Annotated in this window: 56 protein-coding genes and 1 other annotated feature (1 of these 57 running past the window's edge); of the genes, 45 read left to right on the forward strand and 11 right to left on the reverse strand. The window is 47.9% G+C overall.

Going from position 1 to position 57,671, the window contains the following annotated elements:
- Positions 1–225: 225 nt before the first annotated feature.
- On the reverse strand, positions 226–1,809 hold the full coding sequence (locus tag K0335_RS19775; RefSeq protein WP_001296218.1) for a TerC family protein: 1,584 nt from the start codon (positions 1,807–1,809) through the stop codon (positions 226–228).
- Between the two features lie 658 nt (positions 1,810–2,467).
- Here K0335_RS19775 and wza point away from each other — a divergent pair.
- The 37 genes from wza (at position 2,468) to wzzB (ending at position 44,154) form a co-directional block, all read left to right on the forward strand.
- A complete protein-coding gene (gene wza / locus K0335_RS19780; RefSeq protein ID WP_000978094.1) occupies positions 2,468–3,607 on the forward strand; it encodes a polysaccharide export protein Wza in 1,140 nt (379 codons plus the stop codon).
- 5 nt (positions 3,608–3,612) lie between these two features.
- Positions 3,613–4,056, forward strand: coding sequence for a low molecular weight protein-tyrosine-phosphatase Wzb (gene wzb, locus K0335_RS19785; protein WP_000482901.1), 444 nt, complete (start codon positions 3,613–3,615; stop codon positions 4,054–4,056).
- Between the two features lie 2 nt (positions 4,057–4,058).
- Positions 4,059–6,221, forward strand: coding sequence for a tyrosine-protein kinase Wzc (gene wzc / locus K0335_RS19790; RefSeq protein WP_104919461.1), 2,163 nt, complete (start codon positions 4,059–4,061; stop codon positions 6,219–6,221).
- Positions 6,222–6,349: 128 nt separating this feature from the next.
- Complete coding sequence (wcaA, locus tag K0335_RS19795; protein ID WP_000654499.1) at positions 6,350–7,189, forward strand: colanic acid biosynthesis glycosyltransferase WcaA; 840 nt, start codon at positions 6,350–6,352, stop codon at positions 7,187–7,189.
- A gap of 2 nt (positions 7,190–7,191) precedes the next feature.
- Positions 7,192–7,680, forward strand: a complete 489-nt coding sequence (gene wcaB / locus K0335_RS19800) for a colanic acid biosynthesis acetyltransferase WcaB (RefSeq protein WP_219394032.1) — start codon at positions 7,192–7,194, stop codon at positions 7,678–7,680.
- Positions 7,677–8,894, forward strand: coding sequence for a colanic acid biosynthesis glycosyltransferase WcaC (gene wcaC / locus K0335_RS19805; protein WP_219394033.1), 1,218 nt, complete (start codon positions 7,677–7,679; stop codon positions 8,892–8,894). Before wcaB ends, wcaC begins: the two co-directional genes overlap by 4 nt.
- On the forward strand, positions 8,869–10,089 hold the full coding sequence (gene wcaD, locus K0335_RS19810) for a colanic acid polymerase WcaD (RefSeq protein ID WP_000107805.1): 1,221 nt from the start codon (positions 8,869–8,871) through the stop codon (positions 10,087–10,089). The genes wcaC and wcaD overlap by 26 nt, the downstream gene beginning before the upstream one ends.
- 125 nt (positions 10,090–10,214) lie before the next feature.
- Positions 10,215–10,961, forward strand: coding sequence for a colanic acid biosynthesis glycosyltransferase WcaE (gene wcaE / locus K0335_RS19815; RefSeq protein ID WP_181669924.1), 747 nt, complete (start codon positions 10,215–10,217; stop codon positions 10,959–10,961).
- A 15-nt stretch (positions 10,962–10,976) separates the two neighbouring features.
- Entirely contained in the window at positions 10,977–11,525 is a 549-nt protein-coding gene (wcaF, locus tag K0335_RS19820; protein ID WP_219394035.1) for a colanic acid biosynthesis acetyltransferase WcaF, read from the forward strand.
- Between the two features lie 27 nt (positions 11,526–11,552).
- Positions 11,553–12,674: a GDP-mannose 4,6-dehydratase gene (gene gmd, locus K0335_RS19825; protein WP_219394037.1), complete on the forward strand. Its 1,122-nt coding sequence runs from the start codon at positions 11,553–11,555 to the stop codon at positions 12,672–12,674.
- Between the two features lie 2 nt (positions 12,675–12,676).
- On the forward strand, positions 12,677–13,642 hold the full coding sequence (fcl, locus tag K0335_RS19830; RefSeq protein ID WP_000043587.1) for a GDP-L-fucose synthase: 966 nt from the start codon (positions 12,677–12,679) through the stop codon (positions 13,640–13,642).
- Between the two features lie 2 nt (positions 13,643–13,644).
- On the forward strand, positions 13,645–14,124 hold the full coding sequence (gene gmm / locus K0335_RS19835; protein ID WP_219394058.1) for a GDP-mannose mannosyl hydrolase: 480 nt from the start codon (positions 13,645–13,647) through the stop codon (positions 14,122–14,124).
- Entirely contained in the window at positions 14,121–15,344 is a 1,224-nt protein-coding gene (wcaI, locus tag K0335_RS19840; protein WP_219394039.1) for a colanic acid biosynthesis fucosyltransferase WcaI, read from the forward strand. Before gmm ends, wcaI begins: the two co-directional genes overlap by 4 nt.
- Positions 15,345–15,346: 2 nt before the next feature.
- The gene (gene cpsB, locus K0335_RS19845) at positions 15,347–16,783 is read left to right on the forward strand and encodes a mannose-1-phosphate guanyltransferase (protein ID WP_219394040.1); all 1,437 of its coding nucleotides are present in this window, start codon (positions 15,347–15,349) and stop codon (positions 16,781–16,783) included.
- A 368-nt stretch (positions 16,784–17,151) separates the two neighbouring features.
- Positions 17,152–18,522 (forward strand): colanic acid biosynthesis phosphomannomutase CpsG, encoded by a 1,371-nt coding sequence (gene cpsG / locus K0335_RS19850; protein WP_001315712.1) that lies wholly within the window; start codon positions 17,152–17,154, stop codon positions 18,520–18,522.
- A 54-nt stretch (positions 18,523–18,576) separates the two neighbouring features.
- Positions 18,577–19,971, forward strand: a complete 1,395-nt coding sequence (gene wcaJ / locus K0335_RS19855) for an undecaprenyl-phosphate glucose phosphotransferase (RefSeq protein ID WP_000183130.1) — start codon at positions 18,577–18,579, stop codon at positions 19,969–19,971.
- Position 19,972: 1 nt separating this feature from the next.
- Complete coding sequence (gene wzxC, locus K0335_RS19860; RefSeq protein WP_219394042.1) at positions 19,973–21,451, forward strand: colanic acid undecaprenyl disphosphate flippase WzxC; 1,479 nt, start codon at positions 19,973–19,975, stop codon at positions 21,449–21,451.
- A 661-nt stretch (positions 21,452–22,112) separates the two neighbouring features.
- The gene (gene wcaK, locus K0335_RS19865; protein ID WP_219394044.1) at positions 22,113–23,393 is read left to right on the forward strand and encodes a colanic acid biosynthesis pyruvyl transferase WcaK; all 1,281 of its coding nucleotides are present in this window, start codon (positions 22,113–22,115) and stop codon (positions 23,391–23,393) included.
- Positions 23,390–24,610: a colanic acid biosynthesis glycosyltransferase WcaL gene (gene wcaL / locus K0335_RS19870; RefSeq protein WP_000862683.1), complete on the forward strand. Its 1,221-nt coding sequence runs from the start codon at positions 23,390–23,392 to the stop codon at positions 24,608–24,610. Before wcaK ends, wcaL begins: the two co-directional genes overlap by 4 nt.
- A gap of 10 nt (positions 24,611–24,620) precedes the next feature.
- Entirely contained in the window at positions 24,621–26,015 is a 1,395-nt protein-coding gene (wcaM, locus tag K0335_RS19875; protein WP_219394046.1) for a colanic acid biosynthesis protein WcaM, read from the forward strand.
- 157 nt (positions 26,016–26,172) lie between these two features.
- A complete protein-coding gene (locus tag K0335_RS19880) occupies positions 26,173–27,168 on the forward strand; it encodes an N-acetyl-alpha-D-glucosaminyl-diphospho-ditrans,octacis-undecaprenol 4-epimerase (RefSeq protein ID WP_219394048.1) in 996 nt (331 codons plus the stop codon).
- Positions 27,169–27,410: 242 nt separating this feature from the next.
- Positions 27,411–28,304 carry a UTP--glucose-1-phosphate uridylyltransferase GalF gene (gene galF / locus K0335_RS19885; protein ID WP_000183060.1) on the forward strand — a complete coding sequence of 298 codons (894 nt, stop codon included), beginning with the start codon at positions 27,411–27,413 and terminating at the stop codon, positions 28,302–28,304.
- A 255-nt stretch (positions 28,305–28,559) separates the two neighbouring features.
- Complete coding sequence (gene wzx / locus K0335_RS19890) at positions 28,560–29,873, forward strand: O140 family O-antigen flippase (protein WP_077778058.1); 1,314 nt, start codon at positions 28,560–28,562, stop codon at positions 29,871–29,873.
- Positions 29,874–29,884: 11 nt separating this feature from the next.
- Positions 29,885–30,979, forward strand: a complete 1,095-nt coding sequence (gene glf / locus K0335_RS19895) for a UDP-galactopyranose mutase (RefSeq protein ID WP_089518249.1) — start codon at positions 29,885–29,887, stop codon at positions 30,977–30,979.
- A gap of 3 nt (positions 30,980–30,982) precedes the next feature.
- Positions 30,983–31,975 carry a hypothetical protein gene (locus K0335_RS19900; RefSeq protein ID WP_089518250.1) on the forward strand — a complete coding sequence of 331 codons (993 nt, stop codon included), beginning with the start codon at positions 30,983–30,985 and terminating at the stop codon, positions 31,973–31,975.
- 44 nt (positions 31,976–32,019) lie between these two features.
- Positions 32,020–33,105: a dTDP-glucose 4,6-dehydratase gene (gene rfbB / locus K0335_RS19905; protein ID WP_089518251.1), complete on the forward strand. Its 1,086-nt coding sequence runs from the start codon at positions 32,020–32,022 to the stop codon at positions 33,103–33,105.
- A complete protein-coding gene (gene rfbD / locus K0335_RS19910) occupies positions 33,105–34,004 on the forward strand; it encodes a dTDP-4-dehydrorhamnose reductase (RefSeq protein WP_089518252.1) in 900 nt (299 codons plus the stop codon). Before rfbB ends, rfbD begins: the two co-directional genes overlap by 1 nt.
- A gap of 57 nt (positions 34,005–34,061) precedes the next feature.
- Complete coding sequence (gene rfbA / locus K0335_RS19915; protein ID WP_089518253.1) at positions 34,062–34,937, forward strand: glucose-1-phosphate thymidylyltransferase RfbA; 876 nt, start codon at positions 34,062–34,064, stop codon at positions 34,935–34,937.
- A gap of 7 nt (positions 34,938–34,944) precedes the next feature.
- A complete protein-coding gene (rfbC, locus tag K0335_RS19920) occupies positions 34,945–35,478 on the forward strand; it encodes a dTDP-4-dehydrorhamnose 3,5-epimerase (protein WP_089518254.1) in 534 nt (177 codons plus the stop codon).
- A 66-nt stretch (positions 35,479–35,544) separates the two neighbouring features.
- A complete protein-coding gene (locus K0335_RS19925) occupies positions 35,545–36,513 on the forward strand; it encodes a hypothetical protein (RefSeq protein WP_134875262.1) in 969 nt (322 codons plus the stop codon).
- A 22-nt stretch (positions 36,514–36,535) separates the two neighbouring features.
- Positions 36,536–37,726: an O140 family O-antigen polymerase gene (wzy, locus tag K0335_RS19930; protein WP_089518256.1), complete on the forward strand. Its 1,191-nt coding sequence runs from the start codon at positions 36,536–36,538 to the stop codon at positions 37,724–37,726.
- Positions 37,727–37,736: 10 nt separating this feature from the next.
- Entirely contained in the window at positions 37,737–38,513 is a 777-nt protein-coding gene (locus tag K0335_RS19935) for a hypothetical protein (protein ID WP_134162498.1), read from the forward strand.
- The gene (locus K0335_RS19940) at positions 38,494–39,360 is read left to right on the forward strand and encodes a hypothetical protein (RefSeq protein ID WP_089518258.1); all 867 of its coding nucleotides are present in this window, start codon (positions 38,494–38,496) and stop codon (positions 39,358–39,360) included. Before K0335_RS19935 ends, K0335_RS19940 begins: the two co-directional genes overlap by 20 nt.
- The gene (locus tag K0335_RS19945; RefSeq protein WP_089518259.1) at positions 39,357–40,115 is read left to right on the forward strand and encodes a glycosyltransferase family 2 protein; all 759 of its coding nucleotides are present in this window, start codon (positions 39,357–39,359) and stop codon (positions 40,113–40,115) included. The genes K0335_RS19940 and K0335_RS19945 overlap by 4 nt, the downstream gene beginning before the upstream one ends.
- A gap of 93 nt (positions 40,116–40,208) precedes the next feature.
- A complete protein-coding gene (gndA, locus tag K0335_RS19950; protein WP_089518260.1) occupies positions 40,209–41,615 on the forward strand; it encodes an NADP-dependent phosphogluconate dehydrogenase in 1,407 nt (468 codons plus the stop codon).
- A gap of 248 nt (positions 41,616–41,863) precedes the next feature.
- Positions 41,864–43,030, forward strand: coding sequence for a UDP-glucose 6-dehydrogenase (gene ugd / locus K0335_RS19955; protein WP_000704789.1), 1,167 nt, complete (start codon positions 41,864–41,866; stop codon positions 43,028–43,030).
- A 146-nt stretch (positions 43,031–43,176) separates the two neighbouring features.
- Positions 43,177–44,154: an LPS O-antigen chain length determinant protein WzzB gene (wzzB, locus tag K0335_RS19960; RefSeq protein WP_219394060.1), complete on the forward strand. Its 978-nt coding sequence runs from the start codon at positions 43,177–43,179 to the stop codon at positions 44,152–44,154.
- A gap of 185 nt (positions 44,155–44,339) precedes the next feature.
- Here the strand turns inward: wzzB and hisIE are convergent, their stop codons facing one another.
- The 9 genes from hisIE to hisL all read right to left on the reverse strand — a co-directional run bounded on the left by hisIE (position 44,340) and on the right by hisL (position 51,569).
- Positions 44,340–44,951 (reverse strand): bifunctional phosphoribosyl-AMP cyclohydrolase/phosphoribosyl-ATP diphosphatase HisIE, encoded by a 612-nt coding sequence (gene hisIE, locus K0335_RS19965; RefSeq protein WP_000954874.1) that lies wholly within the window; start codon positions 44,949–44,951, stop codon positions 44,340–44,342.
- Positions 44,945–45,721 carry an imidazole glycerol phosphate synthase subunit HisF gene (hisF, locus tag K0335_RS19970; protein ID WP_000880182.1) on the reverse strand — a complete coding sequence of 259 codons (777 nt, stop codon included), beginning with the start codon at positions 45,719–45,721 and terminating at the stop codon, positions 44,945–44,947. Before hisF ends, hisIE begins: the two co-directional genes overlap by 7 nt.
- The gene (gene hisA, locus K0335_RS19975; protein ID WP_000586485.1) at positions 45,703–46,440 is read right to left on the reverse strand and encodes a 1-(5-phosphoribosyl)-5-[(5-phosphoribosylamino)methylideneamino]imidazole-4-carboxamide isomerase; all 738 of its coding nucleotides are present in this window, start codon (positions 46,438–46,440) and stop codon (positions 45,703–45,705) included. The genes hisF and hisA overlap by 19 nt, the downstream gene beginning before the upstream one ends.
- Entirely contained in the window at positions 46,440–47,030 is a 591-nt protein-coding gene (gene hisH / locus K0335_RS19980) for an imidazole glycerol phosphate synthase subunit HisH (RefSeq protein WP_219394049.1), read from the reverse strand. The genes hisA and hisH overlap by 1 nt, the downstream gene beginning before the upstream one ends.
- Complete coding sequence (hisB, locus tag K0335_RS19985) at positions 47,030–48,097, reverse strand: bifunctional histidinol-phosphatase/imidazoleglycerol-phosphate dehydratase HisB (protein ID WP_219394051.1); 1,068 nt, start codon at positions 48,095–48,097, stop codon at positions 47,030–47,032. Before hisB ends, hisH begins: the two co-directional genes overlap by 1 nt.
- On the reverse strand, positions 48,097–49,167 hold the full coding sequence (hisC, locus tag K0335_RS19990; protein WP_000108969.1) for a histidinol-phosphate transaminase: 1,071 nt from the start codon (positions 49,165–49,167) through the stop codon (positions 48,097–48,099). The genes hisB and hisC overlap by 1 nt, the downstream gene beginning before the upstream one ends.
- The gene (gene hisD, locus K0335_RS19995) at positions 49,164–50,468 is read right to left on the reverse strand and encodes a histidinol dehydrogenase (RefSeq protein WP_029399146.1); all 1,305 of its coding nucleotides are present in this window, start codon (positions 50,466–50,468) and stop codon (positions 49,164–49,166) included. The genes hisC and hisD overlap by 4 nt, the downstream gene beginning before the upstream one ends.
- Positions 50,469–50,473: 5 nt before the next feature.
- Positions 50,474–51,373, reverse strand: a complete 900-nt coding sequence (gene hisG / locus K0335_RS20000; RefSeq protein ID WP_000131782.1) for an ATP phosphoribosyltransferase — start codon at positions 51,371–51,373, stop codon at positions 50,474–50,476.
- Between the two features lie 46 nt (positions 51,374–51,419).
- Positions 51,420–51,543 (reverse strand) — a sequence feature (His leader region).
- Positions 51,519–51,569: a his operon leader peptide gene (hisL, locus tag K0335_RS20005; protein ID WP_001364200.1), complete on the reverse strand. Its 51-nt coding sequence runs from the start codon at positions 51,567–51,569 to the stop codon at positions 51,519–51,521. (Overlaps the previous feature by 25 nt.)
- 281 nt (positions 51,570–51,850) lie before the next feature.
- On the opposite strand from hisL, the gene yefM reads away from it, so the two are divergent.
- The 8 genes from yefM (at position 51,851) to tsuB (ending at position 57,337) form a co-directional block, all read left to right on the forward strand.
- Positions 51,851–52,102, forward strand: coding sequence for a YoeB-YefM toxin-antitoxin system antitoxin YefM (gene yefM / locus K0335_RS20010; protein ID WP_001259255.1), 252 nt, complete (start codon positions 51,851–51,853; stop codon positions 52,100–52,102).
- Positions 52,099–52,353, forward strand: coding sequence for a type II toxin-antitoxin system mRNA interferase toxin YoeB (gene yoeB, locus K0335_RS20015; protein ID WP_186256954.1), 255 nt, complete (start codon positions 52,099–52,101; stop codon positions 52,351–52,353). The genes yefM and yoeB overlap by 4 nt, the downstream gene beginning before the upstream one ends.
- A gap of 82 nt (positions 52,354–52,435) precedes the next feature.
- A complete protein-coding gene (locus tag K0335_RS20020; protein WP_000754726.1) occupies positions 52,436–53,260 on the forward strand; it encodes an SDR family oxidoreductase in 825 nt (274 codons plus the stop codon).
- Between the two features lie 45 nt (positions 53,261–53,305).
- Entirely contained in the window at positions 53,306–54,235 is a 930-nt protein-coding gene (locus K0335_RS20025; RefSeq protein WP_000803361.1) for a LysR substrate-binding domain-containing protein, read from the forward strand.
- A 213-nt stretch (positions 54,236–54,448) separates the two neighbouring features.
- Positions 54,449–54,511, forward strand: a complete 63-nt coding sequence (gene yoeI / locus K0335_RS20030) for a membrane protein YoeI (RefSeq protein WP_010723108.1) — start codon at positions 54,449–54,451, stop codon at positions 54,509–54,511.
- Entirely contained in the window at positions 54,501–55,859 is a 1,359-nt protein-coding gene (gene plaP, locus K0335_RS20035; RefSeq protein ID WP_000019201.1) for a putrescine/proton symporter PlaP, read from the forward strand. Before yoeI ends, plaP begins: the two co-directional genes overlap by 11 nt.
- A 178-nt stretch (positions 55,860–56,037) precedes the next feature.
- A complete protein-coding gene (gene tsuA, locus K0335_RS20040; RefSeq protein WP_046080827.1) occupies positions 56,038–57,096 on the forward strand; it encodes a thiosulfate utilization transporter TsuA/YeeE in 1,059 nt (352 codons plus the stop codon).
- Between the two features lie 13 nt (positions 57,097–57,109).
- Positions 57,110–57,337 carry a thiosulfate utilization sulfurtransferase TsuB/YeeD gene (tsuB, locus tag K0335_RS20045; RefSeq protein WP_000985273.1) on the forward strand — a complete coding sequence of 76 codons (228 nt, stop codon included), beginning with the start codon at positions 57,110–57,112 and terminating at the stop codon, positions 57,335–57,337.
- A gap of 42 nt (positions 57,338–57,379) precedes the next feature.
- On the opposite strand, the gene sbcB is transcribed toward tsuB, so the two are convergent.
- Positions 57,380–57,671, reverse strand: partial view of an exodeoxyribonuclease I gene (sbcB, locus tag K0335_RS20050; RefSeq protein WP_000980534.1) — the final stretch only. 1,136 nt of this gene lie beyond the right edge of the window; the window shows 292 of its 1,428 coding nt (coding positions 1,137–1,428); its start codon lies off the right edge, out of view — the gene reads right to left on this strand; the stop codon is at positions 57,380–57,382.

A 57,671-nucleotide genomic window follows, 5' to 3' on the forward strand; every position in this document is an offset into this window, starting at 1 on the left:
CCAGTCTGGTACTTTGATACCGTAAAATCTGGAGCGTCCATCTCATTATCCCTGTAAAACGCGCCCTCAGCCCACATTCATGTGGGCTGCCCCGGCCTACAGGAAACGATTCGGCGATTTACAGCCGGACCCACACCCCCGCTGTGATGTCCATGTACCACAGACAACGCTTCATTGCTGAAGTTATAAGGCGTTACGCAGCATTGGGTAAAATGGCCGATACCATCACACCTCGTACTCCATCTCGCCATCCTTACGCAGCGGAATAATCTGCACCTTCTGTACGCGATGGCTTTCCACCTGCAACGTTTTAAGCAAATAATCCCCCACCTGAACTTCTTCGCCAGGTTTTGGAATGCGCTGTAAATATTCCATCAGCAGCCCGGCAATGGTGTGATATTCACGTTTCTCATCCAGCGGCAGTGGTACATATTGCACCAGATCTTCCAGCGGCATATGACCATTCGCCGTCCAGGAACCGTCGGCGTTTTTCTGAATATCATGACGGGCATCGATCTCTTCCACTTCGTTCGGCAAGTTACCAGCAATGGTTTCAGTGACGTCACTTAATGTCACAATCCCTTCCACCGAGCCAAACTCATCCACCACAAAAGCAAAGTGTGTGCGGGCATTACGGAACTGCTCCAGGGCAGGTAACAACGGTAAAGTTTCCGGGAACACCAGCGGCTGGCGAATCAACACCCGCAGGTTGAGCGGTTCGCCGCGCAGTGACTGTTGTAACAGGTCGATAACGTGAACAACACCGAGCAAATCTTCTGCGTCATCGCCATCAGTAACCACCAGCCGCGTATGCTGATTTCGCTCCAGCAACTGGCGGATCTCGTCTTCCGGCGCGTTGAGATCGATATGCTCAATATCGTGGCGCGACGTCATAATGCTGCTGACGGTACGCTGATTAAGATTAAGTACCCGCTCAATCATCCGCCGTTCCTGCGGATTAAAGATCTGCTGGTTACCATGATCCACTAGCATGGACGCGGTTTCGGCGTCCAGTTCCGCATCTTCTTTTTGCCCGCTTAACAAGCGCATTACCGCTTCGGTAGTCCGCTGGCGCAGCGTCTGGTTAGCGGAGAGAAAACGTCGCCGGTTAAAGATAGCCAACTGATTGAGCGCCTCGATCATCACCGAGAAACCAATGGCAGCATACAGATAGCCTTTAGGAATGACGAAGCCGAAACCTTCCGCCACCAGGCTAAAGCCAATCATCAACAGGAAACTTAGGCAGAGTATGACGATGGTCGGGTGGCTATTAACGAACTGGGTTAACGGCTTGCTTGCCATCAGCATCAGGCTGATCGCGATAACAACGGCGGCCATCATGACCAGTAAATGGTCGACCATCCCGACGGCGGTAATCACCGAGTCGAGTGAGAAGATGGCGTCCAGCACCACAATTTGCGTCACCACTCCCCAGAACTTTGCACCTTTGCGTTGCGTGGGGTTATTGCTGTCTTTCCCCTCCAGCCGTTCGTTCAACTCCATCGTGGCTTTGAACAGCAGGAAGAAACCACCAAACAGCATGATTAAGTCGCGGGCGCTAAAGGTAAACGAGCGGAAGCTGAACAGCGGTTGAGTCAGGGTGACCAGCCAGGAGATTGACGCCAGCAGTAACAGGCGCATTAACATTGCCAGCAGCAGCCCGGTAACCCGTGCGCGGTCGCGCTGCTTCGGCGGTAGTTTTTCGGCGAGGATGGCAATAAAGACCAGGTTATCAATGCCGAGGACCAGTTCGATCACAATTAGCGTGATTAACCCGGCCCAGATAGACGGATCGGCAATCCATTCCATAGTAAGTACAAAACCTATTCGTTGTATGACAAATGTCACAATTCGATCATGGATAAATCGGGGCAAAAATGCAATGTTGCAGCACTATTTATCTCATATTATTTGAGGGTAATAACCTCACATTATCCCTGAATTAAAAGTGGCAATAATAAAACATTATTTAAGAAATATCGCATATGGAGGCACTATATTAATTATTGTCAACCTAAAGAAACTCCTAAAAACCATATTGAATGACACTTAATATAATTCTTAAAAATAGCCAATTGCCGAATTGTTACCTTGCCTGCTATTCCGTTAGCTGTAACACTTCCTCCTGCATTATTGGAAGCCAATATTCAATTACCATAATGCCACCTTATATCTGGAAAATTAATTCACGGAATAACGCTTTTTCATAATCGACTGCATGATGAAAGAGTTAGAAAATCTAAACTAAATCAGTGTATTGGTAGCTAAAAAGCCAGGGGCGGTAGCGTGTCTGGATGCCTGAAAGACCAGTCTGAATTATTCTGTCAATAGCCTGCGGATGAAATCAATTTTTTTAGGACTGATGCCAGTTAAATTTTTATTCAATTAACTGCAAGGTAAATGTGCATGGCGACATTGCTATTAATAGTGCACAGGATAATTACTCTGCCAAAGTGATAAATAAACAATGATGAAATCCAAAATGAAATTGATGCCATTATTGGTGTCAGTAACCTTGATAAGCGGTTGCACAGTACTTCCGGGCAGCAATATGTCGACGATGGGTAAAGACGTCATCAAACAGCAGGATGCTGATTTCGATCTCGACAAAATGGTGAATGTTTATCCGCTGACCCCGCGCCTGATTGATCAATTACGTCCACGCCCGAACGTCGCGCGCCCCAATATGACGCTGGAAAGTGAGATTGCCAATTATCAATATCGTGTCGGGCCGGGCGACGTTCTTAATGTCACCGTCTGGGATCACCCGGAACTCACCACTCCAGCTGGTCAGTACCGCAGCTCCAGCGACACCGGCAACTGGGTACAGCCTGACGGCACTATGTTCTATCCGTATATCGGCAAGGTTCACGTAGTGGGGAAAACGCTCGCTGAAATCCGCAGTGATATTACCGGGCGCTTAGCGACGTACATCGCTGACCCGCAGGTGGACGTTAATATCGCCGCCTTCCGCTCGCAAAAAGCCTATATCTCCGGTCAGGTGAATAAATCCGGTCAACAGGCCATCACCAACGTGCCACTGACCATTCTCGACGCCATTAACGCCGCAGGTGGCCTGACCGATACCGCTGACTGGCGCAACGTGGTGCTAACACACAATGGTCGTGAAGAACGCATTTCTTTGCAGGCGCTGATGCAAAACGGTGACCTCAATCAGAATCGACTGCTTTACCCCGGCGATATCCTCTACGTGCCGCGTAATGATGATCTGAAAGTATTTGTGATGGGTGAAGTGAAGAAACAGAGCACCCTGAAAATGGACTTTAGCGGCATGACCTTGACTGAAGCCCTGGGCAATGCCGAAGGTATCGACATGACCACCTCCAACGCCAGCGGCATCTTTGTCATTCGTCCATTGAAAGGCGAGGGCGGGCGTAACGGCAAGATCGCCAATATCTACCAACTGGATATGTCCGATGCCACGTCGCTGGTGATGGCGACAGAATTCCGCCTGCAGCCTTATGACGTGGTGTATGTCACCACCGCCCCGGTTTCCCGCTGGAACCGTCTGATCAATCAGTTGCTGCCAACTATTAGCGGTGTCCGTTACATGACGGATACAGCCAGCGACATTCATAACTGGTAATCGTCATGTTTAACAATATTTTAGTTGTCTGCGTCGGCAATATTTGCCGTTCCCCGACGGCGGAACGCTTACTGCAACGTTATCACCCTGAGCTGAAAGTAGAATCCGCTGGTCTCGGCGCACTGGTCGGTAAAGGGGCTGATCCTACCGCCATCAGTGTTGCCGCAGAACATCAACTGTCTCTGGAAGGTCACTGTGCACGGCAAATCAGCCGCCGCCTGTGTCGCAACTACGACCTGATATTGACTATGGAAAAGCGCCATATCGAACGCTTATGCGAGATGGCACCTGAGATGCGCGGCAAAGTGATGCTGTTTGGTCACTGGGATAACGAATGTGAAATCCCCGATCCGTATCGCAAAAGCCGGGAAACGTTTGCAGCGGTGTACACATTACTTGAACGGTCTGCCCGCCAGTGGGCGCAGGCATTGAACGCAGAGCAGGTATAACAATGACAGAAAAAGTAAAACAACATGCCGCTCCGGTAACGGGCAGTGATGAAATCGATATTGGTCGCCTGGTCGGCACCGTCATTGAAGCGCGCTGGTGGGTAATTGGCATCACCGCCGTATTCGCCCTCTGTGCCGTGATTTACACCTTCTTCGCTACGCCGATATACAGCGCCGACGCACTGGTACAAATCGAGCAAAGCAGCGGTAATTCGTTAGTGCAGGATATCGGCTCGGCGTTAGCTAACAAGCCGCCAGCATCGGACGCTGAGATCCAGTTGATTCGCTCGCGTCTGGTGCTCGGTAAAACGGTGGACGATCTCGACCTCGATATTGCGGTGAGCAAAAACACGTTCCCGATTTTCGGTGCGGGCTGGGATCGCCTGATGGGACGTCAGAACGAGACAGTAAAAGTGACCACCTTTAATCGTCCAAAAGAGATGGTGGATCAGGTGTTTACGCTTAATGTGCTGGACAACAAAAACTACACTTTGAGCAGCGACGGCGGCTTTAGCGCTCGTGGGCAAGCGGGTCAGATGCTGAAAAAAGAAGGTGTCACGCTGATGGTTGAAGCCATTCACGCCAGCCAGGGCAGTGAGTTTACCGTCACTAAATACTCCACGCTGGGGATGATCAATCAACTGCAAAACAGCCTGACGGTAACAGAGAATGGCAAAGACGCTGGCGTACTGAGCCTGACTTATACCGGTGAAGATCGCGAACAGATCCGCGACATTCTTAACAGTATCGCTCGTAACTATCAGGAACAAAATATTGAGCGCAAATCGGCGGAAGCGTCGAAAAGCCTCGCCTTCCTCGCGCAACAGTTACCAGAAGTACGCAGCCGCCTTGATGTTGCTGAAAACAAACTGAATGCCTTCCGTCAGGATAAAGATTCTGTTGATCTGCCGCTGGAAGCGAAAGCGGTGCTTGATTCAATGGTGAACATCGACGCGCAGTTGAACGAACTGACCTTTAAAGAGGCGGAAATCTCCAAGCTGTACACCAAAGTTCACCCGGCGTACCGCACGCTGCTGGAGAAACGTCAGGCACTGGAAGAAGAGAAGGCCAAACTTAACGGTCGCGTAACGGCGATGCCGAAAACCCAGCAGGAGATTGTGCGTCTGACGCGCGATGTCGAGTCTGGGCAGCAGGTCTATATGCAACTGCTGAATAAAGAGCAGGAGCTGAAAATCACCGAGGCCAGCACCGTCGGCGATGTGCGCATTGTTGATCCGGCAATCACCCAGCCTGGCGTGCTAAAACCGAAGAAAGGGCTGATTATCCTCGGCGCAATTATCCTCGGCCTGATGCTCTCTATCGTGGGTGTGCTGCTGCGCTCGTTGTTTAATCGTGGAATTGAAAGCCCACAGGTGCTGGAAGAACACGGCATCAGCGTCTATGCCAGCATTCCGCTGTCGGAATGGCAGAAAGCGCGCGATAGCGTCAAAACCATCAAAGGGATTAAACGCTATAAGCAGAGCCAGCTACTGGCGGTGGGGAATCCAACCGATCTGGCGATTGAAGCCATCCGCAGTCTGCGTACCAGTCTGCACTTCGCGATGATGCAGGCGCAGAACAATGTGTTGATGATGACCGGGGTTAGCCCGTCAATCGGTAAAACCTTTGTCTGCGCCAACCTGGCGGCGGTCATTAGCCAGACCAATAAACGGGTGTTGTTGATCGACTGTGATATGCGCAAAGGCTACACCCACGAGCTGTTGGGCACCAATAACGTCAATGGCCTGTCGGAAATTCTGATTGGTCAGGGCGATATTACTACCGCTGCTAAACCGACCTCTATTGCCAAATTTGACCTGATCCCGCGCGGCCAGGTGCCGCCAAATCCTTCTGAACTGTTGATGAGCGAACGCTTTACCGAACTGGTGAACTGGGCGAGTAAAAACTACGACCTGGTGTTAATTGATACGCCGCCGATTCTGGCAGTGACCGATGCCGCGATTGTCGGGCGGCATGTCGGAACCACGTTGATGGTGGCGCGTTATGCGGTCAACACCTTGAAAGAAGTGGAAACCAGTCTGAGCCGCTTTGAGCAAAACGGTATTCCGGTGAAAGGGGTGATTCTGAACTCCATCTTCCGTCGCGCCAGCGCGTATCAGGATTATGGCTATTACGAATACGAATATAAGTCGGACGCGAAATAACGAAATCCGCTGTCGGATGCGATGCTGACGCATCTTATCCGACCTACGTTCACGCCGCATCCGGCAACAGAACCTGTAAACCAGCTTATAAACCGGCAGAACATCTCGATACTCCGGGAGAACAACCTATGAAAGACAATCCGCTGATCTCAATCTATATGCCGACCTGGAACCGCCAACAACTGGCGATTCGGGCGATAAAATCGGTCCTGCGCCAGGACTACAGCAACTGGGAGATGATTATCGTGGATGATTGCTCCACCTCCTGGGAACAACTGCAACAGTACGTCACCGCCCTCAACGATCCGCGTATCACTTACATCCACAACGACATTAACAGCGGGGCGTGCGCGGTACGTAACCAGGCGATTATGCTGGCGCAAGGGGAATATATCACCGGGATCGATGATGATGATGAATGGACACCCAACCGCCTGAGCGTCTTCCTCGCCCATAAACAGCAACTGGTCACACATGCGTTCTTGTACGCCAACGACTACGTTTGCCAGGGCGAAGTTTATTCCCAACCGGCAAGCTTGCCGCTGTATCCCAAATCGCCGTATTCACGCCGCCTGTTCTACAAACGCAATATCATTGGTAATCAGGTGTTTAGCTGGGCGTGGCGTTTCAAAGAGTGCTTGTTCGATACCGAACTGAAAGCGGCACAGGATTACGACATCTTCCTGCGAATGGTGGTGGAGTACGGCGAACCGTGGAAAGTGGAAGAGGCGACGCAGATCCTGCATATCAATCACGGCGAAATGCAGATCACCTCGTCACCGAAAAAATTCTCCGGGTACTTCCACTTTTATCGTAAGCACAAAGACAAATTCGACCGCGCCAGTAAAAAATATCAGCTGTTTACCCTCTACCAGATCCGCAATAAACGCATGACCTGGCGCACCTTGTTGACGCTGCTGTCGGTGCGTAACGGCAAACGTCTGGCTGATGGAATTCGGGGGCGCTAAAGATGCTGGAAGATCTGCGCGCCAACAGCTGGAGTTTACGCCCGTGCTGCATGGTTCTTGCCTATCGCGTTGCTCATTTTTGTTCAGTGTGGCGCAAAAAAAACGTCCTCAACAATCTGTGGGCGGCCCCGCTGTTGATTCTGTATCGCATTATCACCGAATGCTTTTTCGGTTATGAAATCCAGGCCGCCGCGACCATTGGCCGACGCTTTACTATCCATCACGGCTATGCCGTAGTGATCAATAAAAACGTGGTCGCGGGGGATGATTTCACCATTCGCCACGGTGTCACTATCGGCAATCGTGGTGCCAATAACATGGCATGTCCACACATTGGCAACGGCGTCGAACTTGGTGCCAACGTCATTATCCTTGGCGATATCACGATTGGTAACAACGTCACCGTGGGGGCGGGCAGCGTGGTGCTCGACGCAATCCCGGACAACGCGCTGGTGGTGGGAGAAAAAGCGCGAGTGAAGGTAATTAAATGAATATTCTGCAATTTAATGTGCGACTGGCGGAAGGCGGGGCGGCAGGTGTGGCGTTAGATCTCCACCAGCGCGCGCTGCAACAGGGGCTGGCGTCATATTTTGTCTACGGCTACGGCAAAGGCGGCAAAGAGAGCGTCAGCCATCAGAACTATCCGCAGGTCATCAAACATACGCCGCGGATGACCGCGATGGCGAACATTGCCCTGTTTCGTCTGTTTAATCGCGATCTGTTCGGCAATTTCAATGAGTTATATCGCACCATTACTCGCACACCGGGACCGGTAGTTCTGCATTTTCATGTGCTGCACAGCTACTGGTTGAATCTTAAGAGCGTGGTGCGCTTTTGCGAAAAGGTGAAAAACCACAAACCGGATGTCACTTTGGTCTGGACGCTGCACGATCACTGGAGCGTTACCGGACGCTGCGCCTTTACCGACGGTTGCGAAGGCTGGAAAACGGGCTGTCAGAAATGCCCGACCTTAAATAACTATCCGCCGGTGAAGATTGATCGCGCGCACCAGCTGGTGGCGGGCAAACGGCAGTTATTTCGCGAGATGCTGGCGCTGGGCTGTCAGTTTATTTCCCCCAGCCAGCATGTGGCTGATGCTTTCAATAGTCTGTACGGTCCAGGGCGTTGTCGGATTATCAATAATGGCATTGATATGGCAACCGAAGCGATTCTGGCGGACTTGCCTCCGGTGCGTGAAACCCAGGGCAAGCCGAAAATCGCGGTGGTGGCGCATGACCTGCGTTACGACGGCAAAACTAATCAGCAACTGGTGCGCGAGATGATAGCGCTGGGCGACAAAATCGAACTGCATACCTTTGGTAAGTTCTCGCCGTTCACCGCTGGTAACGTGGTTAATCACGGCTTTGAAACTGACAAGCGCAAGTTAATGAGTGTGCTCAATCAGATGGATGCGCTGGTGTTCAGTTCTCGCGTCGATAACTACCCGCTGATTTTGTGTGAGGCGTTATCAATTGGTGTGCCGGTGATTGCCACCCATAGCGATGCGGCGCGGGAAGTGCTGCAAAAATCCGGCGGTAAAACCGTCAGCGAAGAAGAGGTGCTGCAACTGGTGCAGTTAAGCAAACCGGAAATCGCGCAGGCGATATTTGGTACCACGCTGGCTGAGTTCAGCCGGCGCAGCCGCGCCGCCTACAGTGGACAACAGATGCTGGAGGAGTATGTCAACTTCTATCAGAATCTGTAGCTACCTGCTGCTGCCGCTGATTTACCTGCTGGTTAACGTCAAAATCGCCCAGCTTGGTGAAAGTTTCCCCATCACCATCGTCACTTTTTTACCTGTCTTGTTACTGCTGTTTTTAGAGCGCATCAGCGTTAAAAAATTGATGATTGCCTTAGGGATTGGCGCGGGACTCACGGCGTTTAACTACTTGTTTGGTCAGTCGTTGGATGCCAGTAAATACGTCACTTCAACCATGCTGTTTGTCTATATTGTGATCATTATTGGTATGGTGTGGAGTATTCGTTTTAAAACAATTTCGCCACACAACCATCGCAAGATATTACGTTTCTTTTATCTGGTGGTGGGGCTGGTGGTGGCATTGGCGGCGGTGGAGATGGCGCAAATTATCCTCACTGGCGGCAGCAGTATTATGGAGTCGATTTCGAAATATCTGATTTACAGCAACAGCTATGTACTGAATTTCATTAAATTCGGCGGTAAGCGCACGACAGCACTTTATTTCGAACCGGCATTTTTCGCTCTGGCATTAATCTCAATTTGGCTCAGCATTAAACAGTTTGGTATCAAAACGCCTAAAACCGATGCTATGATTCTCGCAGGGATAATATTATCCGGATCGTTTTCAGGGGTTATGACCTTTATCCTGTTTTATTTGTTGGAGTGGGCGTTTCAATATCTCAACAAAGAGGCGATTAAGAAAAAGTTACCGTTAGCATTGATTTCTCTGGCTGTATTCCTGGTTGGTGTGGTAATCGCGTTTCCTTATATTTCCACCCGCTTGGGCGATTTAGGTACGGAAGGATCGTCATCGTATTATCGTATTGTCGGTCCACTGGTGATGGTCGGTTATTCTTTGAGCCATATTGACGGTGTAGTCAGATTTGGCTCACTTTATGAATATGTCGCATCATTCGGAATATTTAACGGTGCGGATGTCGGAAAAACCATAGACAATGGTTTGTATCTGCTGATTATTTATTTTTCCTGGTTCGCAGTGCTTTTATCACTGTGGTATATGGGGAAAGTGATAAAAATGATGATCAACGCTTTTGGTGATAATCGCAATTTTCGTGTGCAGCTCTATCTTTTTACTCCGGTGTCGCTGTTTTTTACCGGTTCGATATTTAGCCCGGAATATGCATTTTTAATCGTCTGTCCATTTATTTTGCGAAAAGCGTTAAATATACACCCTAAATAATTCGAGTTGCAGGAAGTTGGTGACGCAGCGAATCCCCAGGAGCGTACACGAGTACGTGACTGGGGTGAGCGAGGAAAACCAACGCACATGCAGCTTGAAGTATGATGGGTATTACGAGGTAAAAAATGTTGCTTAGCATAATCACCGTTGCGTTTCGTAACCTCGAAGGGATAGTCAAAACACATGCCTCGCTGGCGCATCTGGCGCAGGCTGACGATATCAGCTTCGAATGGATTGTTGTCGATGGCGGTTCCAACGACGGTACCCGTGAGTATCTGGAAAATCTCAATGGTATCTATAACCTACGCTTTGTCAGTGAACCAGATAAGGGCATCTACGACGCCATGAACAAAGGCATTGCGATGGCACAAGGCAAGTTTGCGCTATTTCTCAACTCGGGCGATATTTTTCATCAGGATGCCGCAAATTTTGTCCGTAGATTAAAAATGCAAAAAGATAACGTGATGATTACCGGCGATGCGCTGCTGGATTTTGGCGACGGGCATAAAATTAAACGTCGCGCTAAACCGGGCTGGTATATTTATCACAGCCTGCCCGCCAGCCATCAGGCGATATTTTTCCCGGTATCCGGCTTGAAAAAATGGCGTTATGACCTGGAGTATAAAGTTTCATCCGATTATGCGCTGGCGGCCAAAATGTATAAAGCCGGTTATGCATTTAAAAAACTCAATGGCCTGGTGTCTGAATTTTCTATGGGTGGGGTATCTACCACCAATAATATGGAATTGTGTGCTGACGCGAAAAAAGTCCAACGACAAATATTACATGTGCCTGGCTTCTGGGCTGAATTATCCTGGCATTTACGCCAGCGCACGACGGGTAAGACTAAAGCCTTATATAACAAAGTCTGAATATAAGGAATACCAATGCAAGATTTAAGCGGTTTCTCGGTGCCGAAAGGGTTCCGGGGCGGCAACGCTATTAAAGTGCAGTTATGGTGGGCAGTACAGGCAACATTATTTGCCTGGTCGCCACAAGTATTGTATCGCTGGCGGGCATTTTTATTACGTTTATTCGGCGCAAAAATAGGAAAAAACGTAGTTATTCGTCCGTCAGTAAAAATTACCTATCCGTGGAAATTAACCTTAGGTGATTACGCGTGGGTCGGCGATGAGGTCAATTTATATACCCTCGGTGAAATAACCATTGGCGCACATTCGGTGATATCGCAAAAAAGTTATTTATGCACCGGGAGCCACGACCATGCAAGCCGACATTTCACCATAAACGCCACGCCCATTGTGATTGGCGAGAAATGCTGGCTGGCAACCGATGTTTTTGTTGCTCCTGGCGTCACGATCGGCGACGGCACCGTCGTGGGTGCGCGAAGCAGTGTTTTTAAATCGCTTCCGGCAAATAGAGTTTGCCGGGGGAATCCCGCAGTGGTGATACGCAAACGCGTTGAAACTGAATAAATTCAAAAAAATACAGAGGAATAAGACATGTCAAAAGTCGCTCTCATCACCGGTGTAACCGGACAAGACGGTTCTTACCTGGCAGAGTTTCTGCTGGAAAAAGGTTACGAGGTGCATGGTATTAAGCGTCGTGCATCGTCATTCAACACCGAGCGCGTGGATCACATTTATCAGGATCCGCACACCTGTAACCCGAAATTCCATCTTCATTATGGCGACCTGAGTGATACCTCCAACCTGACGCGTATTTTGCGTGAAGTGCAGCCGGATGAAGTGTACAACCTGGGCGCAATGAGCCACGTTGCGGTTTCTTTTGAGTCACCGGAATATACCGCAGACGTTGATGCGATGGGCACACTGCGTCTGCTGGAGGCGATCCGCTTCCTTGGTCTGGAAAAGAAAACCCGTTTCTATCAGGCTTCCACTTCTGAACTGTACGGTCTGGTGCAGGAAATTCCGCAGAAAGAAACCACGCCGTTCTATCCGCGATCTCCATATGCGGTCGCCAAACTGTATGCCTACTGGATCACCGTTAACTACCGCGAATCCTACGGCATGTACGCTTGTAACGGCATTCTCTTTAACCATGAATCCCCGCGCCGTGGCGAAACCTTCGTTACCCGCAAAATCACCCGCGCTATCGCCAATATCGCTCAAGGGCTGGAGTCGTGTCTGTACCTCGGCAATATGGACTCCCTGCGTGACTGGGGCCATGCCAAAGACTACGTAAAAATGCAGTGGATGATGCTGCAACAGGAACAACCGGAAGATTTTGTTATCGCTACCGGCGTTCAGTACTCCGTACGTCAGTTCGTGGAAATGGCGGCAGCACAGCTGGGCATCAAAATGCGCTTTGAAGGCACGGGCGTTGAAGAGAAGGGCATTGTGGTTTCCGTCACCGGGCATGACGCGCCGGGCGTTAAACCGGGCGATGTGATTATCGCCGTTGACCCACGTTACTTCCGTCCTGCTGAGGTAGAAACGCTGCTCGGCGACCCAACCAAAGCGCACGAAAAGCTGGGCTGGAAACCGGAAATCACCCTCAGAGAGATGGTATCTGAAATGGTGGCTAATGACCTCGAAGCGGCGAAAAAACACTCTCTGCTGAAATCTCACGGCTACGACGTGGCGATCGCGCTGGAGTCATAAGCATGAGTAAACAACGCATTTTTATCGCTGGCCATCGCGGGATGGTCGGTTCTGCCATCAAGCGACAGCTCGAACAGCGCGGTGATGTGGAACTGGTATTACGCACCCGCGACGAACTGAACCTGCTGGACAGCCGCGCGGTGCATGATTTCTTTGCCAGCGAGCGCATTGACCAGGTCTATCTGGCGGCGGCGAAAGTGGGCGGGATTGTCGCCAACAACACGTATCCGGCGGATTTCATCTACCAGAATATGATGATTGAGAGCAACATCATTCACGCTGCGCATCAGAACGACGTGAACAAACTGCTGTTTCTCGGATCGTCCTGCATCTACCCAAAACTGGCAAAACAGCCGATGGCAGAAAGCGAGCTGTTACAGGGCACGCTGGAGCCGACCAACGAGCCATACGCCATTGCCAAAATCGCCGGGATCAAACTGTGCGAATCTTACAACCGCCAGTATGGACGCGATTACCGCTCTGTCATGCCGACCAACCTGTACGGGCCGCACGACAACTTCCATCCGAATAATTCGCATGTGATCCCCGCATTGCTTCGCCGCTTCCACGAGGCGACGGCACAGAATGCACCGGACGTGGTGGTGTGGGGCAGCGGTACGCCGATGCGCGAATTTCTGCACGTCGATGATATGGCGGCGGCAAGCATTCATGTCATGGAGCTGGCGCACGAAGTCTGGCTGGAGAACACCCAGCCGATGCTGTCGCACATTAACGTCGGTACCGGCGTGGACTGCACTATCCGCGAGCTGGCGCAAACCATCGCCAAAGTGGTGGGTTACAAAGGTCGGGTGGTTTTCGATGCCAGCAAACCGGATGGCACGCCGCGCAAACTGCTGGATGTGACGCGCCTGCATCAGCTTGGCTGGTATCACGAAATTTCACTGGAAGCGGGGCTTGCCAGCACTTACCAGTGGTTCCTTGAGAATCAAGACCGTTTTCGGGGGTAATGATGTTTTTACGTCAGGAAGACTTTGCCACGGTAGTGCGCTCCACTCCGCTGCTCTCTCTCGACTTTATTGTCGAGAACAGCCGCGGCGAGTTTCTGCTTGGCAAAAGAACCAACCGCCCGGCGCAGGGTTACTGGTTTGTGCCGGGAGGGCGCGTGCAGAAAGACGAAACGCTGGAAGCCGCATTTGAGCGGCTGACGATGTCGGAACTGGGGCTGCGTCTGCCGATAACAGCAGGCCAGTTTTACGGTGTCTGGCAGCACTTTTATGACGATAACTTCTCCGGCACGGATTTCACCACTCACTATGTGGTGCTCGGTTTTCGCTTCAGAGTAGCGGAAGAAGAACTGTTACTGCCGGATGAGCAGCATGACGATTACCGCTGGCTGACGCCGGACGCACTGCTCGCCAGTGACAATGTTCACCCTAACAGCCGCGCCTATTTTCTCGCTGAGAAGCGTGCCGGAGTACCCGGATTATGAAAATACTGGTCTACGGCATTAACTACTCGCCGGAGTTAACCGGCATCGGCAAATACACCGGCGAGATGGTGGAATGGCTGGCGGCACAAGGTCATGAGGTGCGGGTCATTACCGCACCGCCGTACTACCCGCAGTGGCAGGTGGGCGAGAACTATTCCGCATGGTGGTACAAACGAGAAGAGGGGGCCGCCACGGTGTGGCGCTGCCCGCTGTATGTGCCAAAACAGCCGAGCACCGTGAAACGCCTGTTACATCTCGGCAGCTTTGCCGCCAGCAGTTTTTTTCCCCTGATGGCGCAACGTCGCTGGAAGCCGGATCGCATTATCGGCGTAGTACCAACGCTGTTTTGCACGCCGGGAATGCGCCTGCTGGCGAAACTCTCTGGTGCGCGTACCGTGCTGCATATTCAGGATTACGAAGTGGATGCCATGCTGGGGCTGGGCCTTGCCGGAAAAGGTAAAGCCGGCAAAGTGGCACAGCTGGCGACAGCCTTCGAACGTAGCGGACTGCATAACGTCGATAACGTCTCCACGATTTCGCGTTCGATGATGAATAAAGCTGTCGAAAAAGGTGTGGCGGCGGAAAACGTCATCTTCTTCCCCAACTGGTCGGAAATTGCTCGTTTTCAGCATGTCGCAGACGCCGATGTTGCTGCCCTTCGTAACCAACTTGGCCTGCCGGATAACAAAAAAATCATTCTTTACTCCGGCAATATTGGTGAAAAGCAGGGGCTGGAAAACGTTATTGAAGCTGCCGATCGCCTGCGCGATGAACCGCTGATTTTTGCCATTGTCGGGCAGGGCGGCGGCAAAGCGCGGCTGGAAAAAATGGCGCAGCAGCGCGGACTGCGCAACATGCAATTTTTCCCGCTGCAATCGTATGACGCCTTGCCTGCACTGCTGAAGATGGGCGACTGCCATCTGGTGGTGCAAAAACGCGGCGCGGCAGATGCCGTATTGCCGTCGAAACTGACCAATATTCTGGCAGTAGGCGGTAACGCGGTAATTACCGCAGAAGCTCACACAGAACTGGGGCAGCTTTGCGAAACCTTCCCAGGAATTGCGGTTTGCGTAGAACCGGAATCGGTCGAGGCGCTGGTTGCTGGGATTCGTCAGGCGCTCCTGCTGCCCAAACACAACACGGTGGCACGTGAATATGCCGAACGCACGCTCGATAAAGAGAACGTGTTACGTCAATTTATACATGATATTCGGGGATAATTATGTCGCAGTCGAAACTCTATCCAGTTGTGATGGCAGGTGGCTCCGGTAGCCGCTTATGGCCGCTTTCCCGCGTACTTTATCCCAAGCAGTTTTTATGCCTGAAAGGCGATCTTACCATGCTGCAAACCACCATCTGCCGCCTGAACGGCGTGGAGTGCGAAAGCCCGGTGGTGATTTGCAATGAGCAGCACCGCTTTATTGTCGCGGAACAGCTGCGTCAACTGAACAAACTCACCGAGAACATTATTCTCGAACCGGCAGGGCGTAACACTGCACCTGCCATTGCGTTGGCGGCGCTGGCGGCAAAACGTCATAGTCCGGACAGCGATCCGTTAATGTTGGTGCTGGCGGCAGATCATGTGATTGCCGACGAAGACGCGTTCCGCGCCGCCGTGCGTAATGCCGTGCCGTATGCCGAAGCGGGCAAGCTGGTGACCTTCGGCATTGTGCCGGATCTACCTGAAACCGGATATGGCTATATTCGTCGCGGTGAAGTGTCTGCGGGTGAGCAGGATACGGTGGCCTTTGAAGTGGCGCAGTTTGTCGAAAAACCGAATCTGGAAACCGCTCAGGCCTATGTGGCAAGTGGCGAATATTACTGGAACAGCGGCATGTTCCTGTTCCGCGCCGGACGCTATCTCGAAGAACTGAAAAAATATCGCCCGGATATTCTCGATGCCTGTGAAAAAGCGATGAGCGCCGTCGATCCGGATCTCGATTTTATTCGCGTGGATGAAGAAGCGTTTCTCGCCTGCCCGGAAGAGTCGGTGGATTACGCGGTCATGGAACGTACGGCAGATGCTGTTGTGGTGCCGATGGATGCGGGCTGGAGCGATGTCGGCTCCTGGTCCTCATTATGGGAAATTAGCGCCCACACCGCGGAAGGCAACGTTTGCCACGGCGATGTGATTAATCACAAAACCGAAAACAGCTATGTGTATGCCGAATCTGGCCTGGTCACCACCGTCGGGGTGAAAGATTTGGTGGTAGTGCAGACCAAAGATGCGGTGCTGATTGCCGACCGTAACGCGGTGCAGGATGTGAAAAAAGTGGTCGAGCAGATCAAAGCCGATGGTCGCCATGAGCATCGGGTGCATCGCGAAGTGTATCGTCCGTGGGGCAAATATGACTCTATCGACGCGGGCGACCGCTACCAGGTGAAACGCATCACCGTGAAACCGGGCGAGGGCTTGTCGGTACAGATGCACCATCACCGCGCGGAACACTGGGTAGTGGTAGCGGGAACGGCAAAAGTCACCATTGACGGTGATATCAAACTGCTTGGTGAAAACGAGTCCATTTATATTCCGCTGGGGGCGACGCACTGCCTGGAAAACCCGGGGAAAATTCCGCTCGATTTAATTGAAGTGCGCTCCGGCTCTTATCTCGAAGAGGATGATGTGGTGCGCTTCGCGGATCGCTACGGACGGGTGTAAACGTCGCATCAGGCGCTGGTTGTCGGATGCGGCGTGAACGCCTTATCCGACCTACGGTTCGGATTTGTAGGCCTGATAAGACGCGGCAGCGTCGCATCAGGCGCTGGCTGTCGGATGCGGCGTGAACGCCTTATCCGACCTACGGTTCGGATTTGTAGGCCTGATAAGACGCGGCAGCGTCGCATCAGGCGCTGGCTGTCGGATGCGGCGTGAACGCCTTATCCGACCTACGGTTCGGGTTTGTAGTCCTGATAAGACGCGGCAGCGTCGCATCAGGCAATGAATGCGAAACCGCGGTGTAAATAACGACAAAAATAAAATTGGCCGCTTCGGTCAGGGCCAACTATTGCCTGAAAAAGGGTAACGATATGAAAAAATTAACCTGCTTTAAAGCCTATGATATTCGCGGGAAATTAGGCGAAGAACTGAATGAAGATATTGCCTGGCGCATTGGTCGCGCCTATGGCGAATTTCTCAAACCGAAAACCATTGTGTTAGGCGGTGATGTCCGCCTCACCAGCGAAACCTTAAAACTGGCGCTGGCGAAAGGTTTACAGGATGCGGGCGTCGATGTGCTGGATATTGGCATGTCCGGCACTGAAGAGATCTATTTCGCCACGTTCCATCTCGGCGTGGATGGCGGCATTGAAGTTACCGCCAGCCATAATCCGATGGATTATAACGGCATGAAGCTGGTTCGCGAGGGGGCTCGCCCGATCAGCGGCGATACCGGACTGCGCGATGTCCAGCGTCTGGCTGAAGCCAACGACTTTCCTCCCGTCGATGAAACCAAACGCGGTCGCTATCAGCAAATCAACCTGCGTGACGCTTACGTTGATCACCTGTTCGGTTATATCAATGTCAAAAACCTCACGCCGCTCAAGCTGGTGATTAACTCCGGGAATGGCGCAGCGGGTCCGGTGGTGGACGCCATTGAAGCCCGCTTTAAAGCCCTCGGCGCGCCCGTGGAATTAATCAAAGTACACAACACACCGGACGGCAATTTCCCCAACGGTATTCCTAACCCGCTGCTGCCGGAATGTCGCGACGACACCCGCAATGCGGTCATCAAACACGGCGCAGATATGGGCATTGCTTTTGATGGCGATTTTGACCGCTGCTTCCTGTTTGACGAAAAAGGGCAGTTTATTGAGGGCTACTACATTGTCGGCCTGCTGGCAGAAGCGTTCCTCGAAAAAAATCCTGGCGCGAAGATCATCCACGATCCGCGTCTCTCCTGGAACACCGTTGATGTGGTGACTGCCGCAGGTGGTACGCCGGTAATGTCGAAAACCGGACACGCCTTTATTAAAGAACGTATGCGCAAGGAAGACGCCATCTACGGTGGCGAAATGAGCGCCCACCACTATTTCCGTGATTTCGCTTACTGCGACAGCGGCATGATCCCGTGGCTGCTGGTCGCCGAACTGGTGTGCCTGAAAGAGAAAACGCTGGGCGAACTGGTACGCGACCGGATGGCGGCGTTTCCGGCAAGCGGTGAGATCAACAGCAAACTGGCGCAACCCGTTGAGGCGATTAACCGCGTGGAACAGCATTTTAGCCGTGAGGCGCTGGCGGTGGATCGCACCGATGGCATCAGCATGACCTTTGCCGACTGGCGCTTTAACCTGCGCTCCTCCAACACCGAACCGGTGGTGCGGTTGAATGTGGAATCGCGCGGTGATGTGCCGCTGATGGAAGCGCGAACGCGAACTCTGCTGGCGTTGCTGAACGAGTAATGTCGGATCTTCCCTTACCCCATTGCGGGTAAGGGGCTAATAACAGGAACAACGATGACAAATCTAAAAAAGCGCGAGCGAGCGAAAACCAATGCATCGTTAATCTCTATGGTGCAACGCTTTTCAGATATCACCATCATGTTTGCCGGACTATGGCTGGTTTGCGAAGTGAGCGGACTGTCATTCCTCTACATGCACCTGTTGGTGGCGCTGATTACGCTGGTGGTGTTCCAGATGCTGGGCGGCATCACCGATTTTTATCGCTCATGGCGCGGTGTTCGGGCAGCGACAGAATTTGCCCTGTTGCTACAAAACTGGACCTTAAGCGTGATTTTCAGCGCCGGACTGGTGGCGTTCAACAATGATTTCGACACGCAACTGAAAATCTGGCTGGCGTGGTATGGGCTGACCAGCATCGGACTGGTGGTTTGCCGTTCATGTATTCGCATTGGGGCGGGCTGGCTGCGTAATCATGGCTATAACAAGCGGATGGTCGCGGTGGCGGGGGATTTAGCCGCCGGACAAATGCTGATGGAGAGCTTCCGTAATCAGCCGTGGTTAGGGTTTGAAGTGGTGGGCGTTTACCACGACCCGAAACCGGGCGGCGTTTCTAACGACTGGGCGGGCAATCTGCAACAGCTGGTCGAGGATGCTAAAGCGGGTAAGATTCATAACGTCTATATCGCGATGCAAATGTGCGACGGCGCGCGAGTGAAAAAACTGGTCCATCAACTGGCGGACACCACCTGTTCGGTGCTGCTGATCCCCGATGTCTTTACCTTCAACATTCTCCATTCACGTCTCGAAGAGATGAACGGCGTTCCGGTGGTGCCGCTGTATGACACGCCGCTTTCCGGGGTTAACCGCCTGCTAAAACGTGCGGAAGACATTGTGCTGGCGACGCTGATCTTGCTGCTGATCTCCCCGGTGCTGTGCTGTATTGCGCTGGCGGTGAAACTCAGTTCACCAGGGCCGGTTATTTTCCGCCAGACTCGCTACGGCATGGATGGCAAGCCGATCAAAGTGTGGAAGTTCCGTTCCATGAAAGTGATGGAGAACGACAAAGTGGTGACCCAGGCGACGCAGAACGATCCGCGCGTCACTAAAGTGGGGAACTTTCTGCGCCGCACCTCGCTGGATGAACTGCCGCAGTTTATCAATGTGCTGACCGGCGGGATGTCGATTGTCGGTCCGCGTCCGCACGCGGTAGCGCATAACGAACAGTATCGCCAGCTCATTGAAGGCTACATGCTGCGCCACAAAGTGAAACCGGGCATTACCGGCTGGGCGCAGATTAATGGCTGGCGCGGCGAAACCGACACGCTGGAGAAAATGGAAAAACGCGTCGAGTTCGACCTTGAGTACATCCGCGAATGGAGCGTCTGGTTCGATATCAAAATCGTTTTCCTGACGGTATTCAAAGGTTTCGTTAACAAAGCGGCATATTGATATGAGCTTACGTGAAAAAACCATCAGCGGCGCGAAGTGGTCGGCGATTGCCACGGTGATCATCATCGGCCTCGGGCTGGTGCAGATGACCGTGTTGGCGCGGATTATCGACAACCACCAGTTCGGCCTGCTGACTGTGTCGCTGGTGATTATCGCGCTGGCAGATACGCTTTCTGACTTCGGTATCGCTAACTCGATTATTCAGCGAAAAGAAATCAGCCACCTTGAACTCACCACGCTGTACTGGCTGAACGTCGGGCTGGGGCTTGTGGTGTGCGTGGCGGTGTTTTTGTTGAGTGATGCCATTGGTGACGTGCTGAATAACCCGGACCTGGCACCGTTGATTAAAACATTGTCGCTGGCGTTTGTGGTGATCCCCCACGGGCAACAGTTCCGCGCGTTGATGCAGAAGGAGCTGGAGTTCAACAAAATCGGCATGATCGAAACCAGCGCGGTGCTGGCGGGCTTCACTTTTACGGTGGTTAGCGCCCATTTCTGGCCGCTGGCGATGACCGCGATCCTCGGTTATCTGGTCAATAGTGCGGTAAGAACGCTGCTGTTTGGCTACTTTGGTCGAAAAATTTATCGCCCCGGTCTGCATTTCTCGCTGGCGTCAGTTGCGCCGAACTTACGCTTTGGTGCCTGGCTGACGGCGGACAGCATCATCAACTATCTCAACACCAACCTTTCAACGCTGGTGCTGGCGCGTATTCTTGGCGCGGGCGTGGCAGGGGGATACAACCTGGCGTACAACGTGGCCGTCGTACCGCCGATGAAGCTGAACCCAATCATCACCCGCGTGTTGTTTCCGGCGTTTGCCAAAATTCAGGACGACACCGAAAAGCTGCGCGTTAACTTCTACAAGCTGCTGTCGGTAGTGGGGATTATCAACTTTCCGGCGCTGCTGGGGCTGATGGTGGTGTCGAATAACTTCGTACCGCTGGTATTCGGCGAAAAGTGGAACAGCATTATTCCGGTGCTGCAATTGCTGTGTATTGTGGGTCTGCTGCGCTCCGTGGGTAACCCGATTGGTTCGCTGCTGATGGCGAAAGCGCGGGTCGATATCAGCTTTAAATTCAACGTATTCAAAACATTTCTGTTTATTCCGGCGATTGTTATTGGTGGGCAGATAGCGGGCGCAATCGGCGTCACGCTTGGCTTCCTGCTGGTGCAGATTATCAACACCATTCTGAGTTACTTCGTGATGATTAAACCGGTTCTTGGTTCCAGTTATCGCCAGTACATCCTGAGTTTGTGGCTGCCGTTTTATCTCTCGCTGCCGACGCTGGTGGTCAGTTATGCGCTGGGCATTGTGCTGAAAGGGCAACTGGCGCTGGGGATGCTGCTGGCGGTGCAAATAGCCGCGGGCGTGCTGGCGTTTGTGGTGATGATTGTGCTGTCGCGCCATCCGCTGGTGGTGGAAGTGAAGCGTCAGTTTTGTCGCAGCGAAAAAATGAAAATGCTTTTACGGGCGGGGTGAGTTGCTGTTTTCGGTTCCGACAACGGTTGCCGGATGCGGCGTAAAACGCCTTATCCATCCTACGGTTCTGTGCTCGGGACCTGTAGGCCTGATAAGACGCGTCAGCGTCGCATCAGGCACTGAATGCCGGATGCGGCGTGAACGCCTTATCCGGCCTACGGTTCTGTGCTCGGGACCTGTAGGCCTGATAAGACGCGTCAGCGTCGCATCAGGCACTGAATGCCGGATGCGGCGTGAACGCCTTATCCGGCCTACGGTTCAGGGCTTGGATCTTGTAGGCCCGATAAGACGCGCCAGCGTCGCATCAGGCACTGAATGCCGGATGCGGCGTAAAACGCCTTATCCGGCCTACGGTTCTGTGCTCGGGTCTTGTAGGCCTGATAAGACGCGCCAGCGTCGCATCAGGCACTGAATGCCGGATGCGGCGTAAACGCCTTATCCGGCCTACGGTTCTGTGCTCGGGTCTTGTAGGCCTGATAAGACGCGCCAGCGTCGCATCAGGCACTGAATGCCGGATGCGGCGTGAACGCCTTATCCGGCCTACGGTTCTGTGCTCGGGTCTTGTAGGCCTGATAAGACGCGGCCAGCGTCGCATCAGGCAAAAAACGGCAATGAACACAACAAACACAGCCTCACCTGGCATCAAATTTATGAGGAAAAAATGAAATTACTTATTCTGGGCAACCACACTTGCGGCAATCGCGGCGACAGCGCCATCTTGCGCGGCTTACTTGATGCCATCAACATCCTCAATCCACATGCCGAAGTGGACGTCATGAGCCGCTATCCGGTCAGTTCTTCCTGGCTGCTCAACCGCCCGGTAATGGGCGATCCGCTGTTCCTGCAAATGAAACAACACAATAGCGCGGCGGGCGTTGTCGGGCGCGTTAAAAAAGTCCTCCGTCGCCGCTATCAGCACCAGGTATTGCTCTCACGCGTCACCGACACTGGCAAGCTGCGTAATATCGCCATCGCCCAGGGATTCACCGACTTCGTGCGCCTGCTGTCAGGTTACGACGCCATTATTCAGGTCGGCGGATCGTTTTTTGTCGATCTCTACGGCGTGCCACAGTTTGAACATGCGCTTTGCACATTTATGGCGAAAAAGCCGCTGTTTATGATTGGTCACAGCGTCGGCCCGTTCCAGGATGAGCAATTTAACCAACTGTCGAACTACGTTTTTGGTCACTGCGATGCGCTGATCCTGCGCGAATCGGTCAGCCTTGATCTGATGGAACGCAGCAATATCACTACCGCAAAAGTTGAACATGGCGTCGATACCGCGTGGCTGGTCGATCACCACACAGAAGATTTCACCGCCAGCTATGCCGTTCAACATTGGCTGGACGTTGCCGCACAACAGAAAACGGTGGCAATTACCCTGCGCGAACTGGAACCGTTCGACAAACGTCTCGGCACCACTCAACAAGCGTATGAAAAAGCCTTTGCCGGGGTGGTCAATCGCATTCTCGATGAAGGGTATCAGGTGATTGCGCTCTCCACCTGTACTGGCATCGACAGCTATAACAAAGACGACCGCATGGTGGCGCTCAACCTGCGCCAGCACATCAGCGATCCTGCCCGTTACCACGTGGTGATGGATGAACTCAACGATCTGGAAATGGGCAAAATTCTCGGAGCCTGTGAACTCACCGTCGGTACGCGCCTGCACTCCGCCATTATCTCGATGAATTTTGCCACTCCGGCAATTGCCATCAACTACGAACATAAATCCGCCGGGATTATGCAACAACTGGGGCTGCCAGAGATGGCGATTGATATCCGTCATTTACTGGATGGCAGCTTGCAAGCGATGGTTGCGGATACCTTAGGCCAGCTTCCGGCGCTGAACGCACAACTTAGCGAAGCCGTCAGTCGTGAGCGTCAGACAGGAATGCAGATGGTGCAGTCCGTACTGGAACGCATTGGGGAGGCGAAATGAAGGTTGGCTTCTTTTTACTGAAATTCCCGCTGTCGTCGGAAACCTTCGTTCTTAACCAAATCACTGCGTTTATTGATATGGGCTTTGAAGTGGAGATTGTCGCGCTGCAAAAAGGCGACACACAAAACACCCACGCGGCATGGACGAAATACAACCTTGCCGCCAGAACCCGCTGGTTACAGGACGAACCTACGGGCAAAGTGGCGAAACTGCGCCACCGAGCCAGTCAGACCTTGCGCGGCATTCATCGTAAAAATACCTGGCAGGCGCTCAACCTCAAACGCTATGGTGCCGAGTCGCGGAACCTGATTTTGTCTGCCATTTGCGGTCAGGTCGCAACACCATTTTATGCCGATGTCTTTATCGCTCATTTTGGCCCTGCGGGGGTAACCGCAGCAAAACTCCGCGAACTGGGTGTCATTCGCGGCAAAATCGCTACTATCTTCCACGGTATTGATATCTCCAGTCGGGAAGTGCTCAACCACTACACTCCCGAATATCAACAACTGTTTCGCCGTGGCGACCTGATGTTACCGATAAGCGATTTGTGGGCCGGAAGGCTGCAAAAAATGGGCTGCCCGAGGGAAAAAATTGCCGTATCGCGTATGGGCGTGGACATGACGCGTTTTAGCCCGCGTCCGGTGAAAGCGCCCGCAACGCCGCTGGAAATCATTTCCGTCGCTCGTTTAACTGAGAAAAAAGGCCTGCACGTGGCGATTGAAGCCTGCCGTCAGTTGAAAGAACAGGGCGTGGCATTTCGCTATCGCATCCTCGGCATTGGCCCGTGGGAACGACGCCTGCGTACCCTCATCGAACAATATCAACTGGAAGATGTGGTGGAGATGCCGGGCTTTAAACCGAGCCATGAAGTGAAAGCGATGCTCGACGACGCGGATGTCTTCCTGTTGCCATCGGTTACAGGTGCGGATGGCGATATGGAAGGCATTCCGGTGGCACTAATGGAAGCGATGGCGGTCGGCATTCCGGTGGTTTCTACTCTGCATAGCGGAATACCAGAACTGGTTGAGGCCGACAAATCCGGCTGGCTGGTGCCTGAGAACGATGCTCGAGCACTGGCGCAACGACTGGCGGCGTTTAGCCAACTGGACACCGACGAACTGGCTCCGGTCGTCAAACGAGCGCGCGAAAAAGTCGAACACGATTTTAACCAGCAGGTGATTAATCGAGAACTCGCCAGCTTGTTACAGGCTTTATAGAGGAGAACGTATGCCATTTAAAACACTCTCCCGACGCACCTTCCTGACGGCAAGCTCGGCGCTTGCCTTCCTCCATACCCCTTTCGCTCGCGCACTTCCCGACCAACAGAGCGTTAACATTAACGACTACAACCCACACGACTGGATCGCCTCATTTAAACAAGCCTTCAGCGAAGGGCAAACGGTCGTCGTGCCTGCCGGATTCGTTTGTGACAATATCAACACCGGCATCTTCATTCCTCCTGGCAAAACGTTACACATCCTCGGAAGCCTGCGAGGCAACGGCAGAGGGCGATTTGTCTTACAGGACGGCAGCCAGGTGACAGGGGAGAAGGGCGGCAGTATGCATAACATCACCCTGGATGTGCGTGGTTCTGACTGCACCATCAAAGGGCTGACGATGAGCGGCTTTGGCCCGGTGACGCAGATCTATATCGGCGGCAAAAACAAACGGGTCATGCGTAACCTGACCATCGATAACCTGACCGTTAGCCACGCTAATTACGCCATCTTACGCCAGGGATTTCATAACCAGATAATCGGTGCCAACATCACCAATTGTAAGTTCAGCGACTTACAGGGCGATGCCATTGAATGGAACGTGGCGATTAACGACCGCGATATTTTGATATCCGACCACATCATCGAGCGCATCAACTGTACCAACGGCAAAATCAACTGGGGCATCGGTATAGGCCTTGCGGGAAGCACTTACGATAATAATTACCCGGAAGACCAGGCAGTGAAAAACTTTGTCGTGGCGAATATCACGGGATCGGATTGTCGGCAGTTGATCCATGTTGAAAATGGTAAACATTTTGTTATTCGTAATATCAAAGCCCGCAATATCACGCCGGATTTCAGTAAGAAAGCAGGCATTGATAACGCCACAGTCGCTATTTACGGTTGTGACAATTTCGTGATTGATAATATTGAAATGATTAATAGCGCCGGGATGTTAATCGGCTATGGGGTAATTAAAGGCAAATATCTCTCGATACCGCAAAATTTCCGAGTGAATAATATTCAGCTGGATAATACCCACCTTGCTTATAAATTGCGCGGTATCCAAATCTCCGCCGGGAATGCTGTCTCCTTTGTGGCACTGACTAACATTGAGATGAAGCGTGCGTCGCTGGAGTTACACAACAAACCGCAACATCTTTTTATGCGAAATATCAAGGTGATGCAGGAATCCTCAGTTGGACCCGCATTGAGCATGAACTTTGACATGCGCAAAGACGTTCGCGGCGTCTTTATGGCGAAAAAAGAAACACTGCTATCTCTTGCAAATGTTCATGCGGTGAATGAAAGAGGACAAAGCTCCGTCGATATCGACAGGATTAATCACCATATTGTTAATGTGGAAAACATTAACTTTAGATTGCCGGAACGGAGAGAGTAGATTTGCGACCATTCATAAACTTACTGGATATAATGTTCTAAAAGATTATAATCCTCACACTAACTGTTAAAGCTGGGGCTGGGCAGCATTGACTACTCAGGGAAGGTACTCATCTTTATCTTGTGTTTCTTACGTAACAACCAGACTAAAGTGATTTATGAACGATAACGTTTTGCTCATAGGAGCTTCCGGATTCGTAGGAACCCGACTACTTGAAACGGCAATTGCTGACTTTAATATCAAGAACCTGGACAAACAGCAGAGCCACTTTTATCCAGAAATCACACAGATTGGCGATGTTCGTGCTCAACAGGCACTCGACCAGGCGTTAGCCGGTTTTGACACTGTTGTGCTACTGGCAGCGGAACACCGCGATGACGTCAGCCCTACTTCTCTCTATTATGATGTCAATGTTCAGGGTACCCGCAATGTGCTGGCGGCCATGGAAAAAAATGGCGTTAAAAATATCATTTTTACCAGTTCCGTTGCTGTTTATGGTTTGAACAAACACAACCCTGACGAAAACCATCCACACGACCCTTTCAACCACTACGGCAAAAGTAAGTGGCAGGCAGAGGAAGTGCTGCGTGAATGGTATAACAAAGCACCAACAGAACGTTCATTAACCATCATCCGTCCTACCGTTATCTTCGGTGAACGCAACCGCGGTAACGTTTATAACTTGCTGAAACAGATCGCTGGCGGCAAGTTTATGATGGTGGGCGCAGGGACTAACTATAAGTCCATGGCTTATGTTGGAAACATTGTTGAGTTTATCAAGTACAAACTGAAGAATGTTGCCGCAGGTTATGAGGTTTATAACTACGTTGATAAGCCAGACCTGAACATGAACCAGTTGGTTGCTGAAGTTGAACAAAGCCTGAACAAAAAGATCCCTTCTATGCACTTGCCTTACCCACTAGGAATGCTGGGTGGATATTGCTTTGATATCTTGAGCAAAATTACGGGCAAAAAATACGCTGTCAGCTCTGTGCGCGTGAAAAAATTCTGCGCAACAACACAGTTTGACGCAACGAAAGTGCATTCTTCAGGTTTTGTGGCACCGTATACGCTGTCGCAAGGTCTGGATCGAACTCTGCAGTATGAATTCGTCCATGCCAAAAAAGACGACATAACGTTTGTTTCTGAGTAATGCAGACGAGTCAGAGAAAAAAGGACCAGGTTGGACTACGATTATTCGGAAAGAGGTACTGATTAAATTATCAGTATGTGGATTTCCGAGTAATCCGAGTAACCCAGATGCTGATGGTGTGTAGTGTTATCGTAAGGTTTAATCAAAGTTATGCGGAGCTAAGCTTTGGTATATAGCCATAACGTTTGGCTAACCTGCGGCAATAATTTACGCACTATCAGCCAATTAGAGGTAGGAAAAGAATGACGAATTTAAAAGCAGTTATACCGGTAGCAGGTCTTGGGATGCATATGTTGCCTGCCACTAAGGCGATTCCCAAAGAGATGCTACCGATCGTCGACAAACCAATGATTCAGTACATTGTTGACGAGATTGTGGCTGCAGGGATCAAAGAAATCCTCCTGGTAACTCATGCGTCCAAGAACGCGGTCGAAAACCACTTCGACACCTCTTATGAATTAGAATCTCTCCTTGAACAGCGCGTGAAGCGTCAACTGCTGGCGGAAGTACAATCTATCTGTCCGCCGGGCGTGACCATTATGAACGTGCGTCAGGGTGAACCTTTAGGTTTAGGCCACTCCATTTTGTGTGCACGCCCCGCCATTGGCGACAACCCATTTGTCGTGGTGCTGCCGGACGTTGTTATCGATGATGCCAGCGCCGACCCGTTGCGTTACAACCTTGCTGCCATGATTGCGCGCTTCAATGAAACGGGACGCAGTCAGGTGCTGGCAAAACGTATGCCGGGTGACCTCTCTGAATACTCCGTCATCCAGACCAAAGAACCACTGGATCGCGAAGGTAAAGTCAGCCGCATTGTTGAATTTATCGAAAAACCGGATCAGCCGCAGACGCTGGACTCAGACATCATGGCCGTTGGTCGCTATGTGCTTTCTGCCGATATTTGGCCGGAACTTGAACGCACGCAGCCTGGTGCGTGGGGACGTATTCAGCTGACTGATGCTATTGCCGAACTGGCGAAAAAACAATCTGTTGATGCAATGCTGATGACTGGTGACAGCTACGACTGCGGTAAAAAAATGGGTTATATGCAGGCGTTTGTGAAGTATGGACTACGCAACCTGAAAGAAGGGGCGAAGTTCCGTAAAGGCATTGAGAAGCTGTTAAGCGAATAATGAAAATCTGACCGAATGTAACGGTTGATAAGAAAATTATAACGGCAGTGAAGATTCGTGGCGAAAGTAATTTGCTGCGAATATTCCTGCCGTTGTTTTATATAAACAATCAGAATAACAACGAGTTAGCAATAGGATTTTAGTCAAAGTTTTCCAGGATTTTCCTTGTTTCCAGAGCGGATTGGTAAGACAATTAGCGTTTGAATTTTTCGGGATTGGCGGGAATGGGTAACGCTCGTCACATCGTAGGCATGCATGCAGTGCTCTGGTAGCTGTAAAGCCAGGGGCGGTAGCGTGGATAATTTTATTTATGGTGAAGCTTTGGCTTTTAATACAAATCTTAATAAAAATATAGCTTATCTTTTCTTAGTACAAGGAAGTTCTTATTTACTACCTCTCATAACTTTCCCATATCTTGTTCGTGTATTGGGACCAGAGTTTTTTGGGGTGCTGGGTTTCTGCCAAGCATCAATGCAATATTTGGTGATGCTTACAGAATATGGTTTTAATTGGACTGCAACTCAAAAAATAGCCATTAATAAAAATGATCGTAATAAGTTAACACATATTTTTTGGGGGGTTATCTTTGCAAAAATACTATTAAGTTTTTTTGCTTTTATTATGTTAACATTAGTTTGCATTTTTATTGAGCGCTATCGCGATGTTGCATTGATACTTGCGGCGTTTAGCCCTTTGGTTTTTGGTAATATAATTTATCCAATTTGGTTTTTTCAAGGATTAGAGAAGATGAAATGGATTTCATTGTGTACAATAACGGCACGAGCAATGTTAATTCCATTAACGTTCATTTTTGTAAAATCACCAGAAGATGTTTGGATAGCCGCGTTAATTCAGGGGGCAATAAATTTATTTGCAGGTTGCATCAGCTTATATATAATCAAACGCAATAAGTGGGTTGGTAGAGTTGTTTTTTCTGTAAAAGATATTAAGGAAAATTTAGTAGATGGTTGGCATGTATTTGTTTCAACATCTGCTATAAGTCTTTATACAACAAGCACAACTATAATTTTAGGATTTGTTTCTGGTCCAATTGCTGTGGGGTATTTTAATGCAGCGAATACAATACGTAATGCTGCACAAGGCTTACTCAATCCGCTAACTCAGGCTATTTATCCACGGATAAATTCTTTATTTGATACAAACTATCCGCAGGCATTAAGTTTAATTAAAAAATCTTTACGATATATAGGTTTATTATCTTTGCTCGGATCATCTTTTTTATTCATATTGGCTCCGTATATTATTTCATTAACAGTAGGAGAAAAGTATTTATACTCAGTTGATATATTGAGGTGGATGGCCTTCTTACCATTTGTACTTGTTTTAAGTAATATTTTTGGTGTTCAAACTATGTTGACACATGATTATAAAAAGGAGTTTAGCTACATTCTTATATTGAGTGGTGTTCTTAATCTAACAATTATCTTTCCCTTGGTTTATAAATATTCTGCAATAGGTGCAGCCATTTCTATTTTAATTACTGAATCCTTTGTGGCGTTGGCAATGTATTTGTTTTTGCGAATAAAGAATATATATATTATTAAATGAGTGGTGAATCAATGTATGACTTCATTATAGTTGGTGCTGGTTTGTTTGGGGCTGTTTGTGCCAACGAATTGAGTAAAAAAAATAAAAAAGTTCTAGTTTTAGAAAAGAGAAACCATATAGCTGGGAATGCCTACACGGAAAACGATGAAGGGATTCAAGTCCATAAGTATGGAGCGCATATATTCCATACTAATGATAAAGAAGTGTGGGAGTATGTAAATTTATATGCTGAATTTAATCGTTTCACTAATTCGCCTTTAGCTTTTAGCGGAGGTAAGTTATTCAATTTACCTTTCAACATGAATACTTTTTACCAACTCTGGGGAGCTCAGACCCCTCAGGAAGCTATGAGTATTATAGATGAACAGCGAAGAGAGATTGGAGAAAAAATACCTACAAATTTAGAGGAAAAAGCAATATCACTAGTGGGGCGTGATTTATATGAAAAATTAATAAAAGGTTATACTGAGAAACAATGGGGAAGAAAAGCTTCTGAGTTACCAGCATTTATAATTAACAGAATCCCTGTGCGTATGACATTTGACAATAACTATTTCACAGATCGCTTCCAGGGTATCCCGGTTGGTGGATACACTAAAATGGTTGAGCGTATGTTGGATGGTATTGAAGTACGACTTAATACAGATTATCTGAAAAATAAGAGCAATTTTAGAAAAATGGGAACAGTTGTAATTTATACTGGACCGATTGATGAATATTTTGAATACTGCTACGGTATGCTCGAATATCGTTCACTTAGATTTGAAACCTCAACACTTCCTGTAAGTAATTATCAAGGAAATGCGGTAATTAATTATTCAGAAAGAAAGGTGCCTTACACAAGAATCATTGAACATAAACATTTTGACCCTGTCGATACACCTATAACAAAAATAACAAAAGAATATCCATGTGAATGGAAAGAAGGAGATGAACCTTATTACCCTATAAATGATGAAAAGAATATGCTACTCTTTAATAAATATAAAAAACTATCTAAAAATGAGGACGAAGTGTATTTTGGCGGTCGTTTGGCTGAGTATAAATATTATGATATGCATCAAGTCATTCGTGCAGCATTAAATTTATCTAGAAAATGGAGTTGATAGATGAAATATACGTCAGTTCATGTGTGTTGTCCTGGTAATATTATAAGTGGTGGTCCTGAATTATTACATCAATTTGTTCATGAGTTAAGGCAGAATGGCGTTGATGCTCATATAATTTATTTTCCATTTGAACAGTTGTATGATACTCCTGCGTTATATAGTCATTATGATATTGCCAAAAGTAATATTAATGAAATAAAAAAAGAAGATATTGTATTTATACCAGAAACCGCGACATACCTAATAAATAGGATCTCTTGTGAAAATATTGCTATTTGGTGGCTTTCAATAGATTTTTATTATGGATGTCCTGTAGATAAAAAAATCTCTCCACTGATGCTTAAACATTATGTCGATGTGTGGAAAGGAAAAAAATTGTCATTTAGTGAAATGAAGAAGTTTCAACATTTTCATCAAAGCTACTATGCAAAAGATTTTTTAAGTCGAAAAGGTATAATTTCTAAAGAATTATCTGATTATTTAAATGACGAGTTTATTAAAACTAATATATTAAATAGGGACAACAATCGAAAAAAAATAATAGCATACAATCCTAAAAAGGGGATAAAAACCACAAATAGGTTAATTAAGGCATTTCCCAATTACAAATTTGTACCTTTGATAAATATGAGGCCTAATGAAATAAAGAATTTATTAAAGAGTATAATGATTTATATTGATTTTGGACATCATCCGGGGAAAGATCGTTTTCCTAGAGAAGCAGCTATTTCAGGATGTTGTATTATTACAGGGCAACGGGGGAGCGCGAAAAATAATGTTGATCTACCAATTCCAGATAGATTTAAATTAAGAGATAATAGTAATGACCTTGAAGTGAAATTTGGTGAGCTTGTAGAATCAATATTTGATTGTTTTGAAAAAGAAACAATGAGCTTTGAGGATTACAGGACTAAAATTAGACAAGAGCATCAAATATTTCAACGAAATGTATATGAAATAGCAAAAAGTTGTGCTATCACGAAAGAGATATAATTTTATATAAACCTAAATGATTTGTCTGTAAGGTATTCGAGAGCATGAAAATAATTGTGACGGGTGGAGGCGGTTTTATCGGAACTGCTTTGATTCATTATATTATATATAATACGCAGGATAGTGTTGTTAATGTCGATAAATTAACGTACGCCGGAAACCTGGAGTCACTTGCAGATGTTTCTGATTCTGAACGATATGTTTTTGAACATGCGGATATTTGCGATGCAGCTGCAATGGCACGGATTTTTGCTCAGCATCAGCCGGATGCAGTGATGCACCTGGCTGCTGAAAGCCATGTGGATCGTTCAATTACAGGCCCTGCGGCATTTATTGAAACCAATATTGTTGGCACTTATGTCCTTTTGGAAGCGGCTCGCAATTACTGGTCTGCTCTTGATGGCAACAAGAAAAATAGCTTCCGTTTTCATCATATTTCTACTGACGAAGTCTATGGTGATTTGCCTCATCCTGACGAGGTAAATAATAAAGAAGGATTACCCTTATTTACTGAGACGACAGCTTACGCGCCAAGCAGCCCTTATTCCGCATCAAAAGCATCCAGCGATCATTTAGTCCGTGCGTGGAAACGTACCTATGGTTTACCGACCATTGTGACTAATTGCTCTAACAATTATGGTCCTTATCATTTCCCGGAAAAATTGATTCCATTGATTATTCTCAATGCTCTGGAAGGTAAAACATTACCTATTTATGGTAAAGGGGATCAAATTCGCGACTGGTTGTATGTTGAAGATCATGCGCGTGCGTTATATACCGTCGTAACCGAAGGTAAAGCGGGTGAAACTTATAACATTGGTGGACACAACGAAAAGAAAAACATCGATGTAGTGCTCACTATATGTGATTTGTTGGATGAGATTGTACCGAAAGAGAAATCTTACCGCGAGCAAATTACTTATGTTGCCGATCGTCCGGGACACGATCGCCGTTATGCGATTGATGCTGAGAAGATTGGTCGTGAATTGGGTTGGAAACCACAGGAAACGTTTGAGAGCGGGATTCGTAAAACGGTGGAATGGTACCTGTCCAATACAAAATGGGTTGATAATGTGAAAAGTGGTGCCTATCAATCGTGGATTGAACAGAACTATGAGGGCCGCCAGTAATGAATATCCTCCTTTTCGGCAAAACAGGGCAGGTAGGTTGGGAACTACAGCGTTCTCTTGCTCCTCTGGGTAACTTGATTGCTCTTGATATCCACTCCACTGATTATTGTGGTGATTTTAGTAATCCTGAAGGTGTAGCTGAAACAGTAAGAAGCATTCGGCCTGATATTATTGTCAACGCAGCCGCTCACACCGCAGTAGACAAAGCAGAATCAGAACCGGAGTTTGCACAATTACTTAACGCGACGAGTGTCGAAGCGATCGCGAAAGCAGCCAATGAGGTCGGTGCCTGGGTTATTCACTACTCTACTGACTACGTATTTCCGGGAACCAGTGAAATACCATGGCAGGAGACGGATGCAACAGCACCGCTAAATGTTTACGGTGTAACCAAGTTAGCTGGAGAAAAAGCATTACAAGAGCATTGTGCGAAGCACCTTATTTTCCGGACCAGCTGGGTCTATGCAGGTAAAGGAAATAACTTCGCCAAAACGATGTTACGTCTGGCAAAAGAGCGTGAAGAATTAGCGGTTATTAACGATCAGTTTGGTGCACCAACAGGTGCTGAGCTGCTGGCTGATTGTACGGCGCATGCCATTCGTGTGGCATTGAATAAGCCAGAAGTCGCAGGTTTGTACCATCTGGTAGCCAGTGGTACCACAACCTGGCACGATTATGCTGCGCTTGTTTTTGAAGAGGCGCGCAAAGCAGGCATTCCCCTTGCGCTCAACAAGCTCAACGCAGTACCAACATCAGCCTATCCTACACCAGCTCGTCGTCCACATAACTCTCGCCTTAATACAGAAAAATTTCAGCAGAACTTTGCGCTTGTCTTGCCTGACTGGCAGGTTGGCGTGAAACGAATGCTCAACGAATTGTTTACGACTACAGCAATTTAATAGTTTTTGCATCTTGTCCGTGATGATGGAGCAAGATGAATTAAAAGGAATGATGAAATGAAAACGCGTAAAGGTATTATTTTAGCGGGTGGTTCTGGTACTCGTCTTTATCCTGTGACAATGGCTGTCAGTAAACAGCTATTACCTATTTATGATAAGCCGATGATCTATTATCCGCTCTCTACACTGATGTTGGCGGGTATTCGCGATATATTGATTATCAGTACGCCACAGGATACTCCTCGTTTTCAACAACTACTGGGTGATGGTAGCCAGTGGGGGCTAAATCTTCAGTACAAAGTGCAACCGAGTCCAGATGGTCTTGCGCAGGCTTTTATCATCGGTGAAGAATTTATTGGTGGTGATGATTGTGCTTTGGTTCTTGGTGATAATATCTTCTACGGTCACGATCTACCGAAGTTAATGGATGTAGCTGTTAACAAAGAAGGTGGTGCAACGGTATTTGCCTATCACGTTAATGATCCTGAACGCTACGGTGTCGTTGAGTTTGATAAAAACGGTACGGCAATCAGCCTGGAAGAAAAACCGCTACAACCAAAAAGTAATTATGCGGTAACCGGGCTTTATTTCTACGATAACGACGTTGTCGAAATGGCGAAAAACCTTAAGCCTTCTGCCCGTGGTGAACTGGAAATTACCGATATTAACCGTATTTATATGGAACAGGGGGGGTTATCCGTTGCCATGATGGGACGTGGTTATGCATGGCTGGACACGGGTACACATCAAAGTCTTATTGAAGCAAGCAACTTCATTGCAACAATTGAAGAACGTCAAGGTCTGAAAGTTTCCTGCCCAGAAGAAATTGCTTTCCGTAAAGGGTTTATTGATGCTGAGCAGGTGAAAGTATTAGCTGAACCGCTGAAAAAAAATGCTTATGGTCAGTATCTGCTGAAAATGATCAAAGGTTAGTAATAAAATGAACGTAATTAGAACAGAAATTCCAGACGTACTGATTTTTGAACCGAAAGTATTTGGTGATGAGCGTGGTTTCTTTTTTGAGAGCTTTAATCAGAAGATTTTTGAGGAAGCTGTAGGCCGCAAAGTTGAATTTGTTCAGGATAACCATTCGAAGTCTAGCAAAGGTGTTTTACGTGGACTACATTATCAGTTAGAACCTTACGCACAAGGAAAATTAGTGCGCTGTGTTGTCGGCGAAGTTTTTGATGTGGCAGTTGATATTCGCAAATCTTCACCTACCTTTGGTAAATGGGTGGGGGTAAATTTGTCTGCTGAGAATAAACGTCAGCTATGGATCCCGGAAGGTTTTGCTCATGGATTTTTAGTACTGTCAGAGGTTGCCCATTTTGTGTATAAAACTACGGCGTACTATAGTCCTAAGTTTGAAAGAGGAATTTGCTGGAAAGATCCTTTTTTATCCATCGAATGGCCTGAAATTGGGGAAGTGTTAATGTCTTTTAAAGATAAAGAGTTACCATCGTTAATAATCTAATGTCAAGATTAATAAAAAACGAGCACAAATAGTTAATTATCTATATTCCAAGTAACTTGGGTTAAAATGAATATTATCATAAGAAGTGATTTTTTCTTGGCGAAATTGCTATTAAATAATCTCCCCCCTAAATATATTATTTATGGAGTTGAAGAACTTATAGATATTAATGAGAAATTAAACAGAACATTCTTACATAAATTAATTAAGTACAGATTAATTCCTGTATTCAAATTAACATTATGCAATCTCTTGCGATCCTGTTTTAAAAAGCGAAACAAGGATAAGGTTTTTTATTTTGATATTGATAGAATAGATATTTTAGCCAGTCTTATCTTACGCAACTGGGATGCAGATAAGCAAATTATCTGGCTATGGAATCCAACAGCTAAAGTGATGAAATCTACAACGCAATTATTATTTTTTATTAATCTTATAAAAAAAAATAAAGTCGAAATATGGACGTTTGATCAAAACGATGCTTCTTTATATGGGTTAAAATACTATAATCAAATATACTCTTTAGCGATGGTTGATTTGTTTAAACAAACCAATAATAGTATTGATGTTTTATTTGTGGGGCAGGATAAAGAGCGATTACAACTTTTGTTGATGATTAAACAAAAGATGGATAGAGAGAAACTAGTTACGTATTTCCATGTAGTTAAAGATGGAGGAGTTACATATACCAGAGATGAGAAGGCTTTTCTTTCTGATGAAATATTAAGTTATGAAGATTATATTCATAAAGTTCAGCAAGCCAAGTGTCTGCTAGATATTAATCAGAGTGGTCAAACAGGCCTAACATTACGTGTTCTTGAAGCTCTTTTTTTTAATAAGAAACTTATAACAAATAATCCAAACGTCGTAAAATATAATTTTTATAACTCCAATAACATAATGATTATAGAGGATAAAGTTGACAACGTATCATTTAATGAGTTCATAAATAGTAGTTATCAAGAAATAGAACAATCTATTAAAAATGAATATGATGTTGAATTTATGCTCGATACAATCTTTCAAACATCGTAATTTAAATACAACGTGAATAAAAATGCATAGAAATATTACTTTAAAGTTGATACTTGCATGTTTGACAACGTTTGTCATGATGCTATTTTTCCCATTGTGGTTAAACCTATTAATATTCACAATAATTCTTTTTATAAGCGATAACTCACTTAAGATACCAGTGTCTGTAATATTGGCTTTGCTATCATCTTTATTTATATCAAGTGTTGATATTGCTTATGACCTAAAAAATTATCATGATCTTTTTGTCAACATTAACTCAGATATTTATACAAGTGAGTTTAAATTTGAACCATTTTTGTTGTACTATTACTCTGTTTTATCTCAATTAGACGTTGATTTCAGAGTTGTGCTTTTTTTGCAATCACTATTTTTGAATGTTACACTTCTGTATGTTTTTATAAAAACATTGGGGATTAAAGGTATAAAGTATTATGGTCTATTGTTGATTTTTCCCCAATATGTACAGTTGTCATTGTTTCTTAGTCGTCAGACTATTTCATTATTATTTGTAGTTTTGTTAATAACGTATTGTTTAAATAATAAGATGACTTTATTTAAATTTATCGTTGTATCTACAATAGCTGTTTCTGCGCATGCAATTTCTTTGCTATATATAACTATAATCTTACTCTCATCAAGATTAAAAAAATATCTCACATGGAAAATGTTATTTACTATCTGGCTTGTTGGTATTTTAATGCCTATAACTGCTGATATCATGAATAATATTTTGCAGAATGTATTCAATCAAATCCCTTTATTGGATAGAAAAATTGGATTTTATATGAATTCTGTTAGCACTAATATCAGTGCATCATTAACGCTTTATAGCATTTCAATATTACCTCTTCATATTTTATTTTTTATGATACTCTTATCAATAAAAAAAAAGAAATATAAAACAACAGCTACTGCATTTACATTTGTATATTTGATTGTATATTATTTGATTATATTCCTAATAAATTATCCACTACTTCCGGCTAGGATCGGTTTGTTAATTATTATTTTTACACCATATTTCTACTTTGTTGCTATAAATGTATTTTACAGTGACAGTAAATACTATAAAGTTATGGAAAACTTTGGTGTTTTGTTTGTTTTAGCCATTTTTATACGTTTTCTTTTTACTAACGATTATGGAGATTATAACGTTAATTTGGCTAATAAGCATATACTTGAATATAGTCTTTCAAATTTGTTAAATTAAAGAGGTTATTTTGAAATATATTGTTGGTTCTGGTTGGTGGTGCAATGAAAAAGAGGACTATCGTGAAAAATGTTATGGGGATAATTCTATTAGAGGGAAAGAGTTTCATCAAAAATGGTATGAATCGTTGTTATTGAATACTAGCCCAGCGGAAATATATATTGTCGATAGTGACTCACCTATAAAGCCTAACTTCGATAAACGAATCAAGTTTGTAAGTTTAAATGAAAATGGGGGGCATTCTACTAATTTGACTGGTAAATATTCAGGATGGATGCGATCAGTAATACATTCGATGTCGTATGCTCAGTGCTGCGATTGTGATTATTATATTTATGTTGAGCAGGATGTGTTGCTTAAAGGTAAGGGAATTGTTGAGTATTGCATTTCTAAAATGACAAAACCATTTATGTTCGGTCTATGCCATGATCATCACAACCCTTTGCAACAATCATTTTTTATCATCAAAAAGGATTACATTGATATTTTCTTATCTCGGCTGTATTTGATAAAATATAATGATTTCGATATTTCACCTGAAAAAAAGTTTGCACTTGCAACATCTCCTTTTTTCCATTTGATACCACAAATATTATTTGTGAGGCCTAAGTCGAAACTAATGCTACGATTATTTTGGAGAATTCAAAATACTTTGGCAAAAATATTAGGGAGCTATGATTATCTTCCGATTGGATACGGTCGTGACAGGCCAATAAACTTATCAGATAAATATTATTATTTTCAGCATGGTACAATGGAAGAAATTAATGACTATTATATTCAATAAGATCATATTCTTATTAAAGTGCTTATTTTCCACTATTAAACTTCACCTACGCGCTATCTTTTGTCGCTTAAATAGAAATCAATGTGTTTCGCAAAATTCAGAGTATATAATAACACTAACATCTTATCATGAGCGATTTAATACTCTATATTTAACACTTGAATCTCTTTTTAATCAATCGGTAAAACCATCTAATATATATTTGTGGATATCACAAGAAGATATCGATAAATATGGTGGTCTACCTGACTCGCTGCCTAGATATATAAATGCAGGATTGACAGTTAAAATTCTTAAAGAAAATATCAGATCATATAAGAAACTTTCATATATAGAGGATGTGTTAAAGAAAGATAATAACATCAAATTTATAATAACAGCTGATGATGACATAATGTATCCTCGTCGCTGGGCCCAAGGGCTAATACAAACAACCAAAAAACATGGTTCTGTATCTTGCTACAGAGGTCATAATTTGACGTATGCAGAAGGTAGTTATAATTATAATCAAAGCATTAATCAAAATAAATTTAGTGTAGAACCTTCTTTTGACTTATTACCAACAGGTTGCTCAGGTATTTGCTATTTAAGAAAATCTATTAACAAACTTGTTAATGACAGACGTTTTTTGAATTTTGCTTATGATGCTGATGATATATGGTATAAAGCAATGACTCTTTCCGCAGGCTTCAAATGTGTCAGAGTGGAACCACGAAATATACATTTTCCTTTAATTATTACTTGCTTGTCGAATGCGCTATATTCAAAGAATGTTTGGCAGAATGAAAATGATAAGAAATTGATTGAAACTTTTTCGTTACTTAATGTAGAGGATTTTTTTAAATGAATGATTTACATTTTGATGATCTTGTCTCAATTATAATGCCAACATTTAATTCAATCAAAACAGTGAAGGATAGTATTAAATCAGTTCTAGAGCAATCTTATCTTAATTGGGAACTATTGATAACGGACGATTGTTCAACTGACGGAACGTATGAATATCTTTTATCTCTTGATGATGAACGTATAAGAGTTTTTAGAAATAAGATCAACTCTGGAGCCGGTGCTTCGAGAAATATAAGTATAAAAAATGCTAAAGGAAGATATATTGCATTTCTAGATAGTGATGATTTATGGCATAAAGATAAATTATACATTCAGATCTCTTTTATGAAGTCTAAAAATTTAGGATTATGCTATTCTGGGTATCAAAAAATTGGTATGAATGGTGCTCTGGGAAAAAAAATTCAACCACCTGAATTTGTCAATTATCATCAATTAATGAAATCTAATGTGATCGGTTGCTTGACTGCTGTCTATGATCAAAATATTGTTGGTAAAGTCTTTATGCCCACAATAAGAAAGAGGCAGGATATGGCGCTTTGGTTAAAAATACTTGAAACGATAGATTATGCTGAATGTGCACCGGGAATACTAGCCTATTACCGCGAAGGACATGAGAGCTTATCATCAAATAAAATTAAAATTTTGTCATCGCAATGGTCTTTTTATCGTAAATATATGAAATTAAATTTATATCAAGCAATTTATTATTTTTCGTTCTATGTTACTAAAGCATTGATGAAGCATAAAATATAGAATGTATTAGCATAGATGTTCTCAATAGATAAGCTAGACGTATTAATAGTTATCAGAACTTGGTACTAATTCACCCCCTGACAGGAGTAAACAATGTCAAAGCAACAGATCGGCGTCGTCGGTATGGCAGTGATGGGGCGCAACCTTGCGCTCAACATCGAAAGCCGTGGTTATACCGTCTCTATTTTCAACCGTTCCCGTGAAAAGACCGAAGAAGTGATTGCCGAAAATCCAGGCAAGAAACTGGTTCCTTACTATACGGTGAAAGAGTTTGTTGAATCTCTGGAAACGCCTCGTCGCATCCTGTTAATGGTGAAAGCAGGTGCAGGCACGGATGCTGCTATTGATTCTCTCAAGCCATACCTCGATAAAGGCGACATCATCATTGATGGTGGTAACACCTTCTTCCAGGACACCATTCGTCGTAACCGTGAGCTGTCTGCCGAAGGTTTTAACTTCATTGGTACCGGTGTTTCCGGTGGTGAGGAGGGCGCACTAAAAGGTCCTTCCATTATGCCTGGTGGCCAGAAAGAAGCCTATGAACTGGTTGCTCCGATCCTAACCAAAATCGCCGCAGTGGCTGAAGACGGTGAGCCATGCGTTACCTATATTGGTGCCGATGGTGCAGGTCACTATGTGAAGATGGTTCACAACGGTATTGAATACGGCGATATGCAGCTGATTGCTGAAGCCTATTCTCTGCTTAAAGGTGGCCTGAACCTCACCAACGAAGAACTGGCGCAGACCTTTACCGAGTGGAATAACGGTGAACTGAGCAGCTACCTGATCGACATCACCAAAGATATCTTCACCAAAAAAGATGAAGACGGTAACTACCTGGTTGATGTGATTCTGGATGAAGCGGCTAACAAAGGTACCGGTAAATGGACCAGCCAGAGCGCGCTGGATCTCGGCGAACCGCTGTCCCTGATTACCGAGTCTGTGTTTGCACGTTATATCTCTTCTCTGAAAGATCAGCGTGTTGCCGCATCTAAAGTTCTCTCTGGCCCGCAAGCACAGCCAGCAGGCGACGAGGCTGAGTTCATCGAAAAAGTTCGTCGTGCGCTGTATCTGGGCAAAATCGTTTCTTACGCCCAGGGCTTCTCTCAGCTGCGTGCTGCGTCTGAAGAGTACAACTGGGATCTGAACTACGGCGAAATCGCGAAGATTTTCCGTGCTGGCTGCATCATCCGTGCGCAGTTCCTGCAGAAAATCACCGATGCCTATGCCGAAAATCCGCAGATCGCTAACCTGCTGCTGGCTCCGTACTTCAAGCAAATTGCCGATGACTACCAGCAGGCGCTGCGCGATGTCGTCGCTTATGCGGTACAGAACGGTATTCCGGTTCCGACCTTCGCCGCTGCGGTTGCCTATTATGACAGCTACCGCGCCGCTGTTCTGCCTGCGAACCTGATCCAGGCACAGCGTGACTATTTCGGTGCGCATACTTATAAGCGCATTGATAAAGAAGGTGTGTTCCATACCGAATGGCTGGATTAATCTGATTTAAATCAATTAATCAATGCAAGGCCCGGAGAAACCCTCCGGGCTTTTTTATTATACAAAGCGGCAGGTTATGGCCTTTTTTTATAATTTATAGTTAAAAACGCGATATAATACAGCGCCGCACAGCAGGATCGCTGCCTTGACAGTTCAACCGCATCAGCGTTAAAAATCCCGCAGTAGATGAAGTTGTGGTGGTGGACTAATGACCACTCTAAATGTTTAACCGGAAGAAGTCAGAGCTAATGAAAATAACAATTTCAGGAACAGGTTATGTTGGTCTTTCAAATGGTATTCTGATTGCGCAAAACCACGAAGTGGTTGCACTGGATATCGTTCAGGCCAAAGTGGACATGCTTAACAAGAAGCAGTCACCGATTGTTGATAAGGAGATTGAAGAGTATCTGGCGACTAAAGATCTCAATTTCCGCGCTACGACAGATAAGTTTGACGCGTATAAAAATGCCGATTACGTTATTATTGCCACGCCTACCGATTATGACCCGAAAACAAATTATTTTAATACCTCAAGCGTGGAAGCGGTCATTCGCGATGTGACAGAAATTAATCCTAATGCTGTCATGGTGATTAAATCTACAATTCCGGTAGGTTTCACCAAATCAATTAAAGAACGTCTGGGTATCGATAACCTTATTTTCTCTCCGGAATTCCTCCGCGAAGGTAAAGCTCTTTACGATAACCTTCATCCGTCACGTATTGTCATCGGTGAGCGTTCAGAACGCGCAGAACGTTTTGCGGCGTTATTACAGGAAGGCGCGATTAAGCAAAATATCCCTACACTGTTTACCGACTCCACTGAAGCAGAAGCGATTAAACTGTTTGCTAATACCTATCTGGCGATGCGCGTAGCATACTTTAATGAACTGGATAGCTATGCAGAAAGTTTAGGTCTGAATACTCGCCAGATTATCGAAGGCGTTTGTCTCGATCCACGCATTGGCAACCATTACAACAATCCGTCGTTTGGTTATGGTGGTTATTGTCTGCCGAAAGATACCAAGCAGTTACTGGCGAACTACCAGTCTGTGCCGAATAACCTGATCTCGGCAATTGTCGATGCTAACCGCACGCGTAAAGACTTTATTGCCGATGCCATTTTGTCACGCAAGCCGCAAGTGGTGGGTATTTATCGTCTGATTATGAAGAGTGGGTCAGATAACTTCCGTGCGTCTTCCATTCAGGGGATTATGAAACGTATCAAGGCGAAAGGCGTTGAAGTGATCATCTACGAACCGGTGATGAAAGAAGATTCATTCTTCAACTCTCGCCTGGAACGTGATCTCGCCACCTTCAAACAACAAGCCGACGTCATTATTTCCAACCGTATGGCAGAAGAGCTTAAGGATGTGGCAGACAAAGTCTACACCCGCGATCTCTTTGGCAGTGACTAACATCCTGTTATCAGGGCGATTTTCGCCCTGATTCTCTTATGTTCCCTTTGTAATAATTCATTATTTTTATCATTTATCCTATAGCATTCATGGCGATTATCGCTAAACTATGGCGACTTAAAATTATTTCGTCCGTTAGGGTAATGATGAGAGTAGAAAATAATAATGTTTCTGGGCAAAACCATGACCCGGAACAGATTGATTTGATTGATTTACTGGTGCAGTTGTGGCGCGGCAAGATGACAATTATCATCTCTGTCATTGTTGCTATTGCCCTGGCTATAGGGTATCTGGCCGTTGCCAAAGAAAAGTGGACTTCCACAGCTATCGTTACTCAACCTGATGTGGGGCAAATCGCTGGTTATACCAACGCGATGAATGTGATCTACGGATCGGCTGTACCGAAAGTCTCCGACATTCAGGCTTCGCTTATCGGACGTTACAGCACTGCATTCTCAGCATTAGCGGAAACGCTGGATAACCAGGAAGAAGCTGAGAAGCTGACCATTGAGCCTACCGTTAAAAACCAGTCGTTACCATTGGCGGTGTCTTATGTGGGTGAAACACCTGAAGGTGCGCAGAAACAGCTGGCGCAGTATATCCAGCAAGTTGACGACCAGGTAAATGAAGAACTGGAACAAGACCTAAAAGACAACATCGCGCTGCAAATGAAAAACTTGCAGGATTCTCTGAAGACGCAGGAAGTGGTCGCTCAAGAACAGAAAGATCTGCGTATCCGTCAGATTCAGGAAGCGTTGCAGTATGCGAATCAGGCGCAGGTGACAAAGCCGCAGATTCAGCAGACACAGGACGTAACCCAGGATACTATGTTCCTTTTGGGGAGCGAAGCGCTGGAGTCGATGATTAAGCACGAGGCGACTCGTCCGTTGATGTTCTCATCAAACTACTATCAGACTCGTCAAAACCTGCTGGATATCGACAATCTTGACGTTGATAAACTTGATATTCATGCTTACCGCTATGTAATGAAACCGACGTTACCTATTCGTCGCGATAGCCCGAAAAAGGCAATTACCTTGATTCTGGCGGTGCTGCTGGGCGGCATGGTTGGCGCGGGGATTGTGTTGGGGCGTAACGCTCTGCGTAATTACAACGCGAAATAATATTATTGTGCATTTAAGAGAAACGGGCAGGGTGGTGACACCATGCCCGTTTTTTTTGCCGGATGCGATGCTGGCGTATCTTATCCGGCCTACGTGTGTTGAGATAATGTGTAGGCACGATAAGCTTGCGCATCGGGCAATGGCTCCGGGTGTGACAACAACATCACACCTGCTCAGCCCGCAACTCACAGATGTCGTTTACGCAGGTTCTCAATTACCGTCGTTAAATCCAGATCCTGATCCTGTAACAGCACCAGCAGGTGATACATCAAATCAGAGGCTTCGTTGGTTAATTCGAAGCGGTCATTGACCGTCGCGGCCAGCGCAGTTTCCACGCCTTCTTCACCCACTTTCTGTGCGATGCGCTTGGTGCCACTGGCATACAGTTTGGCTGTGTAGGAGGTTTCTGGATCGGCAGATTTGCGTTCGGCGAGCAGTTGTTCCAGTTGATACAGAAACAGCCACTGGTGAGCGGTGTCGCCGAAGCAGCTGCTGGTGCCTTTGTGGCAGGTTGGTCCGATAGGATTCGCCAGTACCAGTAGCGTGTCGTTGTCGCAGTCCGGCGCAATATTTACTACGTTGAGGAAATTGCCCGACGTTTCGCCTTTGGTCCACAGTCGCTGTTTAGTGCGCGAGAAGAAGGTGACTTTACCGCTTTCGATGGTTTTGTCTAAGGCTTCCGGGTTCATGTAGCCCAGCATTAGCACTTCGCCGGATACCGCGTGTTGCACAATCACCGGCATCAGACCGTCGGTTTTTTCCCAGTCCAGTTCGCGACGTTGTTGTTCTGTTAACATATCCTGATCTCCACGCCCTGTGTTGCCAGGTACGCTTTTAATTCACCAATATTGATTATTTGTTTGTGGAATACGGAAGCTGCCAGCGCGCCGTCAACGTCGGCATCACGGAAGGCTTCGAGGAAGTGTTCCATGGTGCCCGCGCCACCGGAGGCAATTAGCGGGACGTGGCAAACTTCACGCACTTTTTTCAGTTGTTCGAGGTCGTAACCGTTACGCACGCCGTCCTGATTCATCATGTTGAGGACGATTTCTCCGGCACCGCGTTTTTGCACTTCCTGTACCCAGTCGAGCGTTTCCCACTGAGTGACGCGGGTGCGGCTTTCATCGCCGGTATATTGATTCACATGATATTTACCGGTTTCAGCGTCGTACCAGGTATCAATACCCACCACAATACACTGCACGCCAAAACGATCCGCCAGGCGAGTAATTAACGTCGGATCCGCCAGCGCAGGCGAGTTTATGGAAATTTTATCCGCGCCAAAGGAAAGAATTTTCGCGGCATCTTCCAGAGACTTAATCCCACCCGCCACACAAAACGGAATGTCGATCACTTCCGCCACGCGAGATACCCAGCTTTTATCTACCACACGGCCATCGCTGGAAGCGGTGATATCGTAGAACACCAGTTCGTCTGCACCTTCTTCGGCGTAGCGTTTTGCCAGCGGCACGATGTCGCCAATGATTTCATGGTTGCGAAACTGTACGCCTTTCACCACCTGACCATCACGAACGTCGAGACATGGGATTATGCGTTTTGCCAGCATGCGATGGCCTCCTTCACGGTGAATTTACCTTCCAGTAATGCCCGACCAACTATTACGCCGCGCACGCCAGTGCCACGCAGGGCAGCAACATCGTTAATGTCGCCAATACCGCCGGAAGACTGAAATGCCACCTGCGGGTATCTGGCGCACACTTCTTCATATAAAGAGACGTTAGAACCTGCCAGCGTGCCGTCGCGCGAGATATCGGTACACAGCACATGTTTCAGGCCGACGGGCAGATAGGTTTCCACCAGTTGTTCCAGTGAAACGCCCGAGTTCTCTTGCCAGCCGCTGACTGCCACCTGCTTGTTGCCTTGCTCGTCAATACGGACATCCAGCGCCAGCACTAAGGCATCGGCACCGAAACGTTCAAACCAGCCTTTCACCATTTCTGGTGATTTCACCGCGGTGGAGCCGACCACCACGCGCGCAACGCCCGCTTCCAGTAACGCCGCCACGTCTTCTTCGCTACGCACGCCGCCGCCAACCTGCACCGGAACGTTAACTCCCGCCACCAGGGTTTTAATCAGCGGGATTTGACGTTTAGCCGGATCTTTTGCCCCGGTCAGATCCACCAGATGCAACACTTCGGCACCCTGCGTGGCGTAATCCTGTAAGCGCGGCAGCGGGTCGTTACCGTAATCGCGCTGTTTGCCGTAATCGCCCTGATGGAGACGCACCACGGTGCCGTCGATTAAATCTAATGCCGGAATAATCATCACATCTCCAGGAAGTTTTTCAGCAACTTAGCGCCAGCGGCACCAGAACGCTCCGGGTGGAACTGCACGCCGTAGAAGTTATCTTTTTGTACCGCCGCGGTGAACGGTTCGCCGTAATTACACTGGGCGATGGTCCACGGATTGACTGGCATTGCGTAGCTGTGAACAAAGTAAAAGTACGCGCCGTCTTCAATCCCCTGAAACAGGCGGTTGCCTGCCTGCGGGTAAACGCGGTTCCAGCCCATATGGGGCAGCGGTAGACCAAAGTCGGTCATTTTCGGCACGTCTTCGTCGATGATGCCTAGCAAATAGACGCCGTTGCTCTCTTCGCTGCGCCGCCCCAGCAGTTGCATCCCTAAGCAGATGCCCAGCACCGGTTGGGTACAGGCTTTGATGAGATCAAACAGCTCGCGCTCACGCACCTGATCCATCGCTGCTTGTGCGGTGCCAACGCCGGGTAAAAATAGTTTATCGGCCAGCAACACGACGTCCGGGTCACGGCTGACTTTGGGTTCATAACCGTGGCGCGCAATGGCAGACTTCACCGAGTTCAGATTGGCGCAGCCAGTATCAAGGATCACCACGTTCATTACAGCACTCCTTTCGACGAGGGCAGGGTGTCGCCTTCCACGCGGATGGCCTGGCGCAGGGTGCGACCAAAGGCTTTAAAGAGACTCTCAACACGGTGGTGATCGTTTTTACCTTTGGTTTTCAGGTGTAGCGTCACGCCCATGGTGTATGAGAGCGAACGGAAGAAGTGCTCGATCATTTCGGTGCTGAGATCGCCCACGCGCTGGTAGGTAAACTCGGCTTTATATTCCAGGTGCGGGCGACCAGAGATATCCAGCGCGCAGCGGGCAAGGCATTCGTCCATCGGCAGTACAAAACCAAAGCGGCAAATACCGCGTTTGTCGCCAAGAGCAATTTTTAATGCTTCGCCCAGCGCCAGGCCGGTATCTTCGACGGTGTGGTGATCGTCGATATAGAGGTCGCCTTTGACATTGATTTCCATGCGGAAACCGCCGTGGGTGGCGATCTGATCCAGCATGTGATCAAAGAAGCCAACGCCGGTGTTAATCTTGCTGCCACCTTCGCGATCCAGCCACACCTGGGTGTCAATCTGCGTCTCTTTGGTGTTGCGCACTACATGGGCGTAACGGTCTCGTTTAGTGAGTTGCTCGCCAATCATTGGCCAGTTCAGGGTTTCGCGGTCGTAGCGTAAACCATTAATGCCCATGTTTTCCGCCAGTTGAATGTCGGTCGCGCGATCGCCAATCACATAACTATTGGCACGATCCATCGCTTGCTCAGCCAGATAACGCTCCACCAGTTTTACTTTCGGCTTACGGCAGTCGCACTCATCGGCGGGCAGGTGAGGGCAAATCAGCACTTCATCAAACTGCACGCCCTGTGAGGTGAAGATCTGCATCATCAGGTTGTGCGGGCCATCGAAATCCGCCTGCGGGAAACTTTGTGTTCCCAGACCATCCTGATTAGTGATCATCACCAGCTTGTAGCCCGCTTTTTGCAGCTTCAGCAGTTCCGGGATCACGCCCGGTTCAAAGGCGAGTTTGTCAAAACGGTCCACCTGAAAATCACTCGGCGGTTCGCTAATCAGGGTTCCATCGCGATCGATAAAAAGATACTTCTGACTCATCAAACTTGCTCCGCACGTAAGGCGTCAATGACGCGCTGGCTTTCTTCACGGGTTCCGACGGTAATTCGCAGGCAGCCGCTTAAAGAGAGTTGTTTATTCTGATCACGTAAGATAATGCCCTGATCCCACAAAGATTTAAACACTGCACTGGAGGCTTTAAAGCGCGCCAGAATGTAGTTGGTTTCAGAGTCAAAAACCTGCTCCACGCAGGAGATTTCTTTCAGTGCGGCAATCAGGTATTCGCGTTCTGCAATAATTTGCGCCACCCGTTCGCGCATGGCGACGATCCCCTGCGGGCTTAACGCCTGGGCCGCAATGTCGGCAACCGGCGTCGAGAGCGGGTAGGGGGCGATCACTTTCATCAGCAGGTTGATGACTTCTTCGTTTGCCAGCGTAAACCCGCAACGAAGGCCCGCCAGAGCAAAAGCTTTCGACAGTGTGCGCAAAATAGCCAGGTGCGGATATTCCGCCAGCCAGCCAGCCAGCGATGCCTGTGGGCAAAACTCGATATAGGCTTCATCGGCAACCACAATCGCCTTACCGCGCGTTAACTCCAGCAGGGTACGAAAATCCTGCGGATTGATCAGTTGCCCGGTTGGGTTGTTGGGGCTGCAAACATAGACCACTTTTACGCCGTCCAGCTTGTCGGAAATGCCCTGTAAGTCCAGTTGCCAGTTTTCCAGCGTCGGCACTGTGCGGCACTCGACGCCAATGGTTTCAGCGCTGACGCTGTACATGCCGTACGTTGGCGGGCAGTAGAGGATGGCGTCTTTACCCGGTTCGCAAAAAGCGCGAATCAGTAGTTCAATACCTTCGTCCGCGCCACGGCTGACCAGCACCTGTTCCGGTTTTACGCCTGCATATTGCGCGTAATTTTCAATCACCGCTTTCGGCTGGCATTCCGGGTAGCGGTTGAGCGTTTGCTGAGTAAGCTGAAACTCCACGGCTGTGGGATATTCGTTGGCGTTCAGCCAGACGTCGCCATTACCGCCCAGACGACGCGCCGACTGATACGGCGTCAGGTTGCGGACGTTTTCACGCGCTAAATCGGTAATAGTCACGGTGCTCATGCTTGCTCCTTAAGGGCGTTAACACGCAAAGTAACGGCATTTTTGTGGGCGGTCAGGCGCTCGGCGGCGGCCAGTGTTTCAATGGTCGAAGCCAGCGCGGAGAAACCTACTTTCGACAGTTCCTGCACGGTCATCCGCTTCTGGAAATCCGCCAGGCCGAGGCTGGAACAGGTGGCGGTGTAACCGTAAGTCGGTAGAACATGGTTGGTTCCGGAGGCGTAATCACCTGCCGATTCCGGTGACCAGTCACCAAGAAATACCGAACCGGCGCTGGTGATGCCATCGACCAGATCGCGGGCGTTGCGGGTCTGAATGATCAGGTGCTCCGGGCCGTACTGGTTGGAGATCTCTACGCACTGCGCTAAATCTTTAGTCACGATCAGGCGGCTGGCGTTCAGTGCCTGACGGGCGGTTTCAGCTCTAGGCAGTTCTGCCAGCTGGCGTTCAACAGCCTCGGCAACGCGACGCGCCATATCGGCGTCGGGCGTCAGTAAAATCACCTGTGAGTCCGGGCCGTGTTCAGCCTGAGAGAGCAAATCAGAAGCCACGAAATCCGGCGTAGCGCCGCTGTCAGCAATGACCAGCACTTCCGACGGGCCTGCGGGCATATCGATAGCCGCACCGTCCAGACGCTGGCTCACCTGACGTTTCGCTTCGGTGACAAAGGCGTTGCCTGGCCCGAAGATTTTGTCCACTTTTGGCACAGATTCAGTACCAAACGCCAGCGCGGCAATGGCCTGTGCGCCGCCGACGTTAAACACGTCCTGCACACCGCACAGCTGCGCCGCGTAAAGGATCTCATCGGCAATCGGCGGCGGTGAGCACAGCACCACTTTATTACAACCTGCAATACGCGCCGGAGTCGCCAGCATTAATACCGTTGAGAAGAGCGGGGCGGAGCCGCCAGGAATATACAAACCAACTGAAGCTACCGGGCGCGTGACCTGCTGGCAAAGCACGCCTGGCTGCGTTTCTACATCTACCGGCGGCAGTTTTTGCGCAGTGTGGAAGGTTTCAATATTCTTTACTGCCACCGCCATCGCCTGTTTTAGCTCGTCGCTCAGGCGTTCGCTGGCGGCGGCAATTTCCTCAGCAGACACCTTCAACGCGGTAACCGTGGTTTTATCAAACTTCGCGCTGTATTCCCGCAGGGCGTCATCACCGCGTGCTTTCACGTTATCGAGAATATCGTTAACGGTGCGGGTAATGCTTTCAGAAGCGGAGATCGCCGGGCGCATTAACAGCTGGCGTTGTTGCTTTGCAGTACAGCTATTCCAGTCAATGATTGTGTTAAAGCTCATGGCGATCACTCCATCATCTTCTCAATCGGCAGGACCAGGATTGAACTGGCACCCAGCGCTTTCAGTTTTTCCATCGTTTCCCAGAACAGGGTTTCGCTACTGACCATGTGCATCGCTACGCGTTGTTGGTCACCCGCCAGCGGCAGAATGGTTGGGCGTTCGGCACCTGGCAGCAGGGCGATGACTTCATCCAGACGTTCGGTCGGTGCGTGCATCATGATGTATTTTGATTCGCGCGCCTGGATCACACCCTGAATACGGGTCAGCAGTTTGTCGATCAGTTGCTGTTTGGATTCTTCCATTTCGCCATCGCGTTGTATCAGGCAGGCTTTCGAGCGATAGATAACTTCGACTTCGCGCAGGCCGTTAGCTTCCAGCGTGGCACCGGTGGAAACCAGATCGCAAATCGCATCCGCCAGTCCGGCACGCGGGGCGACTTCAACAGAACCGTTCAGTAAGCAGGATTTAAAAGAGATGCCTTTCTGGTCGAGATAACGCTTGAGCAGGTGAGGATAAGAGGTGGCGATACGTTTACCGTTTAAGGAGAGCGGGCCGTCCCAGGCTTCATCAACCGGCGTTGCCAGTGAAAGTCGGCAGCCGCCGAAATCCAGACGACGCAGGGTAAAGTAGCGCGGATCTTCACCCTGGGCGCGGCGGTTAAGCAGTTCTTCTTCCAGCACGTTTTCGCCGATAATCCCAAGGTCTACCACACCGTCCATTACCAGACCGGGAATGTCGTCGTCACGTACGCGCAGAATATCAATCGGCATGTTTTCTGCCATCGCGATCAGGCGCTGGGTGTGAAGATTGATTTTAATGCCACAGCGCGCCAGTAATTCGCGTGAGTCATCACTTAAACGGCCGGATTTCTGCATAGCTATGCGTAAACGAGTGTTGTCTGTCATTTTGTTATTCCTCTTTAAACCTGTCGGAACCGTTATCAACCGCGCAATAAAAAAGCCCCCGGAAGGTGATCTTCCGGGGGCTTTCTCATGCGTTCATGCACCACTGGAAGATCTGAATGTCTTCCAGCACACATCGCCTGAAAGACTAGTCAGGATGATGGTGATGATGGTGGTGTTTAAATTGAACGCGTGTCATAAAAGTCTCTGTGAATGTTTATTCAACTGATGTCTTTAACCTAAACCACTTTCACGTTAGAAAGCAAGGGCTTTTTTATATATTTTATGGCAATGGATTTGTTTAATGAATGAGCGGGGAAAGGAGGGCGCTAAGAGGACTGTCCTCTAAGCTGACGGCACCAAAAATAGCGAAGCCTGGATTTTCGTCTCACTGACAATACCTTGATCTACAAACTAATTAATAAATAGTTAATTAACGCCCATCATTGTACAATGAGCTGTACAAAAGAGGAGATTGACATGCGTACAATTAGCTACAGCGAAGCGCGTCAGAATTTGTCGGCAACAATGATGAAAGCCGTTGAAGATCATGCCCCGATCCTTATTACTCGTCAGAATGGAGAGGCTTGTGTTCTGATGTCACTCGAAGAATACAACTCGCTGGAAGAGACGGCTTATCTACTGCGCTCCCCCGCTAACGCCCGGAGATTGATGGACTCAATCGATAGCCTGAAATCAGGCAAAGGAACAGAAAAGGACATTATTGAGTGAAACTAATCTGGTCTGAGGAATCATGGGATGATTATCTGTACTGGCAGGAAACAGATAAGCGAATTGTTAAAAAGATCAATGAACTTATCAAAGATACCCGCAGAACGCCATTTGAAAGTAAGGGGAAGCCAGAACCCCTGAAACATAATTTGTCAGGTTTCTGGTCCCGACGCATTACAGAGGAGCACCGTCTGGTATACGCGGTTACCGACGATTCACTGCTCATTGCAGCATGTCGTTATCATTATTGAACAGATTCATTCATAGAATGAATTGTCAGTTTTGATACGCTAGCGTAGCCTTATAGATCTAAGGTGTATCAGGAGATAACGGATGAAAAAGGTCGCAATTGTCGGGTTAGGGTGGTTAGGCATGCCGCTGGCGATGTCACTTTCAGCGCGAGGCTGGCAAGTCACCGGGAGTAAAACCACACAAGATGGTGTCGAAGCGGCCCGAATGAGTGGCATTGATAGCTATCTGCTTCGCATGGAGCCTGAGTTAGTTTGCGATTCTGACGATCTGGATGCCCTGATGGATGCCGATGCGCTGGTCATTACGCTTCCGGCACGTCGTAGCGGCCCCGGCGATGAGTTCTATTTACAAGCGGTACAAGAGTTAGTGGATAGCGCGCTGGCTCATCATATTCCCCGCATTATTTTTACCAGCTCAACGTCTGTCTATGGCGACGCACAAGGCACCGTTAAAGAAACCACCCCGCGTAATCCGGTGACCAACAGTGGACGAGTATTAAAAGAACTTGAAGACTGGCTGCACAATTTACCCGGTACTTCAGTCGATATTCTGCGTCTTGCGGGCCTGGTCGGGCCGGAACGTCATCCTGGTCGCTTCTTTGCCGGAAAAACCGCGCCTGATGGTGAACATGGTGTCAATTTAGTCCATTTAGAAGATGTTATTGGCGCTATCACCCTGTTGTTACAGGCACCTAAAGGCGGACACATCTATAATATATGTGCGCCAGCTCACCCTGCGCGTAATGTTTTTTATCCGCAAATGGCCCGTTTACTGGGGCTTGAACCTCCGCAGTTCAGAAATAGTCTGGATAGCGGCAAAGGTAAGATTATTGATGGCAGCCGGATTTGTAATGAACTGGGATTTGAATACCAGTATCCCGATCCGCTGGTAATGCCGCTGGAGTAAACGATCACGCCAGCAGGACGCCGCATGCACTGCAAGGGGGCGTGTATGAAACCACTGCTGGATGTGTTGATGATCCTCGATGCCTTAGAAAAAGAAGGCAGTTTTGCGGCGGCGTCGGCCAAACTCTATAAGACGCCGTCCGCTCTGAGTTACACCGTTCACAAGCTGGAAAGCGACCTTAACATTCAATTGCTTGATCGTAGCGGTCACCGCGCTAAATTCACCCGCACCGGAAAAATGTTATTAGAGAAGGGGCGGGAAGTTCTGCATACCGTGCGAGAACTGGAAAAGCAGGCGATAAAACTGCATGAAGGCTGGGAAAACGAGCTGGTGATTGGCGTGGACGACACCTTCCCTTTTTCTCTCCTCGCGCCACTTATAGAAGCTTTTTATCAACATCATAGCGTGACGCGCCTGAAGTTTATCAATGGCGTGCTCGGTGGTTCCTGGGATGCCCTGACTCAGGGACGAGCGGATATTATTGTTGGTGCGATGCATGAGCCACCATCTTCCAGTGAGTTTGGTTTTTCACGGTTGGGTGATCTCGAACAAGTCTTTGCGGTCGCGCCTCATCATCCGTTAGCCCAGGAAGAAGAGCCGTTAAAACGTCGTATCATTAAACGATATCGGGCGATTGTGGTGGGGGATACTGCGCAGGCAGGCGCTTCTACGGCCTCGCAACTTCTCGACGAACAAGAAGCCATTACCGTTTTCGATTTTAAAACCAAGCTGGAGCTGCAAATTAGCGGCCTCGGCTGCGGCTATTTACCTCGTTATCTGGCGCAACGTTTTCTCGATAGTGGCGCGTTAATCGAGAAGAAAGTGGTCGCCCAAACTCTCTTTGAACCTGTCTGGATTGGCTGGAACGAACAGACCGCAGGACTTGCCAGCGCCTGGTGGCGAGACGAGATTTTAGCAAATAGTGCGATCGCGGGAGTCTATGCAAATTCCACGCACCATAAATCAGCCGGTTAAAGAAAATTTTTTATGACAAGCCTCTCATTCTCTTGTCATTTACCCCCCATTTAGGCACAATGCGCCGCTGTCAAAAAATGACTAAAACCGACGTTTAATTAGCGTCGGTTATTTTTTGCTTCAAACCAATCATTCATACCAAGAGGCCGGGCTTCGTACCGGATAGATATTTACTAAAAATCGACAGTTGTTGTCGCTGAGGAATCCAAAAAAATGGGGCAATTTTTTGCTTACGCGACGGTTATTACCGTAAAGGAGAATGACCATGTCGCATAACGTTACTCCAAACACCTCTCGCGTGGAATTGCGTAAAACGCTTACGTTAGTTCCGGTTGTAATGATGGGTCTTGCCTATATGCAGCCGATGACGCTGTTTGATACATTTGGTATCGTTTCAGGCCTCACGGATGGTCATGTGCCGACAGCCTATGCGTTCGCATTGATTGCGATCCTGTTTACGGCTCTGAGCTACGGGAAGCTGGTTCGCCGCTATCCTTCTGCTGGCTCTGCATACACCTACGCCCAGAAATCCATTAGTCCGACTGTCGGCTTTATGGTGGGTTGGTCTTCTCTGCTCGACTATCTGTTCGCGCCGATGATCAACATTCTGCTGGCGAAAATCTATTTTGAAGCTCTGGTGCCTTCCATCCCATCGTGGATGTTTGTGGTGGCGCTGGTGGCCTTTATGACCGCCTTTAACCTGCGTAGTCTGAAATCCGTAGCGAACTTCAACACTGTAATTGTCGTGTTGCAGGTAGTGCTGATCGCGGTAATTCTGGGCATGGTAGTTTACGGCGTATTTGAAGGTGAAGGCGCTGGTACGCTGGCGAGCACTCGTCCGTTCTGGTCTGGTGATGCACATGTCATTCCGATGATCACTGGTGCGACGATTCTGTGCTTCTCCTTTACCGGCTTTGACGGCATCAGCAACTTGTCGGAAGAAACCAAAGATGCAGAGCGCGTGATCCCGCGTGCAATTTTCCTGACCGCGCTTATCGGTGGCATGATCTTCATCTTTGCAACTTACTTCCTGCAACTGTACTTCCCGGATATCTCTCGTTTTAAAGATCCGGAAGCATCACAGCCTGAAATCATGCTGTACGTTGCGGGTAAAACGTTCCAGGTTGGCGCGCTGATCTTCTCCACCATTACCGTACTGGCGTCCGGTATGGCGGCGCACGCAGGCGTGGCGCGTCTGATGTACGTAATGGGTCGTGACGGCGTATTCCCGAAAAGCTTCTTCGGTTATGTGCACCCGAAATGGCGTACTCCGGCAATGAACATCATCCTGGTTGGCGCGATTGCCCTGCTGGCAATCAACTTTGACCTGGTAATGGCTACGGCACTGATTAACTTTGGTGCGTTGGTGGCGTTCACCTTCGTTAACCTGTCGGTTATCTCGCAGTTCTGGATCCGTGAGAAGCGTAACAAGACGCTGAAGGATCACTTCCAGTATCTGTTCCTGCCGATGTGTGGTGCGCTGACCGTTGGTGCGCTGTGGGTTAATCTGGAAGAAAGCTCAATGGTTCTGGGTCTGATCTGGGCGGCAATCGGTCTGATTTACCTGGCTTGCGTCACCAAGAGCTTCCGTAACCCGGTTCCGCAGTACGAAGACGTAGCGTAATCATCTTTTCTAATAATAAACCGGAGTCGAATGAATATTTGGCTCCGGTTTTTTTATTCTTTTTTATCGAAATCCTCATTAATAACCATTTGTTCTAATTTAGAGAATTTGGTTATTGGTCTGCATCCCGCCAGTCATGAATAATTTCCCCATTAACATTCATCTGGTTAATTAATTTATGTTTTCAATGATATTAAGCGGGCTCATTTGTGGTGCTCTGCTGGGATTTGTCATGCAGCGTGGGCGTTTTTGCCTGACAGGTGGTTTTCGGGATATGTATATTGCGAAAAATAATCGCATGTTTTACGCCTTGCTGATTGCCATTTCGGTACAAAGCGTGGGGGTTTTTGCGCTGATTCAGGCGGGTCTACTGACTTACGAAGCCGGGGCGTTCCCGTGGCTTGGCACTGTTATCGGTGGGTATATCTTCGGGCTGGGAATTGTTCTGGCGGGTGGATGTGCTACCGGGACCTGGTATCGCGCGGGTGAGGGATTGATCGGCAGTTGGATCGCGCTTTTCACTTATATGGTGATGAGTGCGGTGATGCGTTCTCCACATGCCAGTGGTTTAAATCAAACCTTGCAGCACTACAGTACTGAACATAACTCTATTGCTGAGACTTTTAATTTGTCTGTGTGGCCGTTGGTTGCCGTTTTGCTGGTGATAACGCTCTGGGTAGTGATGAAAGAGTTGAAGAAACCAAAATTAAAAGTCGCGACCTTACCACCGCGCCGTACCGGGATCGCTCATATTCTGTTTGAAAAACGCTGGCATCCCTTTGTCACTGCCGTACTCATCGGTTTGATTGCGCTTCTGGCCTGGCCCCTGAGTGAAGCAACCGGACGCATGTTTGGGTTAGGCATCACTTCCCCAACGGCCAATATTCTGCAATTTCTGGTCGCGGGTGACGTGAAATATATTAACTGGGGCGTTTTCCTGGTGTTAGGGATTTTCCTGGGGTCATTTATTGCAGCCAAAGCGAGCCGTGAGTTCCGCGTCCGCGCAGCTGATGCACAAACAACATTACGTAGCGGGTTAGGTGGTGTGCTGATGGGCTTCGGTGCCAGCATTGCAGGTGGTTGCTCTATCGGTAATGGACTGGTCATGACGGCAATGATGACCTGGCAGGGCTGGATTGGCCTTGTATTTATGATTCTCGGAGTCTGGACTGCGTCCTGGCTTGTGTATGTTCGACCGCAGCGTAAGGCGCGACTGGCTACTGCTGCGGCAAATTAAGTAAGGTGTAAAGATGGCGATTAAAAAGCTGGATGTGGTGACGCAGGTCTGTCCGTTTCCACTCATAGAAGCAAAAGCAGCACTGGCAGAAATGGCCAGCGGCGATGAGTTGGTGATTGAGTTTGATTGCACCCAGGCAACTGAAGCAATCCCGCAGTGGGCGGCAGAAGAAGGACATGCCATCACCGATTATCAGCAGATTGGCGATGCTGCGTGGAGCATCACCGTTCAAAAAGCCTGATCCTAAATTATCCTCCGCCGTATCAGCGGCGGAGGCTTTAAATCAGACAATCTCTTGCGCGTACTGCCATAGTGCCTTCAACAATGCGACTTTTTCTTTATCGTCGGCATACTGCTGCGCCAGCATCTGAATCTCTTCTGCATAGCCTTGCAAAAACGCTGGTGTGAATACCTGACGGCGATGCTCCAGCCAACGCTGCTGCTCATTATCATCTAACGTGCCGGGGAAGTTGCGGGCGCGGTAGTTGAACAGGAGTTTCTCAATACGCTTGTCAACAAAGGTGATATCCAGTGCAGGTAAATTACGCGGTTCAGTCTCCAGCACGATTTTCATT

The sequence above is a fragment of the Escherichia sp. GZ89 genome (assembly GCF_019366485.1).
Lineage (GTDB): Bacteria > Pseudomonadota > Gammaproteobacteria > Enterobacterales > Enterobacteriaceae > Escherichia > Escherichia fergusonii.

What these genes read in the sequence shown, in the direction of transcription:
- cpsB (WP_219394040.1), top strand. Translation starts at nt 15,347, where the DNA reads ATGTCGCAGTCGAAACTCTATCCAGTTGTGATGGCAGGTGGCTCCGGT.
- wzc (WP_104919461.1), top strand. Translation starts at nt 4,059, where the DNA reads ATGACAGAAAAAGTAAAACAACATGCCGCTCCGGTAACGGGCAGTGAT.
- gmm (WP_219394058.1), top strand. Translation starts at nt 13,645, where the DNA reads ATGTTTTTACGTCAGGAAGACTTTGCCACGGTAGTGCGCTCCACTCCG.
- wzzB (WP_219394060.1), top strand. Translation starts at nt 43,177, where the DNA reads ATGAGAGTAGAAAATAATAATGTTTCTGGGCAAAACCATGACCCGGAA.
- wcaE (WP_181669924.1), top strand. Translation starts at nt 10,215, where the DNA reads ATGTTGCTTAGCATAATCACCGTTGCGTTTCGTAACCTCGAAGGGATA.
- tsuA (WP_046080827.1), top strand. Translation starts at nt 56,038, where the DNA reads ATGTTTTCAATGATATTAAGCGGGCTCATTTGTGGTGCTCTGCTGGGA.
- rfbB (WP_089518251.1), top strand. Translation starts at nt 32,020, where the DNA reads ATGAAAATAATTGTGACGGGTGGAGGCGGTTTTATCGGAACTGCTTTG.
- fcl (WP_000043587.1), top strand. Translation starts at nt 12,677, where the DNA reads ATGAGTAAACAACGCATTTTTATCGCTGGCCATCGCGGGATGGTCGGT.
- wcaD (WP_000107805.1), top strand. Translation starts at nt 8,869, where the DNA reads ATGTCAACTTCTATCAGAATCTGTAGCTACCTGCTGCTGCCGCTGATT.
- cpsG (WP_001315712.1), top strand. Translation starts at nt 17,152, where the DNA reads ATGAAAAAATTAACCTGCTTTAAAGCCTATGATATTCGCGGGAAATTA.
- K0335_RS19945 (WP_089518259.1), top strand. Translation starts at nt 39,357, where the DNA reads ATGAATGATTTACATTTTGATGATCTTGTCTCAATTATAATGCCAACA.
- rfbD (WP_089518252.1), top strand. Translation starts at nt 33,105, where the DNA reads ATGAATATCCTCCTTTTCGGCAAAACAGGGCAGGTAGGTTGGGAACTA.
- wcaF (WP_219394035.1), top strand. Translation starts at nt 10,977, where the DNA reads ATGCAAGATTTAAGCGGTTTCTCGGTGCCGAAAGGGTTCCGGGGCGGC.
- K0335_RS20025 (WP_000803361.1), top strand. Translation starts at nt 53,306, where the DNA reads ATGAAACCACTGCTGGATGTGTTGATGATCCTCGATGCCTTAGAAAAA.
- galF (WP_000183060.1), top strand. Translation starts at nt 27,411, where the DNA reads ATGACGAATTTAAAAGCAGTTATACCGGTAGCAGGTCTTGGGATGCAT.
- hisA (WP_000586485.1), bottom strand. Translation starts at nt 46,440, where the DNA reads ATGATTATTCCGGCATTAGATTTAATCGACGGCACCGTGGTGCGTCTC.
- wcaM (WP_219394046.1), top strand. Translation starts at nt 24,621, where the DNA reads ATGCCATTTAAAACACTCTCCCGACGCACCTTCCTGACGGCAAGCTCG.
- hisB (WP_219394051.1), bottom strand. Translation starts at nt 48,097, where the DNA reads ATGAGTCAGAAGTATCTTTTTATCGATCGCGATGGAACCCTGATTAGC.
- K0335_RS19925 (WP_134875262.1), top strand. Translation starts at nt 35,545, where the DNA reads ATGAATATTATCATAAGAAGTGATTTTTTCTTGGCGAAATTGCTATTA.
- wzxC (WP_219394042.1), top strand. Translation starts at nt 19,973, where the DNA reads ATGAGCTTACGTGAAAAAACCATCAGCGGCGCGAAGTGGTCGGCGATT.
- plaP (WP_000019201.1), top strand. Translation starts at nt 54,501, where the DNA reads ATGTCGCATAACGTTACTCCAAACACCTCTCGCGTGGAATTGCGTAAA.
- wzy (WP_089518256.1), top strand. Translation starts at nt 36,536, where the DNA reads ATGCATAGAAATATTACTTTAAAGTTGATACTTGCATGTTTGACAACG.
- K0335_RS19880 (WP_219394048.1), top strand. Translation starts at nt 26,173, where the DNA reads ATGAACGATAACGTTTTGCTCATAGGAGCTTCCGGATTCGTAGGAACC.
- yefM (WP_001259255.1), top strand. Translation starts at nt 51,851, where the DNA reads ATGCGTACAATTAGCTACAGCGAAGCGCGTCAGAATTTGTCGGCAACA.
- hisIE (WP_000954874.1), bottom strand. Translation starts at nt 44,951, where the DNA reads ATGTTAACAGAACAACAACGTCGCGAACTGGACTGGGAAAAAACCGAC.
- wcaB (WP_219394032.1), top strand. Translation starts at nt 7,192, where the DNA reads ATGCTGGAAGATCTGCGCGCCAACAGCTGGAGTTTACGCCCGTGCTGC.
- wzx (WP_077778058.1), top strand. Translation starts at nt 28,560, where the DNA reads ATGCAGTGCTCTGGTAGCTGTAAAGCCAGGGGCGGTAGCGTGGATAAT.
- hisG (WP_000131782.1), bottom strand. Translation starts at nt 51,373, where the DNA reads ATGACAGACAACACTCGTTTACGCATAGCTATGCAGAAATCCGGCCGT.
- hisF (WP_000880182.1), bottom strand. Translation starts at nt 45,721, where the DNA reads ATGCTGGCAAAACGCATAATCCCATGTCTCGACGTTCGTGATGGTCAG.
- hisC (WP_000108969.1), bottom strand. Translation starts at nt 49,167, where the DNA reads ATGAGCACCGTGACTATTACCGATTTAGCGCGTGAAAACGTCCGCAAC.
- gndA (WP_089518260.1), top strand. Translation starts at nt 40,209, where the DNA reads ATGTCAAAGCAACAGATCGGCGTCGTCGGTATGGCAGTGATGGGGCGC.
- wcaC (WP_219394033.1), top strand. Translation starts at nt 7,677, where the DNA reads ATGAATATTCTGCAATTTAATGTGCGACTGGCGGAAGGCGGGGCGGCA.
- wcaK (WP_219394044.1), top strand. Translation starts at nt 22,113, where the DNA reads ATGAAATTACTTATTCTGGGCAACCACACTTGCGGCAATCGCGGCGAC.
- wcaI (WP_219394039.1), top strand. Translation starts at nt 14,121, where the DNA reads ATGAAAATACTGGTCTACGGCATTAACTACTCGCCGGAGTTAACCGGC.
- wcaJ (WP_000183130.1), top strand. Translation starts at nt 18,577, where the DNA reads ATGACAAATCTAAAAAAGCGCGAGCGAGCGAAAACCAATGCATCGTTA.
- hisD (WP_029399146.1), bottom strand. Translation starts at nt 50,468, where the DNA reads ATGAGCTTTAACACAATCATTGACTGGAATAGCTGTACTGCAAAGCAA.
- wza (WP_000978094.1), top strand. Translation starts at nt 2,468, where the DNA reads ATGATGAAATCCAAAATGAAATTGATGCCATTATTGGTGTCAGTAACC.
- rfbA (WP_089518253.1), top strand. Translation starts at nt 34,062, where the DNA reads ATGAAAACGCGTAAAGGTATTATTTTAGCGGGTGGTTCTGGTACTCGT.
- K0335_RS19775 (WP_001296218.1), bottom strand. Translation starts at nt 1,809, where the DNA reads ATGGAATGGATTGCCGATCCGTCTATCTGGGCCGGGTTAATCACGCTA.
- gmd (WP_219394037.1), top strand. Translation starts at nt 11,553, where the DNA reads ATGTCAAAAGTCGCTCTCATCACCGGTGTAACCGGACAAGACGGTTCT.
- ugd (WP_000704789.1), top strand. Translation starts at nt 41,864, where the DNA reads ATGAAAATAACAATTTCAGGAACAGGTTATGTTGGTCTTTCAAATGGT.
- K0335_RS20020 (WP_000754726.1), top strand. Translation starts at nt 52,436, where the DNA reads ATGAAAAAGGTCGCAATTGTCGGGTTAGGGTGGTTAGGCATGCCGCTG.
- tsuB (WP_000985273.1), top strand. Translation starts at nt 57,110, where the DNA reads ATGGCGATTAAAAAGCTGGATGTGGTGACGCAGGTCTGTCCGTTTCCA.
- K0335_RS19900 (WP_089518250.1), top strand. Translation starts at nt 30,983, where the DNA reads ATGAAATATACGTCAGTTCATGTGTGTTGTCCTGGTAATATTATAAGT.
- K0335_RS19940 (WP_089518258.1), top strand. Translation starts at nt 38,494, where the DNA reads ATGACTATTATATTCAATAAGATCATATTCTTATTAAAGTGCTTATTT.
- glf (WP_089518249.1), top strand. Translation starts at nt 29,885, where the DNA reads ATGTATGACTTCATTATAGTTGGTGCTGGTTTGTTTGGGGCTGTTTGT.
- wcaL (WP_000862683.1), top strand. Translation starts at nt 23,390, where the DNA reads ATGAAGGTTGGCTTCTTTTTACTGAAATTCCCGCTGTCGTCGGAAACC.
- wcaA (WP_000654499.1), top strand. Translation starts at nt 6,350, where the DNA reads ATGAAAGACAATCCGCTGATCTCAATCTATATGCCGACCTGGAACCGC.
- rfbC (WP_089518254.1), top strand. Translation starts at nt 34,945, where the DNA reads ATGAACGTAATTAGAACAGAAATTCCAGACGTACTGATTTTTGAACCG.
- wzb (WP_000482901.1), top strand. Translation starts at nt 3,613, where the DNA reads ATGTTTAACAATATTTTAGTTGTCTGCGTCGGCAATATTTGCCGTTCC.
- hisH (WP_219394049.1), bottom strand. Translation starts at nt 47,030, where the DNA reads ATGAACGTGGTGATCCTTGATACTGGCTGCGCCAATCTGAACTCGGTG.